General features: G+C 59.8%; 43 protein-coding genes and 1 pseudogene (1 of these 44 cut by a window edge). 18 read left to right on the forward strand and 26 right to left on the reverse strand.

All coding sequences use genetic code 11. The features are described from left to right. Positions 1-333 precede the first annotated feature (333 nt). Both ACDZ94_RS13985 and ACDZ94_RS13990 read right to left on the reverse strand, forming a co-directional pair. Entirely contained in the window at positions 334-1272 is a 939-nt protein-coding gene (locus ACDZ94_RS13985; RefSeq protein ID WP_064452161.1) for a magnesium transporter CorA family protein, read from the reverse strand. Positions 1273-1278: 6 nt separating this feature from the next. Beyond that, positions 1279-2865: a RimK family protein gene (locus tag ACDZ94_RS13990; protein WP_064452160.1), complete on the reverse strand. Its 1587-nt coding sequence runs from the start codon at positions 2863-2865 to the stop codon at positions 1279-1281. 94 nt (positions 2866-2959) lie between these two features. On the opposite strand from ACDZ94_RS13990, the gene ACDZ94_RS13995 reads away from it, so the two are divergent. Continuing rightward, positions 2960-4060 (forward strand): peptidase C39 family protein, encoded by a 1101-nt coding sequence (locus tag ACDZ94_RS13995; protein WP_432750311.1) that lies wholly within the window; start codon positions 2960-2962, stop codon positions 4058-4060. Here the strand turns inward: ACDZ94_RS13995 and sfnG are convergent. Next, positions 4044-5129: a dimethylsulfone monooxygenase SfnG gene (gene sfnG / locus ACDZ94_RS14000; protein WP_432750312.1), complete on the reverse strand. Its 1086-nt coding sequence runs from the start codon at positions 5127-5129 to the stop codon at positions 4044-4046. The two genes, ACDZ94_RS13995 and sfnG, sit on opposite strands and share 17 nt — an antisense overlap. A 268-nt stretch (positions 5130-5397) precedes the next feature. On the opposite strand from sfnG, the gene ACDZ94_RS14005 reads away from it, so the two are divergent. Beyond that, positions 5398-6636 carry an acyl-CoA dehydrogenase family protein gene (locus ACDZ94_RS14005; protein WP_432750313.1) on the forward strand — a complete coding sequence of 413 codons (1239 nt, stop codon included), beginning with the start codon at positions 5398-5400 and terminating at the stop codon, positions 6634-6636. A gap of 52 nt (positions 6637-6688) precedes the next feature. Here the strand turns inward: ACDZ94_RS14005 and ACDZ94_RS14010 are convergent, their stop codons facing one another. Next, on the reverse strand, positions 6689-7474 hold the full coding sequence (locus ACDZ94_RS14010; RefSeq protein ID WP_128590550.1) for a sulfite exporter TauE/SafE family protein: 786 nt from the start codon (positions 7472-7474) through the stop codon (positions 6689-6691). 82 nt (positions 7475-7556) lie between these two features. Next, complete coding sequence (locus ACDZ94_RS14015; RefSeq protein ID WP_064452155.1) at positions 7557-8336, reverse strand: class I SAM-dependent methyltransferase; 780 nt, start codon at positions 8334-8336, stop codon at positions 7557-7559. Positions 8337-8473: 137 nt separating this feature from the next. On the opposite strand from ACDZ94_RS14015, the gene ACDZ94_RS14020 reads away from it, so the two are divergent. The 3 genes from ACDZ94_RS14020 (at position 8474) to ACDZ94_RS14030 (ending at position 10284) form a co-directional block, all read left to right on the forward strand. After that, positions 8474-8995 carry a DUF3455 domain-containing protein gene (locus tag ACDZ94_RS14020; protein WP_432750314.1) on the forward strand — a complete coding sequence of 174 codons (522 nt, stop codon included), beginning with the start codon at positions 8474-8476 and terminating at the stop codon, positions 8993-8995. An 84-nt stretch (positions 8996-9079) separates the two neighbouring features. Further along, the gene (locus tag ACDZ94_RS14025; protein ID WP_064454926.1) at positions 9080-9613 is read left to right on the forward strand and encodes a sigma-70 family RNA polymerase sigma factor; all 534 of its coding nucleotides are present in this window, start codon (positions 9080-9082) and stop codon (positions 9611-9613) included. Then, entirely contained in the window at positions 9610-10284 is a 675-nt protein-coding gene (locus ACDZ94_RS14030; protein ID WP_064452153.1) for an anti-sigma factor, read from the forward strand. Before ACDZ94_RS14025 ends, ACDZ94_RS14030 begins: the two co-directional genes overlap by 4 nt. Here the strand turns inward: ACDZ94_RS14030 and ACDZ94_RS14035 are convergent, their stop codons facing one another. Further along, complete coding sequence (locus tag ACDZ94_RS14035; protein ID WP_262667754.1) at positions 10285-11586, reverse strand: ATP-binding protein; 1302 nt, start codon at positions 11584-11586, stop codon at positions 10285-10287. A 3-nt stretch (positions 11587-11589) separates the two neighbouring features. Beyond that, complete coding sequence (locus tag ACDZ94_RS14040; protein WP_053256356.1) at positions 11590-12291, reverse strand: response regulator transcription factor; 702 nt, start codon at positions 12289-12291, stop codon at positions 11590-11592. 171 nt (positions 12292-12462) lie between these two features. Here ACDZ94_RS14040 and ACDZ94_RS14045 point away from each other — a divergent pair, with 171 nt between their 5' ends. The 4 genes from ACDZ94_RS14045 to ACDZ94_RS14060 all read left to right on the forward strand — a co-directional run bounded on the left by ACDZ94_RS14045 (position 12463) and on the right by ACDZ94_RS14060 (position 18195). Beyond that, entirely contained in the window at positions 12463-13617 is a 1155-nt protein-coding gene (locus tag ACDZ94_RS14045) for an efflux RND transporter periplasmic adaptor subunit (protein ID WP_221294580.1), read from the forward strand. 6 nt (positions 13618-13623) lie between these two features. Beyond that, positions 13624-16713: an efflux RND transporter permease subunit gene (locus ACDZ94_RS14050; protein ID WP_064452151.1), complete on the forward strand. Its 3090-nt coding sequence runs from the start codon at positions 13624-13626 to the stop codon at positions 16711-16713. Between the two features lie 52 nt (positions 16714-16765). Beyond that, positions 16766-17407 (forward strand): DUF1345 domain-containing protein, encoded by a 642-nt coding sequence (locus tag ACDZ94_RS14055; RefSeq protein ID WP_432750315.1) that lies wholly within the window; start codon positions 16766-16768, stop codon positions 17405-17407. Positions 17408-17727: 320 nt separating this feature from the next. Beyond that, positions 17728-18195 (forward strand): hypothetical protein, encoded by a 468-nt coding sequence (locus ACDZ94_RS14060; protein ID WP_064452149.1) that lies wholly within the window; start codon positions 17728-17730, stop codon positions 18193-18195. A 58-nt stretch (positions 18196-18253) separates the two neighbouring features. On the opposite strand, the gene ACDZ94_RS14065 is transcribed toward ACDZ94_RS14060, so the two are convergent. The 3 genes from ACDZ94_RS14065 to ACDZ94_RS14075 all read right to left on the reverse strand — a co-directional run bounded on the left by ACDZ94_RS14065 (position 18254) and on the right by ACDZ94_RS14075 (position 24943). Next, on the reverse strand, positions 18254-20518 hold the full coding sequence (locus ACDZ94_RS14065; RefSeq protein ID WP_432750316.1) for an autotransporter outer membrane beta-barrel domain-containing protein: 2265 nt from the start codon (positions 20516-20518) through the stop codon (positions 18254-18256). A 240-nt stretch (positions 20519-20758) separates the two neighbouring features. Then, on the reverse strand, positions 20759-22780 hold the full coding sequence (locus ACDZ94_RS14070; RefSeq protein ID WP_432750317.1) for a hypothetical protein: 2022 nt from the start codon (positions 22778-22780) through the stop codon (positions 20759-20761). A 189-nt stretch (positions 22781-22969) separates the two neighbouring features. After that, complete coding sequence (locus ACDZ94_RS14075; RefSeq protein WP_237140903.1) at positions 22970-24943, reverse strand: hypothetical protein; 1974 nt, start codon at positions 24941-24943, stop codon at positions 22970-22972. A 235-nt stretch (positions 24944-25178) separates the two neighbouring features. Here ACDZ94_RS14075 and ACDZ94_RS14080 point away from each other — a divergent pair, with 235 nt between their 5' ends. From ACDZ94_RS14080 to ACDZ94_RS14100, 5 genes are all read left to right on the forward strand, one after another. Continuing rightward, the gene (locus tag ACDZ94_RS14080; RefSeq protein WP_064452146.1) at positions 25179-26237 is read left to right on the forward strand and encodes a LacI family DNA-binding transcriptional regulator; all 1059 of its coding nucleotides are present in this window, start codon (positions 25179-25181) and stop codon (positions 26235-26237) included. An 87-nt stretch (positions 26238-26324) separates the two neighbouring features. Further along, entirely contained in the window at positions 26325-27107 is a 783-nt protein-coding gene (locus ACDZ94_RS14085; protein WP_407017373.1) for a sugar phosphate isomerase/epimerase family protein, read from the forward strand. Continuing rightward, entirely contained in the window at positions 27100-28041 is a 942-nt protein-coding gene (locus ACDZ94_RS14090) for a sugar kinase (protein WP_432750318.1), read from the forward strand. The genes ACDZ94_RS14085 and ACDZ94_RS14090 overlap by 8 nt, the downstream gene beginning before the upstream one ends. Before the next feature lie 45 nt (positions 28042-28086). Beyond that, positions 28087-29385 carry an MFS transporter gene (locus ACDZ94_RS14095; protein ID WP_064452143.1) on the forward strand — a complete coding sequence of 433 codons (1299 nt, stop codon included), beginning with the start codon at positions 28087-28089 and terminating at the stop codon, positions 29383-29385. Then, positions 29382-30359: an NAD(P)-dependent oxidoreductase gene (locus tag ACDZ94_RS14100; RefSeq protein WP_432750319.1), complete on the forward strand. Its 978-nt coding sequence runs from the start codon at positions 29382-29384 to the stop codon at positions 30357-30359. Before ACDZ94_RS14095 ends, ACDZ94_RS14100 begins: the two co-directional genes overlap by 4 nt. Before the next feature lie 492 nt (positions 30360-30851). Here the strand turns inward: ACDZ94_RS14100 and ACDZ94_RS14105 are convergent, their stop codons facing one another. The 10 genes and pseudogenes from ACDZ94_RS14105 to ACDZ94_RS14150 all read right to left on the reverse strand — a co-directional run bounded on the left by ACDZ94_RS14105 (position 30852) and on the right by ACDZ94_RS14150 (position 44466). Continuing rightward, positions 30852-32555 carry an AMP-binding protein gene (locus tag ACDZ94_RS14105; protein WP_432750320.1) on the reverse strand — a complete coding sequence of 568 codons (1704 nt, stop codon included), beginning with the start codon at positions 32553-32555 and terminating at the stop codon, positions 30852-30854. A 31-nt stretch (positions 32556-32586) separates the two neighbouring features. Further along, positions 32587-33885, reverse strand: coding sequence for an acetyl-CoA C-acetyltransferase (locus ACDZ94_RS14110; RefSeq protein WP_432750321.1), 1299 nt, complete (start codon positions 33883-33885; stop codon positions 32587-32589). Beyond that, on the reverse strand, positions 33882-34784 hold the full coding sequence (locus ACDZ94_RS14115; protein ID WP_432750322.1) for a MaoC/PaaZ C-terminal domain-containing protein: 903 nt from the start codon (positions 34782-34784) through the stop codon (positions 33882-33884). The genes ACDZ94_RS14110 and ACDZ94_RS14115 overlap by 4 nt, the downstream gene beginning before the upstream one ends. A 3-nt stretch (positions 34785-34787) precedes the next feature. Continuing rightward, positions 34788-36131, reverse strand: a complete 1344-nt coding sequence (locus ACDZ94_RS14120; protein ID WP_407017371.1) for a 3-oxoacyl-ACP reductase — start codon at positions 36129-36131, stop codon at positions 34788-34790. A gap of 133 nt (positions 36132-36264) precedes the next feature. Then, positions 36265-38794 (reverse strand): annotated as a pseudogene (locus ACDZ94_RS14125) (acyl-CoA dehydrogenase). A gap of 235 nt (positions 38795-39029) precedes the next feature. Next, a complete protein-coding gene (locus ACDZ94_RS14130; RefSeq protein WP_064452136.1) occupies positions 39030-40481 on the reverse strand; it encodes an outer membrane protein transport protein in 1452 nt (483 codons plus the stop codon). A gap of 120 nt (positions 40482-40601) precedes the next feature. Then, positions 40602-41105: an alkane oxidation protein activator PraB gene (gene praB / locus ACDZ94_RS14135; RefSeq protein ID WP_064452135.1), complete on the reverse strand. Its 504-nt coding sequence runs from the start codon at positions 41103-41105 to the stop codon at positions 40602-40604. Positions 41106-41239: 134 nt separating this feature from the next. Then, on the reverse strand, positions 41240-41734 hold the full coding sequence (praA, locus tag ACDZ94_RS14140) for an alkane oxidation protein activator PraA (RefSeq protein ID WP_064452134.1): 495 nt from the start codon (positions 41732-41734) through the stop codon (positions 41240-41242). 134 nt (positions 41735-41868) lie between these two features. Then, positions 41869-43149, reverse strand: coding sequence for an alkane 1-monooxygenase (locus ACDZ94_RS14145; protein WP_432750323.1), 1281 nt, complete (start codon positions 43147-43149; stop codon positions 41869-41871). A 318-nt stretch (positions 43150-43467) separates the two neighbouring features. Further along, positions 43468-44466: an alpha/beta fold hydrolase gene (locus ACDZ94_RS14150; RefSeq protein ID WP_432750324.1), complete on the reverse strand. Its 999-nt coding sequence runs from the start codon at positions 44464-44466 to the stop codon at positions 43468-43470. Between the two features lie 294 nt (positions 44467-44760). Between ACDZ94_RS14150 and ACDZ94_RS14155 the strand changes: the two genes are divergently transcribed. The 3 genes from ACDZ94_RS14155 to ACDZ94_RS14165 are packed head-to-tail and all read left to right on the forward strand — an operon-like array spanning position 44761 to position 48050. Next, entirely contained in the window at positions 44761-46299 is a 1539-nt protein-coding gene (locus ACDZ94_RS14155; protein WP_432750325.1) for a flavin-containing monooxygenase, read from the forward strand. After that, complete coding sequence (locus ACDZ94_RS14160) at positions 46296-47186, forward strand: SDR family NAD(P)-dependent oxidoreductase (protein WP_262667729.1); 891 nt, start codon at positions 46296-46298, stop codon at positions 47184-47186. The genes ACDZ94_RS14155 and ACDZ94_RS14160 overlap by 4 nt, the downstream gene beginning before the upstream one ends. Positions 47187-47201: 15 nt before the next feature. After that, positions 47202-48050: a metal-dependent hydrolase gene (locus ACDZ94_RS14165; RefSeq protein ID WP_064452129.1), complete on the forward strand. Its 849-nt coding sequence runs from the start codon at positions 47202-47204 to the stop codon at positions 48048-48050. On the opposite strand, the gene ACDZ94_RS14170 is transcribed toward ACDZ94_RS14165, so the two are convergent. Next, a complete protein-coding gene (locus ACDZ94_RS14170) occupies positions 48047-50119 on the reverse strand; it encodes an EAL domain-containing protein (RefSeq protein ID WP_432750326.1) in 2073 nt (690 codons plus the stop codon). The two genes, ACDZ94_RS14165 and ACDZ94_RS14170, sit on opposite strands and share 4 nt — an antisense overlap. 501 nt (positions 50120-50620) lie before the next feature. Between ACDZ94_RS14170 and ACDZ94_RS14175 the strand changes: the two genes are divergently transcribed. Beyond that, positions 50621-50950, forward strand: a complete 330-nt coding sequence (locus tag ACDZ94_RS14175; protein ID WP_221294566.1) for a DUF6388 family protein — start codon at positions 50621-50623, stop codon at positions 50948-50950. 7 nt (positions 50951-50957) lie between these two features. Here the strand turns inward: ACDZ94_RS14175 and ACDZ94_RS14180 are convergent, their stop codons facing one another. The 5 genes in view from ACDZ94_RS14180 to tssK are tightly spaced (at most 15 nt apart) and all read right to left on the reverse strand, a layout consistent with a single transcriptional unit that may run on beyond the window. After that, positions 50958-51800: a serine/threonine-protein kinase gene (locus ACDZ94_RS14180; protein ID WP_221294565.1), complete on the reverse strand. Its 843-nt coding sequence runs from the start codon at positions 51798-51800 to the stop codon at positions 50958-50960. After that, a complete protein-coding gene (locus ACDZ94_RS14185) occupies positions 51797-52528 on the reverse strand; it encodes a PP2C family protein-serine/threonine phosphatase (RefSeq protein ID WP_407017365.1) in 732 nt (243 codons plus the stop codon). Before ACDZ94_RS14185 ends, ACDZ94_RS14180 begins: the two co-directional genes overlap by 4 nt. Further along, positions 52525-55902: a type VI secretion system membrane subunit TssM gene (gene tssM, locus ACDZ94_RS14190; protein WP_432750327.1), complete on the reverse strand. Its 3378-nt coding sequence runs from the start codon at positions 55900-55902 to the stop codon at positions 52525-52527. Before tssM ends, ACDZ94_RS14185 begins: the two co-directional genes overlap by 4 nt. A gap of 15 nt (positions 55903-55917) precedes the next feature. After that, complete coding sequence (gene icmH, locus ACDZ94_RS14195) at positions 55918-56784, reverse strand: type IVB secretion system protein IcmH/DotU (RefSeq protein ID WP_432750328.1); 867 nt, start codon at positions 56782-56784, stop codon at positions 55918-55920. A gap of 4 nt (positions 56785-56788) precedes the next feature. After that, positions 56789-57671: the 3' portion of a type VI secretion system baseplate subunit TssK gene (gene tssK, locus ACDZ94_RS14200; protein WP_221294562.1), read on the reverse strand. It continues 446 nt past the right edge of the window; 883 of the gene's 1329 nt are visible here — the last part of the coding sequence; its start codon lies off the right edge, out of view; the stop codon is at positions 56789-56791.

Consider the following 57671-nt stretch of genomic DNA (forward strand, 5'->3'; position numbering starts at 1 on the left):
TGGCCGAACGCAGGCTTGAATCCGTGGGTAACCCGGCAGGACGCCGGGTTAGCCGCACTGGGCCAGGGATGGCCCATTGCGGCGGCCCACGGATTCAAGCCGGAGTGAGGGCATGCCGAGCCTGGGCGAGGCACCGAGTGGTGGGGCAAAGCGTTTTTTGGTTACTTTTTTAGGCGCTTTGTAAAAAAGTGACCCGCCGTAAGGGCGGAACCCTAAGCAGCCGTTACCGCAGCAACGGATATGTACGCAATCCCCCCAACCCCCTCAACACAAAGAGTTGCGTAGACACCTATGGCCATCGCAGGCAAGCCAGCGCCCACAGGTGTTCAGCGTTCACACCACATTTGCGCCACCCGCGATGCGTTTGAGCCCCACCACCATCAACCCCGCCCCAACGCCCATCGCCACCATCAGCAGCGGGTACGACACCCACCACGGTGTACCCGCCGTCATCATGCTGAACTCCGACATGCCGCCCACGCTGGCAATCAGGTTAAGCGGCAGGAACACCACGTTGATCAACGTCAGCTTGCGCAGCAGGTTGTTCATGCTGTTGTTCATCAGGTTGCCGCGCGCGTCGATCAACCCGGAAAACACATTGGAGTAGATCTCCGCCTGCTTGTAGCACTGGTGGTTTTCAATGATCAGGTCATCGATCAGCCCCAGGATCTCGGCGCTGAAATGTTCCTTTTCCCCATGATTGCGCAACCGCGACAGCACCGCGCCGTTGCTGTGCAGCGCGTTGATGTAATAGATCAGGCTCTCGCTGAGGTTGAACATTTGCATCAGGTGATGGTTGCTCATCGACGCGTTGAACTGTTGCTGCAACTCCCGCGCGACCAGCTTGATCACCTTGAGGTGGCCCAGGTAGTGATGGATGTTGTTGAGCAACAGATCGAGCAGCACATCCAATGGCGTGTGCAGCGGCCGGCGAGCGCCGAGGCCGGACAGCGGGGTTTCATCGGTAGCAATCACCAGCAGGCGACCCGGCGAAAACAACAGGCCGCAGGACGCCACTTCAAACATCAGGTTGCCACCACCGGAGTATTTCTCCGGGCGTTTCCAGATCAGGAACAGGTAGTCGGGGTGAAATTCAATGCGTGAGACTTCGTCCGGGTCGAGTGCCGAGGCCAGGGCGTGTTCGTCGAGTTTATGGTGGTCGCGCAGCCATTCGCGTTCGGCAACATCCGGGTTATTGAACAGCATGATCGGAGCGTCGTCCCTGTCCCCTTTGCGCAGCTTTCCGTCGGTCAGTTCAAAACGCTGGATCATGGCGCGTCACCAGACCTGGCCTTGGCGTTTCAATTCCAGGCGCCGTACAAACTCCTCCAGCACCAGCGCATACAGGTCGTCTTGCAAATAGGCATCTTCGATACCGGCATCCATATTGGGGTTGTCGTTGACCTCGATCACCACCACCTTGTCGCCGGATTGCTTGAGGTCGACGCCGTACAGGCCGTCGCCGATCAGGTTGGCGGTCTTGACCGCCAGTTCCACCACCGCCTTGGGCGCTTCGTGGACCGCCAGGGTGCGGCATTCGCCGTTGATGTCCTGGCCGATGGCCTTGTGGTTGTAGATCTGCCAATGGCCCTTGGACATGAAGTACTGGCAGGCAAAGATCGGCTTGCGGTTGAGTACGCCGATGCGCCAGTCGTACTCGGTGTAGAAAAACTCCTGGGCCAGTAACAGCACCGAGTGTTCAAACAACTCGGCGGTGGCCTTGAGCAAGGCTTCCTGGCTTTCAACCTTGATCACGCCCCGGGAGAAACAACCGTCGGGGATCTTCAACACCAGCGGGAAGCCGAGGCGTTCGCCGACCCGCTCGAAATCTTCCGGTCGCTCCTTGTAGAGAATCTCGGTGGCGGGCATACCCAGTTGGTGACTGTTGAGCAGGTCGGTGAGGTAGACCTTGTTGGTACAGCGCAGGATCGACGCCGGGTCATCCATCACCACCAGGCCTTCGCTTTCGGCTTTCTTGGCAAAACGGTAGGTGTGGTTGTCGACGCTGGTGGTCTCACGGATCAGCAAGGCGTCGTACTCGGCGAGGCGCGAGTAATCCTTGCGCTCGATCAGTTCCACATCAATGCCCAGGCCCTTGCCGACGCGCACGAAGTTCTCCAGCGCCTTGGCATTCGACGGCGGCAATTGCTCCTGGGGATCATGGAGGATGGCCAGGTCATAGCGGGCCAATCGACGTGAGCGCGGTTGGCGCCAGATCTTGCGGCTGAAGTTGTCGAGGGCGTGGGCGAACTGGTCTTCCTGGTCGTCGCGTAACTTGTGCAATACGCCGGATTTCACGCCCTCGATATGCCAGCCGTTGTTCTTGCGAAATTCAACTAACAAGATCGGACACGGGAAGGTTTCAAACAGCTGACGGGCCAACTCCTGCAACGGTTCTATATTGGTTCGGCCAAAGTACAGCGTCAGGGTAAACCCTTCGGTATTGCTGTAGAGGTGATGACTCAAGGCTTTATCGAGGGTTTTATCCAAGTCATCCAGGGACAAGCCATACAGCGACTTTTTGGTCAGTTCGCTGATGGTACGCACCGATGGAATCACCTTGTGCCCTCGTGCTTCGGCCAGCAACGAGCAGTAGTAACCGTGCCCCAGGTACTTGTAGCTACGGCACAGGTTGATGACCTGCACGCGCTTGCCCGTTTCGTTCTCGCGGGTTTGCTCGAGGTACTCCTGGGCCGTCACGATGTCTTCGCTGGGGAAGTAGGAGGCCCAATCTTCCTTGCGCTCGACAATAATCACGACTTGACTGGAACCTTTAAGAGGCGCGGAAAAATAACCGTTGGAAGTTATTGTCGCCGCGACGGTTTGCTCGGATACTTCACGCCAATGACTTTGTACCGCCGACATAATATTTGATCCGCTTTAGAGAACTCGACCTTTTCTATTAAGCACGATCTTTTAGAGAAGTCCCGTTTCGTTACGCAACTTTTACGGCGGTCATATGGCTCTTTCCTTTCGCGTTGCAACCCCCGCTGATGTGCCCGAATTGGTGGCGCTGGAACAGCATTGTTTCACCACTGACCGGCTCTCGCCGCGCAGTTTCCAGTGGATGGTCAGCCGCGCCCATGGCCAGTTGCTGGTCGCGGAAAATGAGCAGCAATTGCTCGGTTATGCGCTGGTGTTGTTCCATCGCGGCACCTCGCTGGCGCGGCTCTACTCCATCGCGATCGCCGAGCATGCACGGGGCACGGGCCTGGGCAAGCAGTTGCTGACGCGCATTGAGGCCTGCGCCGTAGCGCATGATTGCGCTTACCTGCGCCTGGAGGTGCGCACCGACAACCCCGGCGCCCTCGCCCTGTATGAACGCAATGGCTACCGCCGCTTTGCCCTGATCAACGACTATTACGAAGACCACACCGCCGCCATCCGCCTGGAAAAACGCATTCTCCAGCATCAGGTCGCGCGCCCGCAGAGCGTGCCGTACTACCAGCAGACCACCGACTTCACCTGCGGCGCCGCCTGCCTGCTGATGGCCATGGGCGCGCTGGTACCGCATCGCCTCGCCCAGCGCCGCGAAGAGCTGCAAATCTGGCGCGAGGCGACCACCGTGTTCATGACCGCAGGCCATGGCGGCTGTAGCCCGCAAGGCTTGGCCCTGGCGGCCTGGCGTCGGGGGTTCAGGGTGCGAATGCAGGTGAATGTAAGCGGGCCGCTGTTTCTCGACGGCGTGCGCGACCAGCATAAAAAGGACGTCATGCGCCTGGTCCACGAGGCGTTTGAGGAAGAGCTGGCAGGCAGCGATGTTGAGCAGGTGCTCGGCGGCGCGCTGGATTTACCTCAAGTATTGCAGGACGGCGGACAGCCGCTGGTGTTGATCAGCAGCTACCGCCTCACCCGCTCCAAATCGCCCCATTGGGTGATGGTCACCGATTGCGACGAGGACTTCGTTTACCTGCACGACCCCGATGTAGACCACAGCCAGCATCGCCAGCCCCTGGACTGCCAGCACCTGCCGGTCAGCCATGGGGAGTTCGAGCGAATGTGCCGGTTCGGCAATAACAAATTGCGTGCGGCGGTTGTGCTTTTCAAGCCACTTGCTTGATCCCGGCCTTGGCTTCCAGCTCGCGAACCAGCGGCAACACGCGTTTGCCGAAGTACTCGACTTCCTCCTGGAAGTGCAGGAAGCCGGCCAGCACCAGGTCAACGCCCACGGCCTTGAGCGCGACGATGCGCTCGGCAATCTGCTGCGGGGTGCCGATCAGGTTGGTCTTGAAGCCGTCGTTGTATTGCACCAGGTCTTCGAAGCTGGACTTGGCCCAGTTGCCCTCACCTTCCGGCGAGGCCTTGCCTGCCTGCTTGGCGGCATCACCAAACGCATTCACCGCTTCGGGGTCGGCCTTGTCGATGATTTCTGCGAGCACGGCGCGGGCTTCTTCCTCGGTGTCGCGGGCGATCACAAAGGCATTCACGCCGACTTTGACCGAATGGTTATTCGCGGCAGCCTTGGTACGAATGTCATCCACCTGGGCCTTGATGCCTTCCGGCGTGTTGCCGTTGGTGAAGTACCAGTCCGACACGCGTGCGGCCATGTCCCGCGCCGCCCGCGAGCTGCCGCCCTGGAAGACTTCCGGCTGGCCCAGCGGCTTGGGCTTGAGGGTGTAGTTGTTGAAACGGTAGAAGTCGCCCTTGAAGGTGAAATCGTCCTGGGTCCAGATGCCCTTCAGCGCGCGGATAAATTCCTCGGAGCGGCGATAGCGCTCGTCGTGCTCCAGCCACGGCTCACCGATGGCCTGGAATTCGCCCTTGAACCAGCCACTGACGATATTCACCGCGATACGGCCGTTGGTGAGCTGGTCGATAGTCGCCAGTTGCTTGGCCGCCAGCGCCGGCTGCCATGGGCCGGGCAAGATCGCGGCGATGACCTTGAGCGTGGTGGTGGCCGCCAGCAGCGCATGGCTGAACGCCACGGATTCATGCTGATTTTCGGCGCCGTAGCCTGCGGTGAAGCGAATTTGCGTGAGGCCGTATTCAAAGCCTGCCGCTTCGGCCAACTGCGCCAGTTTGCGGTTGTAGTCGATGCCCCAATGGGTGCGTTGTTCAATTTTGCTCACCACCAACCCACCGCTCACGTTGGGCACCCAGTAGGCAAATTTCACGGCTTGCTGACTCATCTAGCGGTACCTCGCAAAAAGGGATGTACCGAAGGGTTGAGCAGCAAGCGTGCCAGGCCTTGGCAAACGCCCGGGCCATGGGCATCGCGGCAAGAAACACAGCGCTGGGTCGCTGGGCGACGAATGTCAGGGATCGCGCCGGTTTGTCGAAACACTGTTGCTGGAGCAACAGTGAATTGCACCCTTTGCCCCTGAATACGGGCTGAAGAACCCGGCACGGACTGTGCAATCACCGTAACACTTGATCACTGCCCAGGAGCCGTACCCCATGACCGAGCAACACGTCATCAACCCGCTGTCCACCGGCGTCGATTACCCCACCCTGGCCGCACGTTTTCGGCCGATATTCCAGCGTATCGCCGACGGCGCAGTGGCGCGTGAACAAAGCCGCACCCTGCCCCACGAGCCGATTCAATGGCTCAAGGAGGCCGGCTTTGGCGCGGTGCGGGTGCCGGTGGAATACGGCGGTGGTGGTGCGTCCCTGCCGCAGTTGTTCGAACTGCTGATTGAATTGGCCGCCGCTGACTCCAACGTGCCTCAGGCCCTGCGCGGCCACTTCGCCTTTGCCGAAGACCGCCTGAATGCACCACCGAGCGCGGGTGGCGACCTGTGGTTCAAGCGTTTTGTCGATGGCGATATCGTCGGCTGCGCCTGGACTGAAATCGGCAATGTCGCGATCGGCGACGTCGTCACCCAGGTCAGCCCCGACGGTGACCAATGGAAACTTAACGGCGAAAAGTTCTACAGCACCGGCAGCATTTTCTCCGACTGGATCGACGTATATGCCCAGCGCAGCGACACCGGTGGCGACGTGATTGCCGCCACCCGCACGCGCCAACCCGGCGTGGTGCAAAGCGATGACTGGGACGGCTTCGGCCAGCGCACCACCGGCAGCGGCACCACGCGCTTTACCGACGCCATCGTCGAAACGGAAAACCTCATCGATTTTGCCACCCGTTTCAAATACCAGACGGCGTTTTACCAGTTGGTGCTGCTGGCGAGCCTGGCCGGCATTGGTCGCGCCGCGCTCAACGACGTGGCGCATCAGGTGCGCAGTCGCAAACGCATTTACAGCCATGGCAATGCCGCCCACGTCAGCCAGGATGCGCAGGTTCAACAAGTCGTCGGTGAGGTGGCAGCACTGGTCTACGCCGCCGAGGCCGGCGCGCTTAAAGCCGCAGTGCCGGCGCAACAGGCGTACCTGGCGCGATTTGCCGGGGATGACGCTGCTGAGCGTGCAGCGAATGTGGCTGCCGAGATTGAATCAGCGACGGCGCAGGTGGTGGTGTCAGCGCTGATCCAGCGTGCCACCAGCGAATTGTTCAACGCACTGGGGGCCTCGGACGTGCGCCAGGGTAAAGCCCTCGACCGCCACTGGCGCAATGCGCGCACCGTGTCATCCCACAACCCGGTGATCTACAGGGCGCGCATCGTGGGTGATTGGTTGATCAACGGCACCGAGCCACCGTTTGTATGGCAGATCGGCAACGGCCCGGCCAAAATCTGACGCGGAAAACAGGTGGGAGCAGGCCCGCTCCCACACTTGAATGGCGTACGCCTTAGAACGCCAGCTTGTAGCCGATGGTCATCAACATGATCGCCAGGCATGGGCGTAATACGCCGTCCGGGACTTTGCCGGTCATGTGGCTGCCGAGGTAAATCCCCGGCAGCGACCCCATCAGCAAAAAGCCCAGCAGGTGCCAGTCCATATTACCCATGCTGGCGTGGCCCAGGCCCGCCACCAGGGTCAACGGCACGGCATGGGCGATCTCGGTGCCGACTAAACGTCGGGTAGCCAGAAACGGGTACAGGATAAACAGCGCGACGGTGCCCAGGGCGCCGGCGCCGATAGAGGTCAAGGCAACCATGGTGCCCAGAATTGCGCCGGTGAGCACCGTCAGCGCGTTCAGGTTACGCGGGCTCATGTGGTAGTCATCGCCGGCATGGCGCTGGGCGAAGGCCAACAGGCTTTTCTTGAACAGGATCGCCAGGGCGGTCAACAGCAGCACCACGCCAAGGGCTTGCTTGATCACCGCGTTCATCGCGCTGGGGTCGGTGTGCAGGCTGGCGAGGAACCACAAGGTCAGCAGCACGGCGGGCACACTGCCCAGGGTCAGCCAGCCGGTGATGGTCCAGTCGATGTTCTTGTTCTTGCTGTGTACCAGCACACCACCGGACTTGGTGATGGCGGCGTACAACAGGTCGGTGCCCACGGCGGTGGCCGGGTTAATGCCGAACCACAACAGGATCGGGGTCATCAAAGAGCCCCCACCTACACCCGTCATGCCCACGATAAAACCAACGATCAGGCCAGCGATTACAAAACCAATATTACCTACATCCATTGCAGCTACCCGCGGCCTTATAAATTTCTGGCCGCAGGATAGCGATTTTTCTTATAACGACTTATATCAATATGATCTGACTTTATGCTTTTTCTGTCAGCCGATGGCAGACGTAGGCTTGAGTCTGGTACTGAAAAGCTACCGTATCGCGCCCGCGCAAAGCAGGATGGGTGTCGATCAGCGTGAGCAATTGCGCAGTCACCGTGGCCTTTTGCGCGGCAGGCAGCGCCGCGATGAAGCTCACCGACAGAAAGCGATCCATGATCACTTCCTGAGGGCTGCCCACATGTTGATAGGGAAAGCAGGTGATTTCGGGCGCGGAAAAATATTTGCCGGTGAAGGCTTCGCGCCAACGGCCGCTGTGAAAGCGCGGCGTGTCGCCTTCGTATGGCGTGATGATTTCAGTCATGGCGGCGACCCAATCCACCGACTCGTCGCGCACATTCCACACCAATCCCAGGCGTCCATCCGGTTTGAGTACCCGGTGGATTTCCGCCACGGCCGCCTCGGTGGCAAACCAGTGGAAGGCTTGTGCGCACACCACCGCATCCGCAACGGCGCTTTCCAGCGGAATCGCTTCGGCGGTGCCATTGACCAGGTGCACATCCGGCAGCAGCTTGCTCAACTGCGCGCCCATTGCCGGCACCGGCTCCACGGCAATCAGCGTGGGCGCCAGGGTATTGAGCAAGCGGGTGAACTTGCCGGTGCCGGCGCCCAGGTCGATGACCGTCGACTGCGCGCTAATACCCAGTGTGTCGCTCAACCAGCCGGTGAGTTGCCGTGGATAGTCCGGTCGACCGTGGGCGTAAGCGACGGCCTGGGTAGAAAACCCTTGTTGAGCAGACGCGTGAATACCAGTCATTGCCAATCTCTCCTCGGGTAAAGCGGGTGCACAGTGTGCGCCCTTCGCATTTTATTTTCTAACCGGTGCATCCAATCAGGCGGCTCATGGGTAGTACCCACAGCAACCCTGCTGTTCTACTCAATGGAGAAGTCCCGATGAACGCTAAAGCATTGCTCTGCCTGACTGGTTTGCTCCTCGGCGCCCCCACCGCCTTTGCCCAAACCGGTTTACCCGACAGCATCAAGGTGCCGGATGGCCACAAGGTGGCGCTGGAGACCACCGGCGTCGGCGAAATCACCTACGAATGCCGCGACAAAGCTAACGCTGCCGGCCAGACCGAATGGACCTTCGTCGGCCCCAAAGCGGCACTGAATGACCGCAGCGGCAAGCCAGTGGGCACCTACTTCGGCCCGCCGGCCACCTGGCAAGCCAAGGACGGTTCAAAGGTCACCGGCACCCAATTGGCGGTGGCGCCGTCGGGTGCGGGCAACCTGCCCTATCAGTTGGTCAAGGCCAACCCGGCCGAGGGCAAGGGTGCGATGACTGGCGTGAGTTATATCCAGCGGGTCGCTCTTAAAGGGGGCGTGGCGCCGAGTACCGCGTGCACCGCCGCCAACAAGGGCAAGCAGGAAGTGGTGAAATACCAGGCCGACTACATATTCTGGGCAGCCAACTGAGCACATTCAGCTAGGCTAATGCGCTGGCGCCCCGACCTTTGGGTCGGGGCATTGATCATGTTCTTGCGGCGGAAACCCCGGTCCTTGCCTGAAGCCCCTTTTGACTACGAAGCCTGCCTTCTGGCCTGCGCGCGTGGCGATCAACGCGCCCTGCGTCGGCTGTATGAGCAGGACAGCAGCCGTCTGCTCGGCGTGGCCTTGCGCATTGCCCGCGACAAAGCCCTGGCCGAGGACATCGTGCACGACGCGTTTATCAAGATCTGGCGCGGCGCCGCCAGCTTCGACCCCGACCGCGGTTCGGCGCGTGGCTGGGTATTCAGCGTGACCCGGCACCTGGCCTTGAATTTCGTGCGCAATCATCACCGCGAGGTGCCGTTAGGCGAGGAACATGACGACCTCGCCGCCGCCGACGACGACGCCGTTGAGTTCAGCGCACGCAGCGGGCAGATTCACCATTGCCTGGAACAGCTAGACCCGGCCCGCCGCCGTTGCATCCTCCACGCCTATGTCGACGGCTATTCCCAGAGTGAAATCGCGCAGAAACTGGACACCCCGCTGGGGACCGTCAAAGCCTGGATCAAACGTAGCCTCGCCGCGCTGCGGGAGTGCATGGCATGAGTAACCCATTGGACGAACTGGCCAGCGAATACGTGCTGGGCACCCTGCCCTTTGAACAGCGCGCCGAGGTTGAACGACGCCTGCAACACGACGCCGCGTTGCGCACGGCGGTGGACGCCTGGGAACAACGCCTGTTGCCCCTGACGGCATTGGCCGAACCGGTCCCCCCGTCCGCACAGCTATGGCGGCGCATCGAACGCACTGTTGGGCGCGCCGATACCCGCGAGCCCTGGTGGAACCTGCTTGCACTCTGGCGCGGTTTGGCCGGTGCGGGGCTGGTCACCACACTGGTACTGGCCGCGCTGCTGCTGACCCGCCCGCCCAGCGCTGAACCGACCTTTGTGGTGGTGCTGGTGGCGCCTCAAAGCCAGGCACCGGGTTGGGTCATCCAGGCCAGCAATACTCAACAGATCCAGTTGATTCCGTTGGGCGTGATGGACGTGCCGGCCGACAAGGCCCTGCAATTCTGGACCAAAGGCGATGGCTGGCAAGGCCCCGTATCACTGGGCCTGGTCAAACCGGGGCAGACCCTGTCGGTGCCCTTGGACAAACTGCCACCCCTCACGCCAAACCAGCTGTTCGAGCTGACCCTGGAAGACCCGCGTGGTTCGCAGACCGGCAAGCCGACCGGGCCGATCCAGGCCATCGGCCGCGCCGTCAAGGTGCTCTGATCAGCCGACGCTGGGCAACCACACGCGAAACCGCGCACCGCCCAGCGGCGATGCCAGCGCCGTTAACGTGCCGCCCTGGGCTTCCATCGCCCGCCGACTGATCGCCAAGCCCAGGCCGAAGCCGCCGGTGGCGCGGTCGCGGCTACGGTCCAGGCGGTAAAACGGCTCGAAAATACGCTCACGCTGGTCCACGGGAATGCCGATGCCATCGTCATCCACCCAGATTTCACAGCCATTGGCACAGACCTTGACGCCTACCTGGATGCGCTTGTCGCAATACCGCGTGGCATTGCGCAGCAGGTTCTGCAGGGCGCGGGCCGTGAGGCGCGGGTCGAGGCTGACGCGCTCCACGGCACAGTCGAGCGCCACATCGATGACAATCTCGGGGTTTTCCAACTCGTCATCGACGCTGCCCAGCACGCTGTCGATAAACTCGTCGAGCACCACTTCCACACGCTCCGGCAACTGCGCCGGGTTTTGCAGGCGGCTGTAGGAGAGCAATTCCAGCACTAATTCGTCCAGCTCGCGGATGTGCGCCACGAGGCTTTGCAGACGCTCGCGACTGGCCTGGGGCAAGTCTTCCGACAGGGCCAGGGCCAGGCCGAAGTCCAGGCGCGTCAGCGGCGTGCGCAGTTCGTGGGAGACGGCATTGAGCAGGTCGCGCTGCTGGTTGAGCAGGCGCTCGATATCGTCGGCCATGGTGTCAAACACCGTGGCCAGGCTGCCGATGTTGGACCTGGCGGGAATGTGCGTACGCTCAGCCAGGTTGCCCCTGCCCAACTGGACGGCGGTGGTCTTCAGGCGCTCCAGGTCGCGCCAATGCGGGCGCAGCCAAAACAGCAGGCACGCCAGCAGCGCAGCACCGATCAACACGTTCATCGACCAGTACAGCAGGTTCATGTCCAGCGGGTCGGGCGGGATCGTCAGCTTGACCACAAATTGATCGTTGACCGGTGAACTGATTTGATCCATCCAGCCCCACTCTCCCAGGCGGATCACCGGTTTGCCTTGCTCCAGCAGGTGCTCTTCTTCAGGGGTGTAACTCGCGTCCTGGCGCAGCAGCAGTTGCACTTTCAGCGGCGCAAAGTCACGGCCCAGTTGCGCGGTGACCTCTGACCAGTGCTCCACCGGCACGCGCAGATAGTGTTCGACGATCAACTTTTGCTGACCGCGACTCTGCTCGACGTTGTAGTTCATGTAGCGATGTTCGAACACCTTGATCACCAGTTTGGGAATCAGGTAGATCGCCGCACTGTAGGTGACGATGGTGATCAGGTAGAGGCGTAGCAGCGCACGAAACATGGATCAGCATTCCCACTCGGAACGGCTGAACAAGTAACCCTTGCCCCACACGGTCTTGATCTTGCGCGCTTCGCCGGCATGGTCGTCGAACTTGCGGCGCAGCTTGGAAATGGCCACGTCCACCGAGCGGTCGGTACCGTTGAACTCGATACCGCGCAGGCGTTGCAGAATCTGGTCGCGGCTGAGCACTTCACCGGCATGCCGGGCCAGCACCACCAGCAGGTTGTATTCACCGCTGGAAAGCTCCACCGCTTGCTCGCGCCACGTCACCGTGCGTTCGGACAGGTCGATACACAGGTTGCCCATGATGATCTGGTCGTTGGCAACCTGGGGGTCGGACAGGCTGCTGCGGCGCAACAAGGTGCGCACTCGCGCCAGCAATACGCGCGGCTCGCAGGGCTTGGTGACATAGTCGTCAGCGCCCATTTCCAGGCCCAGCACCTGATCGTGGCTGTCGTCTCGCGCGGTGAGCATCAGGATCGGCAAGCCCGCCGAGTCGGCACGCAGCAAGCGACACACCTGCAGGCCGTCAAGGCCCGGCAACATCAGGTCGAGGATCACCAGGTCCGGCGGGTTAAGGCGTGCGCGCTCGCGAACGTGATCGCCACGGCTGAGTACGCTGACGTGGTAGCCATTGCGTTCCAGGTAACTGGCAATCAGCTCGGAGAGCGCGGCGTCATCTTCCACCAGAAGGATGTTGGGCATGGTGTTTCCAAATAATGCGGTTTGTTGGTGTGTTGCAGGATTGTGCAAGGATATACGCCCCCGGCGCTCAGCGCGCCGCACCTTACATTTCTTCACAGACGGGCTACAGAGCTTCACAGCACCGCGGCGCAGGTGACTTTAGGATGCGCCAGTCAATATTGGGATATGAGCATGTCGAAGAATCTGTTTGCGCCGTTTTGCCTGCTGGCCTTGACGCTGGCACTGAGTGCTTGTGGCAAGTCGGCCGATGACGCGCCGGAAATGCCCTTGGCCAAAGTCCGCATCGAAACCCTGCAGGCCAAACCCCTCTCCATCACCAGCGAACTGAGCGGGCGAATCGCCGCACCGCGCATTGCCGAAGTGCGTGCACGGGTCGCTGGCGTGGTCATGCAGCGCGTGTTCAAGGAAGGCCACGACGTGAAACAGGGCGATGTGCTGTTTCGCATTGACCCGGCCCCGTTCAAGGCTGACCTGGACAGCGCTCGGGCCAACCTGGACAAGGCCCAGGCCAATGCCTTCCAGGCACGCCTGCAAGAACAGCGCTACAGCCAGTTGGTAGAAGGCAATGCCATCAGCGGCCAGGACTACGACAATGCCCGCGCCGCCGTGCGCCAGACCAACGCCGAAGTCGCCGCTAATAAGGCTGCCGTCGAGCGTGCGAAGCTGAACCTGGGCTACGCCACCGTCACTGCGCCGATCTCCGGCCGAATCGGCCGCGCGCTGGTGACCGAGGGTGCACTGGTGGGCCAGAACGAAGCCACGCCACTGGCGATCATCCAGCAACTGGACCCGATTCACGCCGACCTGACCCAGTCGACCCGCGAGCTGAATGACCTGCGCCGCGCCTTCCGTGCCGGCAGCTTGAAGCAGGTCGGCCAGGACCAGGCCAAGGCCACGCTGATCCAGGACGACGGCAGCCTGTACCCGCTGCCGGGCAAATTGCTGTTCGCCGAGATCAGCGTCGATCCAGGCACCGGGCAAATCATCCTGCGCAGCGAGTTCCCCAACCCTGACCTCGACCTGCTGCCCGGCAGTTTTGTGCGCGTGCGCCTGGAACAAGCGGTTGATAAGCAAGGCATCAGCGTGCCGCAACGCGCCATTACGCGCGACAGCGCCGGCATCCCGATGGTGCTGCTGTTGGACGCCGAGCAGACCGTCAGCCAACAGCCGGTGGAGCTGGGCGCGGTCGTCGAGGATCGCTGGATCGTCAGCAGCGGCCTCAAGCCCGGTGATCGCATCATCGTCGAAGGCCTGCAACACGCGCGCCCCGGTGAAAAAGTCGAAGTGGACGACAGCCCGGCCCCTGGCCAGCCCGTAAAGGAATAACCCGCCATGCCGCAGTTCTTTATTGACCGCCCGATTTTCGCCTGGGTGGTCGCCCTGTTTATCCTGCTGGCCGGTGCACTCGCCATCCCGCAGTTGCCGGTGGCGCAGTACCCCAACGTGGCGCCGCCAAAGGTGGAAATCTACGCGGTGTACCCGGGCGCTTCGGCCCAGACCCTGGATGAAAGCGTGGTCAGCCTGATTGAGCAGGAGCTCAACGGCGCCGATCACCTGCTGTATTTCGAATCCCAGAGCAGCCTGGGTTCGGCCACGATCACCGCCACCTTCCAGCCGGGCACCAACCCGGAAATGGCCCAGGTTGATGTGCAAAACCGCCTTAAAGCGGTAGAGCCGCGCTTGCCGCAAGCGGTGACCCAGCAAGGCTTGCAGGTGGAAAAGGTTTCCGCCGGCTTCCTGCTGCTGGTCACCCTGACCTCCAACGACGGCAAGCTCGATGACGTCGCGCTCAGCGATTACCTGGCACGCAACGTGATGAACGAGCTCAAGCGCCTGGACGGTGTGGGCAAAGCCCAGCTGTATGGCGCCGAGCGCGCCATGCGTATCTGGATCGATCCGCAGAAGCTGATCGGCTTCAACCTCACCCCGGCCGACGTGAACGCTGCAATCAGCGCGCAGAACGCCCAGGTCTCGGCGGGCAGCATCGGTGATTTGCCGGGTACCAAGACCCAGGAAATCACCGCCGCCATCCTGGTCAAGGGCCAACTGTCGACGCCGGCGGAATTCGCCGACATCGTGCTCAAAGCCAACCCTGACGGCTCCACCGTGCGTATCGGCGACGTGGCGCGGGTGGAGATCGGCAGCCAGGAATACCAGTTCTCCACGCGCCTGAACGGCAAGCCATCCACCGCCGTCAGTGTGCAGCTGTCGCCGGGCGCCAACGCGCTGAAAACGGCGACCCTGGTGCGGGCGAAGATGGACGAGCTGTCGCGCTACTTCCCGGCCAACGTGGAGTACAAGATCCCGTACGACACCTCGCCCTTCGTCAAGGTCTCGATTACCAAAGTGGTCTACACCTTGCTCGAGGCGATGGCGCTGGTGTTTGCGGTGATGTACCTGTTCCTGCAGAACGTGCGCTATACCTTGATCCCGACGCTGGTGGTGCCCATTGCATTGATGGGCACCTTCGCCACCATGTTGTTGCTGGGCTTCTCGATCAACGTGCTGACCATGTTCGGCATGGTGCTGGCGATCGGCATCCTGGTGGACGATGCGATTGTGGTAGTGGAGAACGTCGAGCGCATCATGGTCACCGAGGGTTTGTCGCCCAAAGAGGCCACGCGCAAGGCCATGGGCCAGATTACCGGGGCCATCGTCGGTATCACCCTGGTGTTGGTCGCGGTGTTTCTGCCAATGGCGTTCATGCCGGGTTCGGTCGGGGTGATCTACCAGCAGTTCTCGCTGTCGATGGCGACCTCGATCCTGTTCTCGGCGTTCCTCGCCCTGACGTTGACCCCGGCTTTGTGCGCGACCTTGCTCAAACCGATTGCCAAGGGCGAGCACCACGCCAAAAGCGGCTTTTTCGGCTGGTTCAACAAACGTTTTGAAAGCTTCACGGACCGTTATGAAGGCTGGGTGGCCTATGCCCTCAAGCGCAGCGGCCGTTACCTGCTGATCTACCTGGTATTGCTGGTGGGCCTGGGGTGGATGTTCAGCCGCCTGCCCTCTTCGTTCCTGCCGGTGGAGGACCAGGGTTACACCATCACCGATATCCAGTTGCCGCCGGGTGCGAGCAAGAACCGCACGGTGCAGGTGGCCGAGCAGATCGAAGCACATAACGCCGAGGAGCCTGGGGTGGGCGATACCACCATGATCATGGGCTTCAGTTTTTCCGGTTCCGGGCAGAACGCGGCGCTGGCGTTTACCACGCTCAAGGATTGGTCGAAACGCAGCAGCGAGGATTCGGCCTCGGCCATTGCCGACCGCGCCAACGCCGCTTTCGGCGAGCTTAAGGATGCGATTGCCTTTGCGATCCTGCCACCGCCCGTGGACGGCCTTGGCACCTCCAGCGGTTTCGAGTTCCGTTTACAGGACCGTGGCGGTGTCGGCCATGCCGCGTTGATGCAGGCGCGTACCGAGTTGCTGGCGGCCGCCGAGAAAAGCCCGATCCTGGCCAACGTGCGCGAAAGCGCCCTGGCTGAAGCGCCGCAAGTGCAGTTGCAGGTTGACCGCAAGCAGGCCAACGCCCTTGGGGTCTCCTTCGCGGACGTGGGTAATGTGCTGTCCTCGGCCATCGGCTCAGCCTATGTCAACGACTTCCCCAACCAGGGCCGCATGCAGCGGGTGGTCGTGCAGGCCGAAGGCGACCAGCGCAGCCAGGTGGCGGACTTGATGAAGATCAACGTGCGCAACAACGCCGGGAAGATGGTGCCGTTGTCGGCATTCGTCGAAGCCAAATGGACCCAGGGCCCTGCGCAGTTGACGCGTTACAACGGCTACCCGGCCATCGCCATCAGCGGTGAAGCAGCACCGGGGCACAGCACCGGTGAGGCGATGGAAGAAATTCAGCGCCTGGTCAGCCAACTGCCGGCGGGCCTGGGCCAGGAATGGACCGGGTTGTCGTTGCAGGAGCGCTTGTCCGGGTCCCAGGCGCCATTGCTGTTGGGCCTGTCGCTGTTGATCGTGTTCCTGTGCCTGGCCGCGCTGTATGAAAGCTGGTCGATTCCAACGTCGGTATTGTTGGTGGTGCCGCTGGGTGTGCTCGGCGCCGTATTGGCGGTGAGCTTGCGCGGCATGCCTAACGATGTGTTCTTCAAGGTCGGCCTGATCACCATCATTGGCTTGTCGGCGAAGAACGCGATCCTGATCATCGAGTTCGCCAAGGACTTGTATGAGCAGGGCGAAGACTTGATCGACGCCACCTTGAAAGCCGCGCGCCTGCGTTTACGGCCCATCATCATGACGTCCCTCGCCTTTATCCTCGGCGTGGTGCCGTTGGCCATTGCCACCGGTGCCAGCTCGGCCAGCCAGCAGGCGATCGGCACGGGTGTGATAGGCGGGATGATCACCGCAACACTGGCGGTGGTGTTTGTGCCGGTGTTCTTTGTGGTCGTCATGAAGCTGGTGCGCAAGCGTTCATAACCCGTTTGAAAATGCGCTATGGTGCTCACAACCTCCCCTGTTGTGAGCACCTATGGCCTTCCTCGCCCGCACCCACCCTCGCCTCTCCGTCGCCGCCGTCCTGGGCCTTGCCGTGGGCATCCTGGCGCCCGCCGACACGATCATCAGCAAAATCCTCATCGGCTGGAACGCCGGCGTCTGGACCTACCTGATACTGATGCTGTGGCTGACCAGCCGCTCGCGTGCCGACGACGTCAAACGCTTCGCCGAGATTGAGGATGAAAACGCAGGGTTGGTGCTGTTCATGGTGTGCATCGCGGCGATTGCCAGCCTGGCGACCATCACGCTGAACCTGGTGGGCAGCAAAGACCTGGACAGCACCGCGCGCCTGCTGCATTACGGTTTTACCGGTATGACGGTGATCGGTTCATGGTTGCTGACCGGCGTGATTTTCAGCGTGCATTACGCGCGGCTTTTTTATACGTGGGAAGGTGACGAGCCGGCGCTGCGCTTTGCCGAAGGTTTGCGTAACCCCAACTATTGGGACTTCCTGTACTTCTCGTTCACCATTGGCGTGGCGGTGCAGACGGCCGATGTAGGCGTTGCCACGCGCAGCATGCGTAAAGTGGTGTTGGGCCAATCGTTGATCGGCTTCTTGTTCAATACCGCCATCCTTGGCTTCTCGATCAATATCGCCGCGGGTCTGTTCAGCTGAGCTTGGCTGGCCAGACCCCTGGCCTTGTCGCCTGCACACTTAGATGAAAAAGCTATTAAAAGTCTTTTATTAGACTGTCAACTATGACAGTAGACAAGTGTGAGGAAAGGCCTCTAATAGCGTGAGCTATTCAAACATAGCGCTGTACGGGCACAGTTGAATACTGCCTTCACAAGCGGCGTAACGAAGAAGATAGACACGCATTTGTAAACTGTGAATTCTGACAGTTACATAAATATTTTATTTGTCGCTTGATACCTGCAGTCAGAAGCATCAGCGCTTCTGAATCTTGCAAAAACATCATTGATGGAGAGGCGATCATGGCAGCGACACTGAAATTGGCAACTGAAAAACCAGCCCCCCGCGACGCAACTGGCGAGGTAAAAGGAACGATTGGTGATCACTCATTTAAAACCGATATCGGTAAATGGAGCATCCATCAAGGCATTGTCAGCATGAACCTTATTCACAAACATGAAGACGGCAACGTGGCAGAAGATGTATTCATCCAATTCCCGAGCGATGTCGAATTCGGCAAAGAACTGCAACTGCGAACGCACAATCCTCCAATGGCCTGGGTTTCCTACAAGGCCGAAGACCCTGTTTTGGTCGCCCAGTGCATCAGCAGTCGCAGCGGAGATCCAGAAAACAAGCCTGGTAAAGCGATCCTGGTTATTGAAAAGCTGTCACTCAGTCCTTTTGAAGTCACCGGCAAGCTCCAGTCAACGACTAATGAGATTCGCATAGAATACGTCACCCTCAATTTTCACTTGAAACAGAGTAATTAACCAACGACAAAAAAGCCCTGATCGAAAGATCAGGGCTTTTTAATGACCGGCGCTTTAGTTAGAAGGAATAACGTACGCCAACGTTGGCACCCAGTACCTGATCGATTTTATTACTGGAGCTGGTTTCAAGGTCCGCGTGCATTTGCAGGTTCTGCGAGAGTTTCACCGCTACGCCGGCACCAAACTTGGCGCGCGAACCTGACAGGTCATTGTTGAAGGTCTGGTTGTTGACCGCAACCTTATTATTGTTGGCGAACTCGTGAACCATGGCCGCACGCAGGTACGGCTGGATAATGGTGCCACTGTCGAGCTGGATATCACGCCCTACTGTCGCGCCGGCTTCAGCGATACGTGAACGGGTACGTTCACCGTCGACTTTCAAGCCATTTTTCAGACTGTAGTTTCCACCCTGGACCACAATCGTCGACAGTCGACCATAAGGTTCAACGTACCAGCCATCATCGAGTTTGATATTGCGACCGAACTCAGCCGACAGGCTGCCACCCACGTTGTTGTAATTACCTTTGGTCGATGTAGCGTCGCTGAGGCTTACTTTGGCTTCGTTCTGGAAACGGTTGGCCTTGGCTACCGTATCAAAGTAGAACCCGCTTTCCTGGTCCATCCAGGTTGCATAAGCGCCCACGAAGTAGCTCTTGACGGTACCCGAGGAGCCGCGCGCAGGGTTAAGGTCGGAGGTACTATGACCAGCCATCACACCCACCAGCCATTGGCTGTCTACCAGCGGCATGTCCGCACCGATGGAGAAGCCGCGCTGGTTTTGCGTATACGCGGTACCCGAACTTTCGGACACGTTGTACTTGTTACCAAAACCACGAACCCAAAGACCCGCCTGGCCTGGCTCGAAACGCAACTCACCCATGCGGGCGCGCAACGAGGCCTCTTCGCCGTACATCACCGTCGGCGCGGTGTTGAAGAGTGCCGTTACCACACGGGTGCCACGGCTTTTCGTACGGGTTTCCGGGTCGAGATACCAATCAGTGCCTTCTTTTTTCAGATCGTAGGCAAAAGCACCTGCATCCACCGGGCCATTAACCAGGGAGAACTGCGCATCCCCACCGCCGGTATGGACCACGCGAACCTGATCGGGGTTGACCGGCTCAGCGCCACTGGCCGACAGCAACAGGTTGTGATTACCCGTAGCTTCGCCGGTGACATTGATGAAGTCCGTCTTGCCTTGCGCGAAATCGGTGCCCATAACAAACGTGCCATCACCGGCAAGCGTATTCAGGTTCAGTTGATAGAACGCATCCCCGGCGCCCATGGTAACCGTACCACCGGTCATGTTCAGTACACCGACCTGGCTGTCGCCCGTCATGTTCCAGTTGGAAGCATTGCCCACGTTCAAGCTGGACACATTCTGCAACTGGCCAGTCAACTCGGCGTTGTTCTGCAGGGTCAAATGGGCGGTGCTGGTGCCATCGACCACCACATTGCCGGTCAAACGGCTGTTATCAACCGTCATCGTCGCTGAACTGCCGCCCGTGACAGACAGCAGATTACCGTTACCCCCCGTGAGCGTGGAGCCGTTGCGCACCTCTATTTCTACCACCGGGGCCAGGCCTTGCGAGGCCCTGACCGAAATGGCGGAACCGGTTTTGCCCTCAACAACGGATTGGTCCAATACCAACTTGCCATCGGTGGTATCAAAACGTCCGCGGGTAAACGATACCCCGCTGCCCTGGCCGACGATCGTGGCCTGGGTGGCCGTTGCCGTGGCACCCCGTAGGGAAAGGCCAAAACTGTTCACGCCAGTACCTTGTACCAACGTGCCTTGCTTGAAGTCCATCTGGCTACCGCTGCTGGCTTCCGCCCCGCCGGCAGTACCGCTGATAATGCTGTTGCTTACTTGTGTTGACGAGCCATCGTCGGAACTTACAGCACCAACGGCTTGCAAACCCACGCCGTTGTTGTTGGTAATCGTACTGCTATTGATAAACGCAGCGCTTTGTTCCAGGCGCACTGCGCCGAACACCGGGTTGTTCGAAGTTACATGCGCTGATTCGAGATGAACCACGGACCCGTTAGTCGCACGAACATCATTGGCCTGACTGCCGGCGTTCATGTTCAGCGTAGAGGCTGCGAGTGCAATGCTGGTGGCCGTTGCGTTGTTCATGTCCAGGGTGGACTGGTTAAACAATTGCCAATCCGTAGTTTGCTCAGTGGCGTCAATGGTTTTTTGCTCACCGTTCAACTGAGCGGCTTGCGCTTGCCCGTGTACCGCAGCAAACAGGCAGAACGTAATGGTTGGGACGTTCATCATCTTACTCAAGGGCTTGAGTTCGAATATATTCAGTGCCGACATGGTCAATCACTCTTTGGCAAAGCCTACGAAAACGGTTTGGCTGGTCTATAAAAAGCGAGCCTAACCTCTGAGGCACACAGACTAAGGAGTAAAAGCCCGACATTCTGTAGGAACAATCCCTTAAGTCCTTGGTAAAAACCTGTGTCTCAAGTGGCTGATTAACAGAAAAAAGTCAGTGACTTGCGTCCCCCTCCAAAAGAGGGAGACGTAGTCATACCGACTGCTTACCTACGTGGTGCCCTAAGGGTTTGTTACCAGGACAAAATCACAATATGTGTTCGCCAACGTTGTGCGCCCGGTGATGGTGTTATTGCCGCGCCCGCTGACGTTGCCTACGAGTGGTGCGATGCTGGTCACCTGTACGAGCCCAGATCGAAGCGGCCTGAGGAATGAGAACGGTACCGGGAACGTAAAGCCACTGGCTCTAACCTGAGGTGTAATAAGCTCTTCGAGGGTTATGAAAGCGTCTGCCGTGGGTGACGTAATCCGGACAACCAACTGCAGCATCTGATTCAACACAAACCTCTGGTCCCCAGGCACGAAAATCCGGCCGTCATAATTAGCAGGGTTTACTTGCGGCCTTGGCCCCATCGAATCACAGGTCCAAACCCTTTTACCGACTGGGCCCTTCGCATTGACAAACTCAGGCGGTTCCAGGGAAACCATCACAGCGTCTGTCACAGTAATCTCTGTATCCGGCGCTCTATTGATGTTGTCGGTGGGCGCCGGCGTTGCCGAGGACGCGATAAAATAGTGAATGTTCTGAACACCATTAAACTTGATTAAACCTGAGTCCCATTGGATATCAAAACTGACCGTGTCACCCGGCAATTGATTGGTGATTTCATAAGGAGGCAACACTGCAATGCCATCGCTGCCTACAACGTGGATCCACTGATTGGGTCCGGGTATGTCCTCGGCCGTCCACAATACAATCTCCACGGTAATAGGTTTATTGGCATGCTCGGCTGTCAACTCATCCGCCACCAGCGAACCTTGGCCATATATATGCGCTGGATTCAAATTGGGGTTCCGGCTTCCAGGCTCGCCTGGGTTTTCCGGGCCCGGTACACTCAAGTCGACCTTGACGATCTTAGGAGGAGAATCGGTGGTTACGCCGTTTTGATCTACCCGAAATTGCATGGGGATCGGCACAGGCCCTCTCTGCTTCCCGTATTCGGTCGTTAGCAAATCGTTAAGTACTGTTCCCGAGATGACCACCGGTAAGGTGGTGAACGTAGCAGATAACGAAGTCCACGGTTGTGAGCCCACCTTCCACTGAATTTTATCCAGATTAAACTGCGGGTCCGTGTAGGTCCCCTGGAACTCGATACGTGCCAAATAGTCCGCAATATTGAGCAGATCATCGACACTGCCCCCTACCGGTGCCGGTGCCAACGGAATGAAAATATCCAGTTGCGTGGGCGTCGGCAACAGCGACACATTGAAGCGATTAACGATCGATGGCCGGCTGACGTTCCCCGCAGCGTCGGTGCAGGTGTAGAAGTAATACCAGACACCGCTGCCGGTGATAAAACGGGCAGGCACGGTAAATGTGTTGCCGGTTTGCAGCGCCAGCGTCGTCCCTACCACAAACGCAGCCAGTGGAACCGTATCTTGGCTCCAGTAATGTGTGTAGGTATCGCCGAGTGCCCATTGCCCGGCCGGATACGGGTAGGTATTGTTGGCAAGGTTGAAGGGTGCCCCCCCGTCATTGTTAATAATAGCCTGTGTCAGCGGCTGCGCCGGATCCCCAGTCCCTGTGTAAGTTGAGACAGGGGGTTGAACGCTATTTATCTGACTGGACCAGGGAGCAAACCGGTCAACCGTGAAATTCCCGGGCGTTGAAAAGTTAAACTCTTCCTGCGGTCTTGCTACGTCATTCTCATCGTAATCATTCACAAACACCCTGTACTGGAACTGATACCGACCGTCCCTTATCCCTCCATCGTTTATTTCTGACTGAGTAAAAGGGACGGTCACATCAAGCGTGGCGTCTGTCGACGTTATTTCAAATTGGGCAGGGCCATACCGCGTTACCCAATTGGGCAACGGCTGGGAGAGGTCTTGCATGAGTATTTCGATCCAGTCATCGCTCAGCGTTTCACTCCCCAATTCACACCTCAGCGTGGAGGGCAGCTTGGCGGCTTCTGCTGAAATAAGGCCCGTCGCAGGATTGAGTGCGCCCAAGACCTCAGGTGCACGCAGCGTGGGCCCAGCGGCAAGTATGGCGGCAACTTTTGCAGACACAGGGGTGCTCATATATATTCTCCATCTTCATTTGATATGAATGCCGAACAAACACAGACAGTCAACGTGCATTAATGCCCTGCTGACCCTTTAGAGCGTTACTTCTTTCCGCGCCCGCCAATACAATTATTAGAGACGAAGAAGTTCGTGATGAAGAGTGCCTATCGCCCTCTCCACCGCAACCTTATAAAACAGCCGTTCTTATTTTTCCCCAGGCCCTACACCGTTCGGCCCGCAGTATTTACCCGTGCTGTACTTACGATCAATCGGCACGTAGGCGGTTGCTGATGTTCCTTGTAAGATACCCTCACGGAATACACTGTAACGAGCGGCTCCCCCTGCATAGTCACTCAATGGCCTGATCAGCGCTTCGTAAGGCTCAATGATATATTCATGCGTCGTATCGCCCGCCACCCAAACATATTCAAAGGTGTCGGCGGTTGCAGGAAGCGGATTGCGATCCGGGTAGTTTAGATAGCCCTGCCATGACAACACGACCTGGTCTCCCGGTTGCAGAACATTCGGTGCGGGGTTGACCACCACTTTAATGCCTTCCCACACTTTCGCATCACACGCCAACCATTTATGAGGGTGTGGCGCCGTCTGGGGAAAGCTGGGTTTTGGGTAACTGATGGGCGGAGTAAGACTGACAAAAACCGTTTGATCAGGCGATAACTGTTGGTTCACACCATTATCGGTCTGGTAACTCACAAGCGTGTTCGCATTACTGCCGCCGGCCTGAATCACCTGCCAATCAATTCGATTGTCAAAGTCGACGATCTTCCCGCCGACGTCACCCGGCTTAACCAGATAAGTCGCGACCGGTGTCGCCTGGCCTGGCCAGAAAAGCAAGGCGCGCTCACCCTGCACCGGGTTGTCGAACAAGGTAAACGACGCTCTCACCGGCTGGTTGGCATCACTGCTGTCCAGACGGTTGGGAATCTGGGAGACCGCGCCATGGATGTTAACCAGGGCCAATTGACGGTTCAGCAGCGCAGGCGCCTGAGGGTTTTCCTGGCCTGCAATCGTCATGTCCACAGTGACCCGTTTCACTGGGGAGCTGATGCCTGGGCCCACCGTATCGCCTGCGCGGAGAATGGCGTAGCGCACGGGCAAGTTAATGATTCGGCGCAGGTTCGCGCCTTTGGCGATCAACACGCTCCACTCCACGCTGACCGAGAATGGCAACGCGCTGACTGGCACCGGCGGGAGCTTAATACCGTCCCACTCGACCACACACTGATCATCTGCCAACAGGTTGTCGTAGTGACGCACCCTGACCGAGACAATACGACGTGCGTCCTCCCGATTAACCAGCAAATCGGAATCATACGCCGGCACTTCAGGTACCGACAGGTTGGCAGGCGGGGCATTCAACTGCAGGCCGGTACTCGCAACGAATGAGTATTGAGCAGAGATATTCCCCGCACGGTCACGCAGACGATAAAAGAAATACAGCAGGGGCGCGCCAGCAAACTTGCGAATCTCCGCCATCGGAATATTCACACGCATAGGGCCACTCACAGCAGCAAATGATTGCTCATGGATGGCCGGGCGTGTAGGCAGTGTGTCTCGGTCACTTAAATAACATAAAACCGTGTCGAACGCTTTTCGATCAAGGTAATCGCCGGGCACGTCGACCTCAGCCGTGGCATTGCTTGAATCGTACTCTGTAATAGGATCGAGTAGAAACCTGGCGGCGTTAAGCACTTGGCCGCCCCCCGGCGCAACTCTGTCGATAATAATTGTCCTGTCGGACGAAACTTCAAAAACCTCGCTGTCAACAAACAAGTTATTAACACGGTAAGAAACACGCACCTTCGCACTGTTGAGAAAATAAGCCTGAGGTATCGTTACCTCAACAGGAAAATCATCCGCGGTAATAGGCCCTACCAACTCAATCGGTTCAAGATCAAACGCGACGCTGCCCTCGACGTGCCATATGAAGGTCACAAAGTCGCTCTCGCCGAGTTGGGGCAAAAATTGCCAAGGCTTGGTTAACTTAACGACCAAATCGTCAAATAGATATTTTATTAGAATTAATCCATCGGGCTCTACGTTGCTTATGTCAGGTGCAGGCAATGTCGGAACAGTCGCCACCCCGGCAGCCTCAGCAGCGGCAAAACCTGCGGCATTTTCTTTGTTGATAGCATCATCTGCTGAACTGTTGCCCATGGTGTTCTCCGACGCATGTGTGAATGGCTATTACCAACTACGTTAGACAGGATTGAATACTTAACGCTGCTGTTCGGATACTGTCAGAACTAACAGGTAGCGCCGCCACTCGTCGGGCCGAGCCACCGGCTGATTGCACATTTGCACTGAAATACACTTGACGTACTTTCGTTGTTGAGGTCTCCTGAAACCGGTTTCAAAGCTCCACAACCTCCAATAAGAAAGGCCTGCAACCGTGACTTCTTTTTCCGCCGCCCAGCGCAGCCGCGTGACCATGCTCGACGTCGCCGAGCGCGCCGGTGTGTCCAAAGCCAGCGTCTCGCGCTTTATCGGTGATGACCGCGCCTTGCTCTCCGACGCCATTGCCCTGCGCATCGAACAGGCGATCAGCGAACTCGGCTACCGCCCTAACCAAATGGCGCGGGGCTTGAAACGTGGGCGCACTCGCCTGATCGGCATGCTGGTGGCCGATATCCGCAACCCCTATTCCATTGCCGTGATGCACGGCGTCGAAACCGCCTGCCGTCAGCACGGCTACAGCCTGGTGGTGTGCAACACCGACCGCGATGACGAGCAGGAGCGCCAGCATCTGGCAGCGTTGCGTTCGTACAACATCGAAGGGTTGATCGTGAACACCCTTGGCCATCACCTCGACCAGTTGCTGGAGTTGCAACAGGAAATGCCGCTGGTGCTGGTCGACCGCAAGGTCGAGCCGCTGCACAGCGACATGGTGGGTTTGGATAACTTCGCGGCGGTACGCATGGCCGTGGAGCATCTCGAACAGCAGGGTTATCGCGATGTGTTGCTGGTGAGCGAAGCGGCCGATGGCACCAGTTCGCGACTGGAACGCCAAACCAGCTTCAAGGCAGAGATAGCCAGTCGCCCAGGATTGACCGGCGCCGTGCTGGAACTCGATGGCGAGCTGGAAAATCGTCTGCAGGCCTTTCTTGCCAAGCCCGACCCCAAAGCCTTGTTCTGCGCCAACGGTATCGCCACGCTGGCCTGTACCCGCGCGCTCAAGTCTTTAGGCTGCAACCTGTTTAATGAGGTCGGCCTGATCGCCCTGGATGACCTGGACTGGTACCCGCTTGTAGGCAACGGCATCACCGCCCTCGCCCAGCCGACCGAAGCGATAGGCGCGAGCGCCTTCGACTGCCTGCTCAAACGCCTGCGTGGCGATGACGCACCGACGCGCACCCTGGGCTTTTTGCCGCAACTGATCATTCGCGGCTCAACTCAACCCCCTGTGGGCGCTGGCTTGCCTGCGATCGCGGGTTCTCAGCCGAAGCAGTAATCGACTGATTCACCGCCATCGCAGGCAAGCCAGCTCCCACCCCTGTTTTGTGTATAAAAATGAAACCGGTTTCAGAGGTAAACAACAATGCATAAGTACCCCGTCTCCATCAGCCTTTCCAGCTACGGCGCTGATCTGGTACGCCAGCAGGGCCAATTGAGTTTTGTCTCGTTGCTCAATGCTGCCGGCGCCCAGCGCATCGAATGGCGTGAAGAGTTGCTGACCACCGAACAACCCGCCGTCCTCGCCCAGGCAGCCGCTGAGCATGGCCTGGAATCGGTGTTTTCGTCGCCGCTGGAACTCTGGGTCGCCGGGCGCGCCCAGCCGAATGCCGAACTCGCCGCCATCCTGGACCGCGCGCAGGCATTCGGCGCACGCTGGCTGAAAGTCTCCCTCGGTTACTTCACCGACACCAACGACCTGCAAAGCCTGCACGCCCTGCTCAACCGCCACCCGGTCCAATTGCTGGTGGAAAACGACCAGACCCTGCACGGCGGGCGCATCGAGCCGATGCAACGGTTCTTTACCGAGGTTGAACGCCTGGGTGTACCGGTCAAAATGACCTTCGACATCGGCAACTGGCAGTGGCAAGACCAATCCGCCCTCACCGCCGCACGCCTGCTGGGCCGGCACGTGGATTACCTGCACTGCAAGGCCGTGGCGCGTCGCCAGGACGGCAAGCTGGTGGCCTTGCCGCCCAGCGCCACCGACCTGCATCTGTGGGAACAACTGCTCAAGCATATGACTCAAGGTATTACCCGGGCCGTGGAATTCCCGTTGCAAGGTGATGACTTGACCGCAGTTACCGCGCAACAGGTCGCCGCCCTCGCCCTCCTTGGCCAGCCCCGTGCGGAGAATGCCCATGTCTGAGATCGATATCCTGTCGTTTGGTGAAACCATGGCGATGTTTGTCGCCGAACAGACCGGCGACCTGGCCGAGGTGGCCCAGTTCCACAAACGCATTGCCGGGGCCGACAGCAATGTGGCTATTGGTCTGTCGCGCCTGGGTTTCAATGTCGCCTGGCTGAGCCGGGTAGGGGCTGATTCCCTCGGCCGGTTTGTCATCGACACCCTGCAAAAAGAAGGCCTGGATTGTCGCCATGTGACGGTCGATCCGCTGCACCCCACCGGTTTTCAGTTCAAATCCCGCGAAGAGACTGGCGCAGACCCTCAAGTGGAATATTTCCGCAAAGGCTCGGCCGCCAGTCATTTGTCGATTGCCGACATTCGTCCCGCCCTGCTGCAAGCGCGGCACCTGCATGCCACCGGTATTCCGCCGGCCTTGTCCGAGGCCACCCGCGAGCTGTCCGTGATGCTGATGACGCAGATGCGCAAGGCCGGGCGCAGCGTGTCATTCGACCCGAACCTGCGCCCGTCTCTGTGGGCCAATCAGCAGCAGATGATTCGCCAGATAAACGCCCTCGCAAGCCTGGCTGACTGGGTTTTGCCCGGCTTGAGCGAAGGCCGCTTGCTCACCGGCTTCGACGACCCGGCCGACATCGCCGCCTTCTACCTCGACCAGGGTGCCGAAGCCGTGGCCATCAAGCTTGGGCCGGATGGTGCCTACTACCGCACCCAGATGGACCAGGGCTTCGTCGCCGCCGTGCCGGTGGAAAAAGTCGTGGACACCGTCGGCGCCGGTGATGGTTTTGCCGTCGGCATGATCAGCGCCTTGCTCGACAACCTCAGCTTCCCCGAGGCCGTACAGCGCGGCAACTGGATCGGCAGCCGCGCCGTGCAAAGCCGCGGAGATATGGAAGGCCTGCCCACCCGTGCGGAGTTACCCACTCGATCCATTGCATGACCCACACCCTGTTGCCACAACTACAACAAGCTCAGGAGCAACCCCATGGACACTTTGAAACTCGCCACCCGCCGCTGGTGGTACATCATGCCCATCGTGTTTATCACGTATAGCCTGGCGTACCTGGACCGCGCCAACTACGGCTTCGCCGCCGCCTCCGGAATGGCCGAAGACTTGATGATCACCCCCGGCATGTCGTCGCTGCTGGGGGCGCTGTTCTTTCTCGGCTACTTTTTTTTCCAGGTACCGGGGGCTATCTACGCGCAGAAACGCAGCGTTAAAAAGCTGATTTTCGTCAGCCTGATCCTGTGGGGCGGCCTGGCCACCCTGACCGGCGTGGTATCCAACGCCTATATGTTGATCGCGATTCGCTTCATGCTTGGGGTGGTGGAAGCGGCGGTGATGCCTGCGATGCTGGTCTACCTGTGTCACTGGTTTACCCGTGCCGAACGCTCGCGGGCCAACACGTTCCTGATCCTCGGCAACCCGGTGACCATGCTTTGGATGTCGGTGGTGTCGGGCTATCTGGTGCAGCATTTCAGTTGGCGCTGGATGTTTATCGTTGAAGGCCTGCCGGCGGTGATCTGGGCGTTTATCTGGTGGCGCCTGGCTGACGAACGGCCCAAGGATGCCAAGTGGCTGAGCGACGCACAAAAGCAGGACTTGGAAACGGCCCTGGCTGCCGAGCAAGTCGGCATCAAGGCGGTGAAAAACTACGCCGAAGCCTTTCGCTCGCCCAAGGTGATCATCCTGGCCCTGCAGTTTTTCTGCTGGAGCATCGGCGTGTACGGCTTTGTGCTGTGGCTGCCATCGATTCTCAAGGCCGGTTTGCAGATGGACATGGTCGAAGCGGGCTGGCTGTCCGCGCTGCCTTACCTGGCAGCCGTCATCGGTATGCTCGCGGTGTCCTGGGGCTCGGACAAGCTGCAAAAACGTAAACGTTTTGTGTGGCCGCCGTTGCTGATTGCGTCCATCGCTTTCTACGCGTCCTACGCCCTGGGCGCCGAGCACTTCTGGTGGTCCTACACCCTGTTGGTGATCGCCGGGGCCTGCATGTATGCGCCTTATGGCCCGTTCTTCGCCATTGTCCCGGAGATCCTGCCGGCCAACGTTGCCGGTGGCGCCATGGCGCTGATCAACAGCATGGGCGCGCTCGGCTCGTTCGGTGGTTCGTACCTGGTGGGTTACCTCAATAGCAGCACCGGTTCGCCCGGCGCCTCCTACCTGCTGATGAGCGGCGCATTGATGTTCGCGGTGGTGCTGACGATTTTCCTCAAGCCCGGCGCCAGCGACCGTAAACGCGCGCCGTCGCCTACTTTTGATTTGAAGGTTAAAACCCGATGAAGAAATCTGTCGTTTTATACAAAAAACTCTCGGCGCCATTGATGGCCCGCCTGCACGAGCACGCCGACGTCACGTTGATCGACGCGCTGGACGAACCCGGCCTGGCCAAACTGCGTGACGCCCTGCCCAGCGCCCACGGCCTGCTGGGTGCCAGCCTGCGCCTGGACGCCACGCTGCTCGATCTGGCGCCCAAACTGGAAGCGGTGGCCAGCGTCTCGGTCGGTGTCGACAACTACGACATCGACTACCTGACCCAACGAGGCATTCTGCTCAGCAACACCCCGGACGTACTCACCGAAACCACGGCGGACACCGGCTTTGCGCTGATCCTGGCCACTGCCCGCCGCGTGGTCGAACTCGCCGATATGGTGCGCGCCGGCCAATGGAACAAGAACATCGGCCCCTCGCATTTCGGCAGCGACGTGCACGGCAAAACCCTGGGCATTATCGGCATGGGCCGCATCGGTGAAGCCCTGGCCCAACGCGGGCATTTCGGTTTCGGCATGCCGGTGATCTACCACAGCCACTCACCCAAGCCGCTGGTAGAAGAGCGCTTCGGCGCGCAGTACCGCAGCCTGGTGGCGTTGCTCAAGGAGGCCGACTTTGTCTGCCTGACACTGCCGCTCACGGCTGAAACCGAGAAATTGATTGGCGCTGAAGAATTTGCACTGATGGGCCCCGAGACGATTTTTATCAATATTTCTCGGGGCAAAGTCGTCGATGAAGCCGCGCTGGTCGAGGCACTGCAGCAACGCACGATTCGGGCGGCGGGGCTGGATGTGTTTGAGCGTGAGCCGCTGAATCACGACTCGCCGTTGTTGCGCTTGAATAACGTGGTGGCCACGCCGCATATCGGTTCGGCGACCCACGAAACGCGGGAAGCGATGGCACGCTGTGCGGTGGATAATCTGCTGGCAGCATTGTCGGGTGAACGGCCGAAAAACCTGGTGAATCCGGCGGCCTGGAAACCCTGAATCCCAAGCGCTGAACAGCTCCCACAGAAAAGCAGAGCACTGCGGTGCTGGCAGCTAAACTCGGTCAAAATTGTGGGAGCGGGCTTGCTCGCGAATGCGGTGGGTCAGGCAGCTTATTTGTAACTGACCCTACCGCATTCGCGAGCAAGTCGAATCGTCGCACCGCCGCTCCCACATTTGGAACTCATTTCATCAGGTAGAAGTGGTGTTGCCCTGCTTCTGCCCTGCTTTTGCTTCTACCACTCAGGTCGGCTACCAGGCCGCCGTGCTCTGCTTTTGATTTTGATCTGACAGGCCCTGTTAATCACATTTTGAACTCAGTACATCAGGCAGAGGGTATGCGGCTCTTCAGGCTGCACTCGGTCAATGTGGGAGCTGGCTTGTCGGACCGCCGAACCGCTGCGATGGCATCAATTGGGTATGCCTGATGTACCGAGGTGCCTGCATCGCAGGCAAGCCAGCTCCCACATTTAGGTCATCAACGCTTTCCAATCAGCGCAAGGCCCGGCGCAATACTTTGCCGACGGTCGTCTTGGGCAGCTCGTTGCTGCGAAACTCCACATACCGCGGCACCTTGTACCCCGTCAGGTATTCCCGGCAATGGGCGAGGATCTGTTCCTGAGTAAGGTTCGGGTCTTTGCGCACCACAATGATCTTCACCTTCTCCCCTGTCACAGCATCCTCAACACCGATTGCCGCCACCTCGCCCACGCCTGGGTGCAGCGCCACCACGTCTTCGATTTCATTGGGGTACACGTTGAAACCCGAGACCAGGATCATGTCTTTTTTGCGGTCGACCAGGCGAATATAGCCACGCTCGTCCATCACGCCGATATCACCGGTCGACAACCACCCTTCGGCATCCAGCACCTCGGCGGTTTCCTTCGGGCGTTTCCAGTAGCCCTGCATCACCTGCGGGCCGCGCACTTGCAGTTCGCCCTGCTCACCAATGTCGGCCAGCTCGCCATCTTCACGAATAAAGCGCACCCAGGTCGACGGCAACGGCACGCCGATGCTGCCGGTGAACGCCATCTCGCGCATGCGTGAAATGTCGATGGGGCTGATGCTCACCACCGGCGAGCACTCGGTCAGCCCATAACCCTCGACGATCGGCAGCCCGGTGACTTCCTTCCAACGCTTGGCCACCGCCGTGTGCGTGGCCATGCCGCCAGCAATCACCATGCGCAAATCCGAGAAGTCCCGCGCGCAGAATGCCTTGTTCTCCAGCAAGCCGTTAAACAGCGTGTTGACCCCGGCAATCCCATTGAAGCGCTCCTTGCGCAGGATCATCTGCACCCGCTTCACGTCCCGAGGGTTGGCGATCAAGATGTTGCGCCCGCCCAGGCACATGAACATCAGGCAGTTCACCGTGAGCGAAAAGATGTGGTACAGCGGCAGCAAGGTGACGTTGGTTTCCTGTTTGTGCTGATCGAGCTGATCACCGACCCAGGCCTTGGCTTGCAGCAGGTTGGCGATGATATTGCGGTGGCTGAGCATCACGCCCTTGGCGTCACCCGTGGTGCCGCCGGTGTATTGCAAAAAGGCCAGCTCATCGAGGCCCATCGTGACCGGAAAGTGATGCTGCGCCCGCCCCTGTTTCAGCACCTGGTTGAAGCGTACCGAGCCGGGCAGATTAAAGACGGGCACCTGCTTTTGCACACGGCGCAGGATGAAGTTCATCGCTGCCCCCTTGAAGGTGCCCAGCAAATCGCCGATAGCCGCCACCACCACGCGCTTGACGTTGCTGCCGGCCACCACCTTTTCGAGGGTGCGGGCGAAATTTTCGAAGATCACCACGGTTTCAGCGCCGCTGTCCTTGAGCAGATGCTTGAGCTCATGGGAGGTGTACAGCGGGTTAACGTTCACCACCACCGCACCGGCCAGGATCGTGCCCAGCAGGCAAATCGGGTACTGCAAGCAGTTGGGCATCATCAGCGCCACGCGGTCGCCCTTTTTCACGCCCTGGCCCTGCAGCCACGCGGCAAACGCAATGCCTTGCACTTGCCAGTCGGCATAAGTCATTTCGGTACCGATGCTGACGTAGGCAACCCGCTCGCGAAATTTCTCCAGGTGTTCCAGGAACACTTCGCGCAACGACGGGTAGGCCTCGATACCGGCCTCAATGTCCGCCGGGACGCCGGGCAGGTAAGCGTTCAACCAGATCCGTTCAGTGCGTTCCAGGCTTACAGCGTTCATGGCAGTCTCCTTGTTGTTGTTTTTGATAGCGCTACTTTTCGACGATGGCGGTGATGCCCAGCCCGCCCGCCGCACAGATCGAAATCAAGCCGCGTCCGCCGCCGTTTTCGTGAATGGTCTTGGCCAGTGCCGCCAGTTGTCGCCCACCGGTTGCGGCGAACGGGTGACCACAGCCGAGGGAGCCGCCGTTGACGTTCATCTTGCTGCGTTCGATAGCGCCCAGCGGGGCATCCAAGCCGAGTCGCTCGCGGCAATAATCGGCGTCCTCCCAAGCCTTGAGGGTGCACAGTACCTGGGCGGCAAAGGCTTCGTGGATCTCGAAGAAATCAAAGTCGGCAACGCTCAGGCCTTCGCGCTTGAGCATGCGTGGTACCGCATAGGCCGGCGCCATTAACAGGCCTTCGGTACCGTCGACAAAATTCACCGCTGCCGTCTCGCCGGTGCGCAGGTAGGCCAGCACCGGTAAGCCCTGTTCAGCGGCCCAGGCTTCACTGGCTAACAGCACCACCGACGCGCCATCGGTCAACGGCGTGGAGTTGCCTGCCGTGAGGGTGCCATTTTGGCGGTCGTAGGCAGGAGCCAGGCCCGCGAGTTTTTCCAGGCTGGCATCGGCGCGCAGGTTGTTGTCGCGGGCCAGGCCGCGATGAGGGCTGATCAGGTCATCGAAAAAGCCGCGTTGGTAGGCAGCCTCCAGGCGCTGGTGACTGGTCAGGGTCAGCTCATCCTGGGCCAGGCGTTTGATCTGCCAGCGCTTGGCCATTTCTTCACAGTGTTCGCCCATGGACAGGCCGGTGCGCGGTTCGCCATTGCGCGGCAGCAACGGCTTGAAAAACATCGACGGACGCACCTTCAGTAACGCCTTCAACTTGTCGCCCATACCCTTGGCCCGATTGGCCGCCAGCAAGGTGTGGCGCAAGGCTTCGTTGATGCCGATGGGCGCGTCGGAGGTGGTGTCGGCCCCACCGGCAATGCCCACTTCGATCTGGCCCAGGGCGATTTTATTCGCCACCAGCAAGGCAGCTTCCAGGCCGGTGCCGCAGGCTTGCTGCACGTCGTACGCGGGTGTTTCGGGTGACAGCGTAGTGGAGAGCAGCGATTCACGCGCCAGGTTGAAGTCCCGCGAGTGCTTGATCACCGCGCCAGCGGCAAACTCGCCCAGGCGCTGGCCGTGCAGGTTGTAGCGGTCCACCAGGCCTTGCAAGGCGGCGACCAGCAAGTCCTGATTGCTGTCGTGGGCATACACGGTGTTCGAGCGGGCAAAGGGGATACGGTTGCCACCGATGATCGCCACGCGGCGCGTCGGGGCCGGGTTGAAGCTGTAGTCATTCATTGATGGCGCTCTTCAAAATTGGGCTGCCAAATAAAAAGCCCACGCATATGGGGTTTGTCGCCCGCGACATTGCGCACTTCGAACTCACGCCGTGGGCCGGTTACAGGGCGGTTCCACAGGGCGACCTGACCGGGCAGGAAGATGGGCAACTTGAAGTCACAATGGGCTTGCGCCTGATCCAGGCCGCCCGGCGGTTGCTGGGCGGCCAACGCGCGGCCCAGGGTCCACATGCCATGAGCGATGGCACGGCGAAAGCCAAAGATTCTGGCGCCGATCAGCGAGGTATGAATCGGGTTGAAGTCTCCCGAAACCTTGGCAAATCGTCGGCCCAGATCGGCAGGCAACACCCAGCGCTGAGTGCGTAACAGGCCCTCTTCCTGCAATGCCAGCACGTCGTCCCACGGTTCGCCCACCGGGTTATTCACGTCGCGGCGCAAATACAGGCTGTTGCTCTCCCACACCAGCCTGTTCGCGCCATAAGCCCGGGTGGCAATGCTCAGCGCCTGGCCCTTGGGATGCGCCACCCAGCGCTCGCAAAACACCTCAAGGCGCAAGGCCTGACCTTCCTGCAAGCGTTGGTGCTGACGAATGCGATTAGCCAGATGCACCATGCCGCTGGCCGGGTATGGGAAGCTGGGCCGAGTCAGCAGCATCAGGTGCAATGGGAACGCCAGCACGTGTGGATAGGACAGCGGCACGCCCTGCTCGCGCCGGAAACCACACGCGCGGCCATACGCGGCAATGCCGCTGGCCGACAGCTGCGCCGCCGAGCGCACCAGAAGCGCCGTGGGCAAGGGTGGCGCACCGTCGAGCTTGGGTTTACGCAGCGCGCGCACGCCGTCCAGCAACAACTGAGTGCGCGACGGCGGCGGGCCGATAATCTGCGTCACGTAGTCCATTCCTCAGGCTCCCAGCAGGCTTTGGCCGCACACGCGTACGACTTGGCCGTTAACCCCGCCGGATGCAGGGTGCGCCAGCCAGGCGATGGTCTCGGCCACGTCGATGGGCTGTCCGCCCTGGGACAGTGAGTTCATGCGCCGCCCCGCCTCGCGAATCATCAGCGGGATTTTTGCGGTCATCTGGGTTTCGATAAACCCGGGCGCCACCGCATTCACCGTGACCTGCTGCGCCGCCGCCAGCGGTGCAAGGCTCTGCACCAGGCCAATCACCCCGGCCTTGGAGGTGGCGTAGTTGCTTTGCCCCAGGTTGCCGGCGATGCCGGAAATCGACGACACACACACAATCCGCCCACCGGGGTTCAGCCCCTGGCCGCTGAGCAATGCCGTGCTCAACTGCAATGGCGCTTCGAGGTTGACCGCCAGCACACTGCGCCAGGCGGCTTCGGTCATCTTGGCGATGGTCTTGTCGCGGGTGATGCCGGCGTTATGGACCACCACGTCAAAAGCACCGTATTGGCTGACATGCGCCTGCAACAGCGAGGCCGCATCCGCTGCGGTGATGTCCAGCGGCAAGGCTGAGCCGTTCACACTGCTGGCGGCTTGCAGCAGCGCGTCCTGGGCCTGGGGCACATCCACGCAAACCACATGGGCGCCGTCGCGGGCCAGCACTTGGGCGATCGCCAAACCGATGCCACGGGAAGCGCCGGTGACCAGGGCGCGCCGACCCGCGAAGGGTTTGTCCCAGTTGACGGCAACGTTGCCGTCCACCGGCGTTTCCAGGCGCACCACTTGCCCCGACACATAGGCCGAACGGCGCGACAGGAAGAACCGCAGGCTGCTGTCCAGCGCGTCTTCGGCACCCGGCGCCACATAAATCAATTGCACGGTAATTGCCCGGCGCAGCTCCTTGGCCAGCGAACGCACCAAGCCTTCGAGGGCACGTTGGGCGATGGCCTGGGGCAAGTCCTGGCAATGTTCCGGCGCCGTGCCGAGCACCACCACGCGGCCGTGGTGGCCAAGGCGTTTGGCATTGGCGTGGAAGAACACGTAAAGCTCGTCGAGCTGCTGCAAATCGAGCACGCCACTGGCGTCGAACACGGCGCCCTGCACCTTGACGGTGGACGGCGCCTTGGGCGTCGCCGGGGTGGCGGCGACCGTGTCGGTGGCGGCGAAAATCGCGTGTACCCGCGCGCAAAGCCGCCCTGCCCCGGCGACAATCACCGGGTTGACCAGGCCGTGTTGGCCACTGCGGTGACGTTGCAACGGCAAGGGTTGCGGCAGGCCGATGGCCTGGGCCAGGCGGCGGCCCCAGGGGGAATTGACGAAGGATAGGTAGCTGTCACTCATAGATAGATCCACTTACAACGCTGCGTTGCCGTGTAAACCCGATCAAATGTGGGAGCTGGCTTGCCTGCGATGGCGGTGTGTCAGGCAGACCGCTATCGCGGGCAAGCCCGCTCCCACACTGAGCGCGTTTTCCCTAGTTGACCGAGGCGTTTTCACCTTGGCTGCTGCGGCGCTTCGCCGTCGGTTTGGCCAATGCCTGCTGACGCCGCTGCAGGGCCTCCAGCAAACCGAAATCCTGCGGGAAGTCGTCGACCTGAATGCCGTGGTCGGCATATTCCACATAGCGCCCCAGCAGGCGGTCTTCGTCATCGCTGATCAGGTCCAGTGCCCGCGCCTTGACGCGCCAACCGGTAAAGGCCGTGGCGGAGATCGGCATGGGCTCGATCAAGCCTTGCTTGACCGCAGACTTGAGCCGGGCGTCGATCAATTCCACCTGCGGCAACAGACGGAAGCCCAATTCGCCATAAGCCAGCTTGTCGATTTCCGGACGCGGAATGTAGGAATTGGCCAGCAAGCGGTCGCGGGTTTCGCCCGGGGTTTGCACCACCTCGGCCACCTGGGCCAGCAAGCGGTCCGACGGTTTACGCAGGGCAATACCGAACGGGAAACTCAAGCCACGCACCACTCGCGCAGCGGCTTTCGAAGGGTAATTATCGAGCACTTCGGCCAGGGCTTCATGGGCGCGCAATAACGCGTCCTGGGCCGACCAGTGCACCAGCGGCAGGTCCGCCTGGGGCCGTCCGTCATCTTCAAAGCGCTTGAGCACGCAAGAGAGGATGTAGAGCTGCGACAGAATATCGCCCAGGCGCCCGGTGATGCTTTCCTTGCGCTTGAGGGCGCCGCCCAGCACGCCCATGGAAATATCCGAGATCAACGCCAGCACCACCGACAGCCGATTGGCCTGGCGGTAGTAGGACGCCAGCGCCGGCTCGGTCTTGGCCGGGACAGAAATCAGCCGCCCGCCCGTCAGCGAATGCACGGCGGCGCGCACGGTATTGGCCAGCACAAAACTCAGATGGCCGAACATCGCGCTGTCGAAGGCTTCCAGCGCCTTGCGCCGATCCGGGTTGCGCGCCGCTTCCATCTCGCGGAACACATAGGGATGGCAACGAATCAGCCCCTGGCCAAAGATAATCAGGCAACGGGTCATGATGTTCGCGCCTTCTACAGTGATGGCAATCGGGCTTTGCTGATAGGCGCGGGCCAGGAAGTTATTGGGCCCCATACAGATGCCCTTACCCGCGACGATGTCCATGCCGTCGTTGACGATGATTCGCGCGCGCTCGGTGACGTGGTATTTGGCGATGGCGGAAATCACCGAGGGCTTTTCACCGGCATCCAGGGACGCCACCGACACCTTGCGCACCGCATCGCAGGCATACAAGTGCCCGGCCATGCGCGCCAATGGCGCCTGCACGCCTTCGAACTTGCCGATGGGCAGGCCGAATTGTTTACGCATCGCGGCATAGGCGGTGGTGCCGCGTACCGCCACTTTGCCCAGGCCGACGTTGGCGGATGGCAAGGAAATCGCCCGCCCCGCAGCCAGGCATTCCATCAACATGCGCCAGCCGTTGCCGACTTGCTCACGGCCGCCGATGACCCACTCCAGGGGAATGAATACATCCTTGCCGGTTGTAGGGCCGTTCTGGAATACGGCATTCAGCGGCCAGTGACGGCGACCACTGTTCACGCCGGGATGAGACGTCGGTATCAGCGCGCAGGTAATGCCCAGCGAGCCAGCCTTGCCGAGTAAACCCTGCGGGTCTTCGGCGCGAAACGCCAGGCCCAGCACCGTGGCGATCGGGCCAAGGGTGATGTAGCGCTTGTCCCAGGTCACCTTGAAGCCGAGCACTTCCTCACCCTCGTGCACGCCTTTGCAGACGATGCCCAGGTCCGGAATCGCCCCGGCGTCGGAGCCGGCATACGGGCTGGTCAGCGCAAAGCACGGAATGTCTTCACCCCGCGCCAAGCGCGGCAAGTAGTAATTACGCTGGGCATCGGTGCCGTAATGCAGCAGCAATTCTGCCGGGCCCAGGGAGTTGGGCACCATCACCGAAATCGCCGCCGCCGAGCAACGTGTCGACAGCTTCATCACCACTTGCGAATGCGCATAGTGGGAGAAACCTTTGCCGCCGTACTGCTTGGGAATGATCATGCCGAGGAACCCGGCGTCTTTTGGTGTACTGCCAACCTTCGGGGGACATGTCTTGCCAGACCTGAGTAGTTTCCCAATCGTTGGACATGTCGCAGAGCGTCTCGACCTCATTGTCGAGGAAGGCCTGCTCTTCGGCACTGAGGCTCGCCGGAGCGGCTTTGAGCAACCGATCCCAGTTGGGTTTGCCGCTGAACAGCTCGGCGTCCCACCACACGGTGCCGGATTCGATGGCGGCGCGCTCGGTGTCGGACATCGCCGGCATGATCGTACGAAACAGGCCCAGGGCCTTGCTGGTCAACAGCGCGCGACGCAGGGGTTTGATCGTCAGCAGCAAGGCCGGCAATACCACCAACACCGCCGCGACGGTAATACCCAGGCCCGCCACCCCATTGAACAGGTAACCAAGCGCCAGCCAGATCAGGCCAGCGCCCAACCAAAGGGCTGCGGCGGCCTTTCGATACGCCAGGGCAATCGCTGCTGCGAGACCCACCAATAACCAGATAACCATGGGGATACCTCTACTTGATTCAGGGCACGGCCAATGCGCAGGCAGATCAAAATGAACTGCGGCGTAAGGCCACACTACAAACTTGAAAAGACAAATTCAAATTTTGTTTTGAAATTTTTATTTAATGCGTTCGCGCAACAATAAAGGGCTGAACGAGTCAGCCTGCTTGAGCAGCAATTGAGGCAATTTCAGGCGCGAGCACCAAGATGCGCTGGGTGCTCGTGCCGTCGTGGTGTTAGAACTTGTAGGTGGCTGACAAGCTGACGATGTCGCCTGAAGACTCAGCCGTACCGTCGAGACGACCGCCGCCAAGACGATCAACGTTCTGGGTTCTGATGTTGACCTTCTGAACAAACTGGTGCGAATACGCGGCGTCCAGCGACAAGCCCGGTATGGCCTTGATATCGTAACCCGCACCCAGTGATGCAAAGTAACGGTCGCCGTCCGGGATACGTGGATCGCGCGTCGAGTCGCGCGTCGGGGTTTGGTCATACGCCACACCGGCCCGCAGGGTCAGCTCATCCGTGGCCCTGAAATCGCCACCCACGGAGTACATCCATGCATCCCGATAGTTGTAAGGAATGGCAACGATCGTCGAGCCCTCGGACTTGAGTGTCAGGTCCTTGAAGGACGACCATTGCGTCCACATGGCGCTGAGACCCAAGGTCCAACGGTCGTTGAACTGATGCACCCAGTCGATCGCGGCAGTCGCCGGAATATCCAGCTGAGTGCTGGCATTGGCGCCGTTGGGGTACAACTTCAGCCCAGGGTACGCCGTTTCAACCAGCGTCTTGCCGGTACCGAAGACGGTGTCGTCGGTCATCAAACCGTTGTTCAGCGCATCAGCCCGGATGTTGTATTTACCGGTCATCTTATTTTTGATTTTGGCGTGGTAGTTAAGGCCCAACGAGTCCTGGTCAGTCGGTTTCCAGACAACGCCGGTAAACCAGCCAACGGAGACATTATCGACCTTGACGCGCATCAGTGCGGTGCCGACGCCCGACGGAAACGCCCCATTGCCCAAACCGGGAGAGACCGACGCAGCCGAAAACAGATCGATGTTCTGGCTGACGAAGCCTTGGCTGCGCTGGACGATCATGCCACCACCGATGGAGAAGTCGTCACGCACCTTGAACGATAACGACCCCGTCAGGCCGACGGTTTCGATTTTGGTGTCCACGGCAAAGTCGCGAAACTTGGAGTTTTCATTCCAGGTGGTGCGCATCCCTTGTGGCACGACCTGGCTGAGGCCGAATGCAAAACGGTCACCCATCGGGATGACCAGAAAACCGGTCGGCAACCAGGCGGTGAAACCGCCCTGGCCACCGTCATTGTTGTTGACGACTGCCGTGCTCGGATCAAAGCTGCCATCGGGCATCACGGCGGTATTGGAGACTGGATTACCGGCGTAATCGTAAGCCTGGCCGCTGTATTTAATCTTCACACGCGCATAGTCGACGGTCTGTTGAACCACGGCCTGGTCGACAAATGCCATGGCCGCCGGGTTGTTGTAAGCAGAACTTGGGTCGTTCTTGAACAGAGAACCGCCGCCGAACGCCCGCCCCCACCCAGGGGCGCCGTATGTCGGCGTGGAGAAACCACCCGCCTGCACGGGCGCTGTCGTCATCAGCCCCCCCAGTAATGCCAGCCCCAGCAGTGTTTGAGCCTGTTGTTTCTTAGTGATCATGCGGCACTCCTTATTATTATGCGCTCCCGGCATTGCCGGCTTTCCACGTCAGCCGGCACCTCTTGCGAGGCACCGGTTTTTCAACGGGTGATCAACCCTTCGTTCTGCAATGCACGCCCGTTATGGGTTAACCGTCAGGCCGGCAGCAGTCGTGGTCAGCGAGACAATGTTGCAGCCGCCGCTCAGCGCCTGGTTGGCGGCTGTCAGCGTGTGAGTCGCAGCGTTCCAGGCCACGCTGATGGTGGACGGGCCGCAGTCAGTGCCTGGAAGTACGATGGTTTTTTTGATGGTGTAACCCACGTTTTCCACTTGGCCTGCAGCGCCCGACAATGCGGTCAGCTTCCAGCCTGGCGACGGGATGCTTTTAAGGGTTGGCAACGAGCACAGGCCGCCACCGGTCAGGGCAGCATTGTTGATTGTGGCAACACCGCCACTGACATTACCGCTGAAGGTAATGCCGCAGGTCACAGAGCCCCCGAATGAAGACGGTGACTGCACGACGATGGAGCCTGCGGTGGTGGTGAAAGGACCTTCCGGGCTGATCGAAGCCGCAGTGGCCATCGAAGCAGCGCCCATGCAAACAGCCAGAGCAGTCAACGACACGAGAGTTTTCAAGCTTTTCATTGTTTTTCCTCACATGTTATGGCGAGTCATTTCGCCAGGGGTAATGGCCATGAACGAGAAGTCACGGTGAAACTGCAGAACGTCCCTTTCCAGCCAAATTTCAATTCAATTACCGCTGTAGTATTCGGATTCTTTTATTCGACCACTTTGAAGGTGGGCGGCATCTTGATCGACACCGTCTTGATCGTGCAGTCTTCGCCAATCGGTACATTGGCGGCTTCCAACTTGCCGGTGGCGTTATCCCATGTACCGTTGGCCGTGGACGGACCACACTTGCCGCCCAGGCCAAACGCGTGAACATCCACACTGATCTTCGACATGGAGCCGCTCTTGGTATCCTTGGCAACTAACACCCAAGGCAAGTTGATTGCCTCGACACGGCTGCACTTGAGGCCGCCATCGAATTCAACTTTATCGACATTCACCGATGCCCCATCGGCGGCGACTTTGCCGGCCACCTTGATGGTGCAGTCGGCGCTGATAAGCGCGCCTTTGGAAAAGCTGATGGGGCCTTGTGCCGTAAAGGCGCTGCCGGCCGGCTCGATACGCGCCGCCTGGGCCTGTTGGTAAACAATCAGGCCCAGGGCGGCCAATACGACATGCGCGGTGAACGTGGCAGGGCTTTGCATAATGTACGTCCTTCCCTTGAAATTATTGTTGTCGGGTCAAACAACTTACTGACCACTCAATCCGTAAAACCTGGGCGATGAAAACCCGCGCGATACACAGATCCCGAGTGACACAACCCCTGTGTTACTTCACATTAGAATGGCGTCGCACTGTGACTGTACTTCTCCAGGTACTTCAACCGTTGGGAAGGTTGAAGATTGGTCAGGGTAATATCCCCGGCATAATGATTGAGTACCCGATGGTCCATGCGGCGCCGCCACAAGTACGGCACGTAGGCCCAGACAATCATGCTCGCGTACCCATAAGGCAGTTGCGGTGATTCATCGAAGTGGCGCAACGACTGATAACTACGCGTCGGGTTGGCATGGTGATCGGAATGCCGCTGAAGTTGGAACAGAAAGATATTGGTGACAATTCGGTTGCTGTTCCACGAGTGCCGCGGCGAACAACGTTCATAACGACCGTTGGGCAACTTCTGGCGTTGAAGCCCGTAGTGCTCGACGTAGTTCACCACTTCCAGCAATGAAAACCCGTAGATACCCTGGATAATCAGGAACGGAATCACGGCCGCCCCCAACCAGACAATCATCACACCCCACAACACCACGCTGTACATCCAGGCGCTGAGCACGGCGTTCTTCCAGTGCAAGGCCGGCAGGCCGAGTTTGCGCAAGCGCTCGCGCTCCAGGTTCCACGCCGACACGGCGCTGAACCACACCGAACGCGGCAGGAAAGCCCAGAAACTCTCACCCAGGCGTGAGCTGGCCGGGTCTTCCGGCGTCGCGACGCGTACGTGATGGCCACGGTTATGTTCGGTGTAGAAGTGCCCGTAGAACGTCGGCGCGAGGGTGACCTTGGCCAGGAACACTTCCAGCGGCTTGGGTTTGTGCCCCAGCTCATGCGCGGTGTTGATCGCGATGCCAGTGGCTGCCCCCGTGGACATCGCCATGCCCAAATAAGTGAACCAGCTGACCTCGCCGTGCAGCTCAGTGCGCGCGGTAATGAATGCCGCGGTTTTTGCCAAGCCGCTTGCAGGGTCAAGGGTTGCGGTGGCGTGCAGCAGGCCGCCGTTGATGATCCATTCAATACCACCGGCGGCCAGCCAGCCGGTCATCACCACCGAAGTGATAACAAACAGCACACCGGTGTAGACGATCCAGCGGTAATAGCTTTGAGATTCGAGGTTGCTGACGGCGGATTCGGGTGGGTTGCTGACGTCTTCACCGAGCAGGCCGTCGATCAACGGGATCAAGCCGAAGATCACCAGTACGCCGACCCACCACAGTTGCTGCACACCGGTGGTGATTGCCAGGGCGCCGGACAGCAACGGCGTTGCCAGGGGCAGGATGCCGAGCCACCACAGGTGGCGCTTGCCGTCGGTCCAGACCTGTGGGGTTGCCAGGGTCTGATTCATGGCAGCCTCCGCACGCAGCGGCTTGGCAGGGAAAGATTCGCGGCACTCAACAGCGGCACGGAGCGCTGACGGCTCCGAGAATTCAACGATGCGATAAAAGGCGTTTTTTTCATTATTTTATTCGCTCTTAGGCATTTCAAAAACTGTTTCAAATTAGACATTGAAATAATTTTTTTAAATAAATAGCGCGGAATCGTTAGGTCGTCAACTAGTTTCTTGGACCCATCGCCACGTGACCGGGCAGTCTCTTTTTCAGCCGTTTGGTCAGGTGTCTAGGGCAAGCTTTAACGCCATTGAACCGCGAGTCGGGTAGCACAATCATTTGCTCGCCAAGGCAAAGGAAGGGCGCAGCACCGTGGCACTCAGGGCTGGCGTGGCCCGCTTGGCGACCTGATCCACCAGCGCCGCCACGCGCTCTGTGGCGGTAATCGGCAGCATATGGCCACGGCCCTCCACCACCTGCAATTTCAGCCCGGGCACCTTGCTCGCCAAGGCTTGGCCGTGCTTCTGGAAGTCCAGCACGTTGTCGCGCGCGCCATAAATCAGCCCGATCGGCAGGGTCAATTGCGGGTAGCGCTTGACCATGTCCGGCAGGTCGTCATTGACCAGGTTGATCTCACTGGAGGCGGCGTAGAAGTTGTCAGGACGCATACCGAGCAGCCCGCCGCCGCGCGTGGCGAAGTCAGGCGGCGCGGCGTCTGGGGCGAATACACCTTTCACCACCGACCCTTGGGTGAGCAGGCCGACAGGCAAAGTCAGCGTGTGCGAGATCCAGCGCCGCAACCACGCCGGGCGCACCGCCAGCGACAGAAAGACCAGCGGCAACATGCGCTGGGGATGGGTCAGCGGCGCCACCAGGATCAACCCGGACACCGCATGGGGATGATCAAGCGCCAGCGCCAGGGATATCGCCCCGCCGAGGGAATGCCCCAACACCAGCGGTTTATCCAGGTCGAGCGTCTTGATAAAGGCGGCGATTTGTCGGGCCTGGGCCGGCAGATCTGCCGCGGTGCCTGCGTGGCGGCTGGAATAGCCCGATCCCGGACGATCAACCGTGATGACGCGAAAGCGGTCACGCAACTGGCTGGACAAGGCATAGGTCAAATTGCGACTACTGCCCATCAGCCCGTGAATCATCACCAACGGTGGGCCCTTACCTTCCTCTACATAGTGAAAGCGCTCGCCATCGACCTCCACGAAGCGCCCGTTGATCGGAACGGCCGCTTCAATGCGCCGCGTCATCCAGGCACTGAAACCCCACAACACAACGCTTGCGGCCACAAGCACACCCGCAGCGACAACCCATTCGACAGCCATAGCTCGGTCCTCTGCTTCCCTGCTGCTGGCGACCCGACCGTTATTGATCAAGGCCTCAGCCATCGTCCACACCCTGGACCTAAACTTCATGCATACCGTGCTCGTCCGTCGGACAAGTCGCACATGCGGAACAAGGTCCTAGCGTAGGCGATATTTTCAGGTAGATTATTTAAAATCTTTTTTAAAATATTTAATTCATTTTTCCTTTGCAATGGTGTTCTATCTAAAAGACACAACAAAAAAGACAGGAGCACACCCGATGCCCGCCCAGCGCTCCCTCTATGAGGCCTGCCTATGAATGCCCACAGTGATTCAATCGACATCGCCATTATCGGTTCAGGTTTCGCCGGCCTGTGCATGGCGATCAAACTCAAGGAAGCCGGGTTCACCGACTTCTTCATCGCCGAGCAGGCCGACACCCTCGGTGGCACGTGGCGCGACAACCATTACCCGGGTTGCGCCTGCGACGTGCAGTCCCATGTGTATTCGTTTTCGTTTGCGCCGAACCCGGACTGGACGCGGCAATTCGCCCCGCAGGCAGAGATCCGCGCGTACCTTGAGCAATGCGCACGGCGTTTCGAGCTGGCGCCTCATCTGCGCTTCGGCATGGGCCTGCAACGTGCGGTCTTTGATGATCAACAGCAACGCTGGCAACTGAGCTTCAACAATGGCCGACAGGTCAGCGCGCGGGTGCTGGTGTCGGGCATGGGCGGCTTGTCGCGCCCGGCACTGCCGGATATTCCGGGGCTGGACAGCTTCAAGGGCAAGCGCTTCCATTCCCAGCAGTGGGACCACGCCTATTCATTGAAGGGCAAACGCGTCGCCGTGATCGGCACCGGCGCGAGTGCCATCCAGTTCGTACCGCAGATCGCGCCGCAGGTGGCGCACCTGGACCTGTTCCAGCGCACGCCGCCGTGGATCATGCCCAAGCCCGACCGGGACATTTCGCGCGTCGAGCGCTGGGCCTTCAAGCACTTGCCGTTCACGCAGCGCTTGGTACGCGGCGCGTTTTACTGGGCACTGGAAGGCCGCGTCGTAGGCTTTGCCCTGCACCCAAAACTGATGAAGATGGTGCAGAAAATCGCCTTGCGCCACCTGCATAAGCAAGTGGCCCGCCCTTCCCTGCGCAAAACACTTACGCCGGACTACACCATCGGCTGCAAGCGCGTGCTGATCTCCAATGACTATTACCCGGCGCTGTCGCGCAGCAATGTCGAGGTGGTAACCGACCACGTACTGCGCATCGAAGCCGACGGCGTTATCACGGCCGACGGCAACAAACACCCGGCCGACTGCCTGATTTTCGGCACCGGTTTCCAGGCCACCGATCCCCTGCCCCGCGACTGTATCATCGGCCGCGACGGCATTGACCTGATGGACGCATGGCGCGACGGCGCCCATGCGTACAAAGGCACCACGGTGCCGGGGTATCCGAACCTGTTTCTGATCGTCGGGCCCAACACCGGCCTTGGGCATAACTCGATGATTCTGATGATCGAGGCCCAGGTCACCTACATCCTTGATGCGCTCCAGCACATGCAGCGCCAACGTATCGCCACGGTTGACGTCAAACCCGACGTGGAGCAGGCCTACAACCTGCAACTGCAGGACAAACTCAAACGCACCATCTGGAGTACCGGCGGTTGCCAGAGCTGGTACCTCGACCCGCGCACCGGCAAGAACACCACGTTGTGGCCCGGCTCGACCTGGCGCTTCAAGCAAGTCACCCGGCATTTCGCGCTCAAGGACTATGTGGTTGCAATGGCACCGACCCACGCCATCCCCCACGTGATAACAGCGCCAAACGCCACTGCTGAAGGAAGCCTGTCATGAAGTCATTCAACGGCCGCGTGGCGGCTATCACCGGCGCGGCGTCCGGCATGGGCCGCGCGTTGGCCCTGGCGCTGGCACGGGAAGGTTGCCACCTGGCCCTGGCGGATAAAAACAGCCAAGGGCTGGATCAAACCTTGGCGCTGATCAAGACCTCGACCCTGTCGCCGGTGAAGATCACCACGCATGTAGTGGATGTGGCAGACCGCCAGGCCATGGAAGCCTGGGCCGCACGCTGCGTGAGCGACCACGGCCAGGTCAACCTGATCTTCAACAATGCCGGCGTGGCGCTGTCGAGCACGGTCGAAGGTGTGGACTATGCCGACCTGGAATGGATCGTCGGTATCAACTTCTGGGGTGTGGTACACGGCACCAAGGCGTTTTTGCCGTACCTGAAAGCCAGCGGCGACGGGCATGTGGTCAACACCTCCAGCGTATTCGGCCTGTTTGCCCAACCGGGCATGAGCGGCTACAACGCGACCAAGTTTGCCGTACGCGGCTTTACCGAGTCCCTGCGCCAGGAGCTCGACCTGCAACGTTGCGGCGTGTCCGCCACCTGCGTGCACCCCGGCGGCATTCGCACCGATATCTGCCGCAGCAGCCGCATCGACGCGAACATGACCGGCTTTCTGATCCACAGTGAGCAACAGGCTCGCGCTGACTTTGAAAAGCTGTTCATCACCGATGCCGACCACGCCGCCAAAGTGATTCTGCAAGGCGTACGCAAGAACAAACGCCGTGTGCTGATCGGTCGCGACGCGTACTTCCTCGACCTGCTCGCCCGCTGCCTGCCTGCGGCTTATCAAGCCCTGGTGGTGTTCGCCAGCAAGCGCATGGCGCCCAAACAGCGCACGCCGGTGTTTGAACCCAACGACGAACCCCGTCTCTGAACAGGAGCACGCACCATGCTACCCATCCGTCGCGATATCCGTTTTGCCTTGCCCGCCGGGCGCATCAAGGACTGGCACGAACAAGGTCCGTTCATCACGCATTTCTTTAATGCGTTGTCGCTGCTGTTTCCCCAGGGCGAGCTGTTTTTCATGGACAGCGTGCGCCATTACCGCCAGCGCATTGACGACCCGGAACTGAAAAAAGAGATACAGGGTTTTATCGGGCAGGAAGCCATGCACAGCCGCGAACACGTGGCCTACAACAATCTGCTGCAAGCGGCAGGTCTGCCGGCGGATACCCTGGACCGGCGGCTTAAATTCATCCTCGACCTGCAAAAAAAACACCTGCCTGCCTCCTTCAATCTGGCGGTGACCATTGCCCTTGAACACTACACGGCGATGCTTGCGGAAATCCTGCTCAGCGATCCCACGCGCTTTGGCGACTCACTCAAGGGCTACCAGCAAATGTGGTACTGGCACGCCCTCGAAGAAACTGAACACAAAGCCGTCGCGTTCGATGTGTGGAACACCGTGATCAAGCCCGGGCCCGGGCGCTATCTGCTGCGCACCGGCACCATGCTGACCGTTACCGTGTTTTTCTGGCTGGTAGTGTTGGATTTCCACCTGCGCCTGCTGATTGCCGACCGCAAGGCCGGTGGGCACCTGAAGGGCTTCTGGCGCATGCTCAAGTTTCTGTACGGCCCCAAGGGAGTTTTCCCACGCATGCTGCGGCCGTGGCTGCACTATTTCAAACCGGGCTTTCACCCCTGGGACCACGACAACCGCAAGCGCCTGGCAAGGATCGACGGGCTGGTCGAAGAGATCGAGCAGACCCAACGCGAATACGCGTCAGCCTCGGTTTAAACCTGAGTTGAGGCGCGCTCGCGGACAAAGCGTTGCAACTGATCGCCGGGCAGCGCCTTGCTGAAATACCAGCCCTGGATAAACAATTCGGGGCCGGTGCTCAAGAACGCCAACTGCTCGGCGGTCTCCACGCCTTCCACCACCACGCCGAGCTTGAGCGCCTCACAGAAACGCAGCATGCCGGTCAGCACCTGCGCCCCCTTGGGGTCGCGCTGGGCGACCACAAAACTGCGGTCGATCTTGATGAAGTCCACCGGAAACTGGTGCAGATAACTCAACGCAGAAAACCCGGTACCGAAGTCATCGATATACACCTTGGCGCCGATCGCTTGCAGTTTCTGGATGGTTTGGCGGGTCACCTGGATGTCACCGACCAACGCGTCTTCGGTGATTTCCACCGACACCTGCCCATGGGCCTGCGCGAGAATTTCCACCAGGCGCTCGCCGTAGGCGGCGTCCGTCAGGGTGGAGCTCGATATGTTGATGGTCATGGGCAAGGCGAAACCGTTTTTCTTCCACTTCTGGTACTGGCGCACCGCCTGGGATGCCACCCACACATCCACATCCGGCATCAACCGCGCCTGGGCGAGCCATTGCAGGAATTCCCAGGGTGAGTGCACCGTGCCCTTGCTGTCGCGCGCGCGCATCAGCGCCTCACAGCCGGTACACAGGCCGGTGCGTGTGGAGACCTGGGGCTGGTATTCGAGATAGAACTCATAGTCGCTGATCTGCTGGATGCGGCTCAGTTCGACGGCCTGACGGGCCAGGGTCCGGTGGGACGCCAGCACAGGGTCCAACTCCAGCAGGCGGCCCTTCTCCTCGAGGCCGCGGAAGGTCATGTCCAACGACTTGAGATACACCGTGCCGCCTTCGCTGGCCTGACGATGAATCGCGCGTACATACGGCGCATACACCAGGGTGCCCAGACACAGCAGCAGCACCTGCAACACCACGGCCGCTACGTCACCGTGCGTGCTGAGGTAGGCATTGAGCAACACCGGCGCAGTAAACGGCACGCTGGCCACCGCCGGTGACACCCAACCCAGGTGTACCACCGTCAATGCCACCATGGTGTTGAGCGCCGGCACCAGCAGAAACGGGATAAACAAGCGCGGGTTCAGGATGATCGGCAAGCCGAACAGCAAGACCTCGCTGACATTGAATAACGACAGCGGCAAACTGGCCATTGCCAGCAAACGCATGGACTTGCTTTTGGAGAACAGCAGAATCGCCAACAACAGGCATAACGCCCCGCCAGACCCGCCGATAAACGCGAAAGAACCCAGCAAGCCATTGTTGAGCAGGTACTTGATCGGCTCACCCGCCGCGAGTGCGGCGCCATTGAGCACCACGGCCTGATCCAATACATCGAACAGCGGCTGCATGGCATACACACCGTGAATGCCGAAAAACCACAGCAGCGAATTCATCAGGGTCACAAACAACCCGCTGCCATAAGGCGATTGCAGCGCATCGAGCACCTGCGGCCCCTGGAGTTGCGCCACATAGGGAATCAGTAGCAGCAACGACAACACCACCACCAATAACAGCGCGGTAATGGCGCCCGGCACCACCATATTGATGGCACCCCGCAGGTTATGGCCGACCAGGTCCTCGTTGACCAGGCGGGTCCAACGAAAACGGTGCAGCCAGGCTATCGCCGGCACATTGAGCAGCGGCGAGGCGATGGCGATGAACAATACGAAGGTGGCCGACGCTCGGGGGTATTCCCGCAAGACAAACGTGGCGACCACCACGTGAGCCAGGCATAAAAAAGCGACAGGCAATTGTGGCAAGCGGTGCTGGATCGCCAGCATGTAACCAATGGAGGCCGCCACCAGCAGCGGAATGACCGAGCTGATCTGGTTGTGCAGCCCAGACAGAAAGCCCACCACCTGCGGATCGAACCCCAGCACCCTGGCGCATTCGGACAGGATCAGGAAACCGGCCGACACCAGCAGGCACGGCAGAATCCACAGCAGCCCTTCACGTATGGCGCGCAATGATTCGGTACTGGCCAAGGCCGCCAGGCGTTGAGTAAGGAAAAGTTTGAACAGCGTTTGCACCATGCCCCGCCCCTCCGCCCATCGCCTTCTGCCGCTAGTGGCAGCCCGGAATTCTCGTGTAACGCTACACGGCCAGCTACCGAGAGCGAAAGGTTTTTGCCGCGCCACCCGCAATTATTCAGAATTAATTTCGGCCCTTGATGCTTGTCGCCGACGGTGAGTGAGCCCATGCTTTGGATGGTTACTCTCGAACGGACTCGAGCCCAGGCCTTGCTCCGTGTGTCTTACTCGACATCCAGGTGCCTGCCCATGCGACGAATACTGCCCCTTATGACCTGTGCGCTGCTGGGGTTTTCCTGCGCCGCCATCAACGCAAGCGAAGCGAGTTTCCCAGACGCCCACGCCAGCGATCCGGCCCGTATCCAATGGAGGGTCGTCGCCCCGACGCCACCGGCCCGAACCGTGCGTGTTGAGGCGTGCGTTTTGAGACGATTGCCCGCGACCTGATTGCAAAACCAGCGGCATGACCCCATCTAGTGACCTCACCTAATCAGGAGTAAGCCCTTGTCAGAACCCGGTGATAATCACCAGCGCGCCCTGGACCGTTTCTTGAACGAACACCCGCTGGTGGCCGCAGAACTGGACACCCTCAACCCCTTGGCGGCGCAGGCCAAAGGCGAAACCCTGGCGCAGTACCGCGCCGAACGCCTGCATGAAGCGTTCGAAGCCGAGGCGGAACGTCAGAACCTGTTTGCCTGGGAGCTGACCCTCAAACTGACGGCCGAATCCCATGCAGCCTTCGAAGCCCAGCGCCTCGAAGTGCACAAGGAGGTCGCGCAGATGGCGGGGTTGAGTTGGGATGAGTATTGTCGGCTGCATGATTTGGCGGGTTGACTTCAGGCTACATAAACCAGTGTCGGCGAGAACGCGTCATGACTTCGCCTAACTCCTCGACACTGATCGTTCGGCGTTCAGGGTCCACTGCCAACGCCGAGCGTAACGCCGGCCAGCACTGTGTCGGCAGTTGCCGAGGGCGGTCCGGTCGTTCAGCGGCTCGACGCTCGCCGAGACGTTTCCCATGGGCCAGTTCATACAGCACGCTCGCCACCCCATACAGGTCAGCGCTCGCCGTGAGCGCACTGCCCGCCAACAACTCCGGGGCTGCATAAGCCGGTGTCCACGCGTTAAAACGGTCACGACTCAAACTCGGCAGCCCTGCCGCAACGTGTGTCGGCGCATGCCCGAGGCCGAAGTCGAACAACCGCACGCCCTCTTCACCCACCATGATATTGACCGGCTTTACATCGCCATGCAGCACGCCCTGTCGATGGACATAAGCCACGGCATTCAGCAACTGCACAGCCATGGGTTGCAGCTCTCGCCAGGGTAAGCCGCCGGGGCACTCCAGCAGCAGCCGGTCCAGGGTCATACCCTGCATCAACTCCATGGTGAAAAAGGCGATCTGGCTGCTGATATCCACCTCGAACGCAAACACCCGCACCACATGCTCATGCCGCAGGCTGCGGGTCAGTGCAAACTCGCTGTAAAGCAGCACATGAGCATCGGGGGCCTGCTTGAGACGCTCGCCAAGCACCTTGACTGCCAGACGGGCGCAGGGCTCGCCAAATTGTTCATGCAACAGGTCTCGCGCACGGTAGACCACGCCCATTCCTCCCGCGCCCAACACTCGCTCAAGGTGGTAACGCCCAGCCAGCAAAGAGGGCGTGCCAGATTCGGTGTTCATGGCCGCACCACCACAGCCGTCAGGTCATCCCGAGCGGGCCCTCGCAACACCGCCGTGAACAACCGGTCCACAACCTGTTGCGGCGTCCCTTTATCCAGAGCGCTGCCAAGCTCGACATGCGTCAATCCCTGGTACACGCCATCGCTGCACAACAAAAAGACATCGCCTGGGTGTGTGCTCAGTTCCAGCACCTCAAGTTTGAGCGGATGCCGGGCCCCTACTGCGCGTGTCAATGCCCTGGAACCAGGGTGAGCCTGGGCCTGCTCCAGGCTCAACTGCTGTTCATCCATCAATTGGCGAAGCAAGGAGTGATCTCGTGACAACTGATACAGCCGTTGGCGTCGCCACAGGTAACAACGGCTGTCCCCCGCCCACATGCACGCCGCATTTCGCCCATCAAGCAGCAATACCACCACGGTACTGCCCATGGTGTCGTCGCGGCCCTCGACAGTCAGTCTGCCTTCACCGCCCAAACGCCGACTGAGCCCTTGCAGGCATCGCCGAACGGCGTCGATACGCTGATCCAGCGTGTCCTGGGCCGGCAACGCGGCAAGACTGTCGACCACCGATTGGCTGGCCATGTGCCCGGCCCGATGGCCGCCCATACCGTCTGCCACCACCCAGCAACCTTGCTGCGGGCAATCGAGGAACGCATCCTCATTTCGTTGCCTGGCCTTGCCTCGTTCGGAACGTGCGGCACTGCTTGCAGGAGATGTCGGCGGGCTCATAACTGCTCCGGCAAGCGGAACGTGCGCCACGTGTCCAACTGAAATGGGCTGGGCACGCGCTGGCTGACCAAGACGTAGTTGGCACGCAAACCGCCGAGATCAGACTTGAGTAGCTGCGCATCACGCCCGCTGGCAGGCTCGCTTTGCATCAATTCAAAGAAGCGGAACAACGACCAGGCCCCGCTGTTCTTCTCGATGCCCAACGGCCGCTCCGTTCCCCGCTCCAAAACCAGGCTGCTTCGACCATTGTCCGCCTCGCTCGGCCACTGGAACGCCACGGGCACGATCGGTCCATGACGGTATTCCAGCTGCTGCCCGCCAATGCTCAGGACCGCCCGACTGACCGCCTGGTCCAGGCTGTAGGGTGCCAGCGTAAACCGAACCACCAACTCGCCGTGGTCCTCGCCGAAAAAGCCCCGCCGTATGATCTGCGCTTTGGACAGTTGATCCAGTAACGATCGTGACATCGGCAGGCTTCGGCCATCCAGGCCACGCAACCGGTAGCGTCCGCCCTCGACGCTGACAAAAGGCCGAAGGTAGCTTTCATGGAACCTTGCCAGCACGCCCTGTGGTTTGAAAAACGCCTGGAAATCGCTCAATGCAACGTCGCTGCCGGCATGGGCATTGAACGGGTAACGCTGGCGGATCGCCTTGGCATAAAGACCATACACTTCACTCTGGTAGCGTTGGTTCACATACCTGTATGCGTCATCGAACAAATGTCGCCAACTGTCGTCGGCAAGGCCTTCGATCCAGCCTTTGAGTGGCAGCGGCAAGCGCGCGGCGATATCACGTAACTGGCCCAACGCAGGTTGTTGCCCTTCCATGCGTCGCTTCACCATCTGAAAGGCTGCCTGCTCCGGTGCCCCCTCACGGTTCAGAGCCGCCAGTTGCAGATGCAACGCGTCAAGCTGGCGCAACGCCAGGGTCAACTCCGCCCCCGGGTTTTGCTGTTCATCCAGCAACTGATGCAAGGGCTCGAAGCGACGCTGCAAGGCGCGTCTTGCGCCTTCATCACCTGCCAGGGTGGGCAGTTGACCTGCCAATACATTGCCAGCCGCCGACTGCGCGATTACCGCCGCATCAACCGCCTCGCGGGCCACAGCTGCCAATGGACCATTAGCGTCTAGCAAGCGGGTATTTTCACGAACCTGCTGTAACAGCAACACCAAGGGCGACTGCGCCGATGTCAGGCTCGCCAGCTGTTCTGTATTTTCCCTGAGGCTTTCGGTATCGAGCAACCTGATGCGCCCCAAGGCATAGCTCCAGGCGTCGGCATACTCACTGAAATAGCGCTGCTCCAGTTCAATCATCAACCGACGCAAATCCATCACACTGAGGTCGGTTGCCTGCCCCAGCACCCAGTTATCCTGGACGATCGCATTGATCAGTCGAGGACCCTGCTTGTCGAAATATTGCACATACCGCTTGCTGTAGAATCCGGGAATGGGTTGCTCAGGCGCAGTAAAAACCGTACCGCCCGTTAGACGGTAGGGTTCCAGGTTCAGCGATTGCTCGCGCAACACGCGATACACCACGTCTGCCAGCGACTCCCCACGCAAAGCGTGGCGAGCCTGGGCCACCAACTCATCATTCAGTGTGGCTATGAACGGTTGCTCAAGCAGCCGGCCGAAGTGTTCATTCAAGCGGACCTGCACCGCGGCCTCACCGGCGAAGCGCTCAGACCATCGGCTGGCTACACGCTCCGCCAGCCAGCGCTTATCACGGCGCTCGGGCAGGTTGAGCATCAGGTACGCGCGCAAGTTGTCCAGCAACCGCTCGCGATCCCCAAGGCTGGACCGCACTTGCTCTTCCAGGAGAGACGCGGTTTGGACCATTAGCTGCTGCAGGGCGTCATCATAAGCACTGACTAACAGTGGGCCAGTCACTTGCCCCTGAAATAACCCCGCTCGCTCAAACACTCGCGCTTCTGTCACGGGAGGGAAAACCCGAGTCGCCGCCAGTCGCTTATCCAAAAGAGGCAACAAGACCAGCGTCTGGTCCGCACCTGTCTCCGCCGGTCTATCCGCCTTACCTAGCTGCGCCAACTGTTGCAAGCGTTGGTGGTTGACCGAATAGCTGTGCATCCAGAGCGCGCCCGCGGTGCCGATGACCAGTGATGCTGCGATCGCCAACCCCGCCTGCCGCCAGCGAATTCGGCGATATTCCTGGGTATGGAGCCCCGCAAGTTCGGCTTCGGCGAAAATCACCTGGTTGAAGAGTCCTTTGACAAAGCGTTCGCGCCGCTCGCCCGCACTGGTCAGATAGAAACCTTGCAAACCGCTGATCCGCTGATTGCGATGGGCGGAGAATGCTAACTCGACAAACAGGCATAAACGTTCGCCAATGCGTGCAACCTGCTGCGGAAAATCAAGCATACGGCCACGGCGTTCGCCGTTGCGCTCCTGGTGCAAGCGCACGATAAGTTCGCCACTCAGCCGCTGCAACAACGTCTCGAACGCCTGACGCACCTGCGCCATTTGGACACCCGTGTTGCTGACGGCGACGAGTTCACCCAGCACGCCGTCCAGAGCACTGCCCTGCGGCGTATCAAAAAACTCGATAAAGCCCGGTATACGGTCAGCTTGGGTCAGCACCAAATAGATCGGAATATCGACGTGCAGCGTCTGCTGAATGTCTTGCAGGCGGCTATGTACCTGCCGTGCATGGAGCTCCAGATCATGCTCATTGCTACCCAGCAGTGTGTCCACCGATAACGCCACCACCACACCATTAAGTGGACGTACCCGGCGTCTGGACTTGAGCAGGCTCAGCAATGTCGCCCAACCCACGGCATCGACCGAGCTGTCGGGTTGGTCCAGATAGCGCCCGGCGCTCTCAATCAGTACGCCTTGATCAGCGAAGTAGACGTCACAGTAAGCAGTCCTGCCTGCCGGTATCGACTCAGTTTGATCCGGCGGTAGCTGCAACCCGTTCGCTGCCAACAAACAGGTCTTGCCACTACCCTGCTGCCCGATCAGCAAATACCAAGGCAGCTCGTTGCGCGAGCGCACGCTACGCCCAAGGTACCGGCGGGAAGTTTTCAAGGTTTGCAGCGCGCCCTTGAATCGGCCGCGCACGTGTTTGCGCTCATCCTCTACCAACCCCTGATGTTGAGTGCGCGTCTGGTTTTCGAGTGTTCCTAGACGGACCGTATGGCGTGCACCCGCAATGACCATCGCCAGTCCCCACAGCAAAAACAGGCCACTTATAGTTAAAAGTCGCGCCGTAGAGCTTTGCCAGAACCGATGGTCATCCACGGCCAGCAACGGCCCGAAAAACCACACGAGGCATGCGCTGGAAAGCACCAGCAACAAACTCCATACCCAAACTATGCGCAGCGCAGTGCCCGCGCCCTTGAAGAATGCGTTCATTCAATATTCCCAGCGTTACAAGGGCGTCAGAGTCAGTTCCGGCGCCGAAGGTTGAAAGGGTTGCAGCACACGTGCCCGCTCTTGCCCCAATACCCAGGCAGCACCCGAATACATCGCCAGCAAAGCGACCACACCGAACGCCACAAACCAGGTCGCGGGGATAATGCGCAGTCGCCTACGCCGTACTTGCCCCGACCGGGGGGCAAACGTCGACAGAGCGGGGGGATCACCCCGCACATGCCTTATCTGTCGATATAAGGCATCTCGTACCCCTTCAAGCTGGACCTCTCCTCGCTCCATGACTCTGTATTTGCCTTCGAAACCCATCGACAGGCACAGGTACATGAGCTCCAACATCGCCAGGTGCTTGACCGGATCACGGGAGAGGCGCTCCAGCAGTTGGAAAAACTTTTCGCCACCAAAGGTTTCGTTATGAAAGCGGCTCAATAAACTGATCTTCGCCCAGTCGCTGCGATTCCCCCATGCCGTAGTAACCACCGCTTCATCAATGACGCTGCACAGCACATAGCGTGCGGACACCACCTGACCGCTCTCCATGCCCTCATGCAGGGCGCGGGCTTCGAAGCGAGTGATGCCTGCGGACAGGCGATCATTGAGCGTCTGCAGGTTTTCCCGGCCAGCGCTGCGCTTCATTTTAAGCAGCTCAGACAGTGCATCCCAAGCAGCCGCTACCAGAGGGTTGAGGCCCACATTGAACTGTTGCGCGCCTTGTACAGCGGCGGCATAAATCATGCGGTCCTCCAGTTGCTCAAAACGCGGGGGCGAGAGGAAGTCTGTCATCGGCCCCTGTGCAGGACCGTAGCCGTCACGATCCAGCAAGACGGTTTTTTCATCCTGCGGGTATTCACTTTCCATGCTCATGAGTTCAATTCCTGATAGCCCAGAAGGTCAGCTCCAGCTCGGTAAATTCGCCGCCGACATGGAACGCAAAACCACCCGATTGCTCCAGCTGCACAACATCACGGGCACTGAGTTCAAGCATGAAATAGGTTTTACCGGCGTGAAACGGGATTTGGCGTGGCGCCACAGGCATCGGCTTTACCTTGATACCGGCAAGGTGCAGGTTGACCAGCTCGCGAATGCGCTCCACAGGACCAATCTTGAGATGGGCCGGCAACCGGTGGCGAAGCTCTTCAGAATCGCATTGAGCAGCGACCGCCAGGATGAATGTCGCGGTGCCCAGCAGTTTGCGATCTGCCACAGGGCAGACCATCACCCCGTACTGGCGCTGTTGCAGCGCCAGCTCCAGAGCCTGCTGCTCAAATACCATCGACAGCACAGTGCGCAGCCCCGCCATCAGCCCTCGAAAGCTTGCGCCTTGGTCGCCATGGAGGTAACGCACCTCAAGATTGGCGCGTTTGCTGTCAGTGGTGAACGTCGATAGCTCACCCAGTATCGACAACATCTCCCGGTACAACACCTCTGGCCGAACTTGCGCTTGGGTCAAGTAGTGACGCAACACCGGCTCGGTTCGGTTGATCAATTGCAGCATCAGAAAATCTGCCACCTGCGCACCCGCGGTCACGCCGTTACCGCAAATACGCTCGGCAATGGCATCACCGCGGCTGGCCAGCAGACTGATCACTTCCTTAAGACACGACGACACAAAGCCCGAGCCCTGTACATAAATGAACGTCGGGACGAAATCAGTATCCATTCTGACCCCCTCTTCGGTAGAGGCGTCCAATACCTGGGCAATTTTCAGCTTCACGCAGGTCTGATCACCAGGGCTTTCGCCCAGCAACAAT

Source organism: Pseudomonas sp. UBT, assembly GCF_050915955.1.
Taxonomy (GTDB): Bacteria; Pseudomonadota; Gammaproteobacteria; order Pseudomonadales; family Pseudomonadaceae; genus Aquipseudomonas; species Aquipseudomonas antarctica_A.

Bases quoted from the DNA above. Each gene is read 5' to 3' on its own strand.
- ACDZ94_RS13985 (WP_064452161.1), bottom strand. From the start codon at position 1,272: ATGATCCAGCGTTTTGAACTGACCGACGGAAAGCTGCGCAAAGGGGAC.
- ACDZ94_RS13990 (WP_064452160.1), bottom strand. From the start codon at position 2,865: ATGTCGGCGGTACAAAGTCATTGGCGTGAAGTATCCGAGCAAACCGTC.
- ACDZ94_RS13995 (WP_432750311.1), top strand. From the start codon at position 2,960: ATGGCTCTTTCCTTTCGCGTTGCAACCCCCGCTGATGTGCCCGAATTG.
- sfnG (WP_432750312.1), bottom strand. From the start codon at position 5,129: ATGAGTCAGCAAGCCGTGAAATTTGCCTACTGGGTGCCCAACGTGAGC.
- ACDZ94_RS14005 (WP_432750313.1), top strand. From the start codon at position 5,398: ATGACCGAGCAACACGTCATCAACCCGCTGTCCACCGGCGTCGATTAC.
- ACDZ94_RS14010 (WP_128590550.1), bottom strand. From the start codon at position 7,474: ATGGATGTAGGTAATATTGGTTTTGTAATCGCTGGCCTGATCGTTGGT.
- ACDZ94_RS14015 (WP_064452155.1), bottom strand. From the start codon at position 8,336: ATGACTGGTATTCACGCGTCTGCTCAACAAGGGTTTTCTACCCAGGCC.
- ACDZ94_RS14020 (WP_432750314.1), top strand. From the start codon at position 8,474: ATGAACGCTAAAGCATTGCTCTGCCTGACTGGTTTGCTCCTCGGCGCC.
- ACDZ94_RS14030 (WP_064452153.1), top strand. From the start codon at position 9,610: ATGAGTAACCCATTGGACGAACTGGCCAGCGAATACGTGCTGGGCACC.
- ACDZ94_RS14035 (WP_262667754.1), bottom strand. From the start codon at position 11,586: ATGTTTCGTGCGCTGCTACGCCTCTACCTGATCACCATCGTCACCTAC.
- ACDZ94_RS14040 (WP_053256356.1), bottom strand. From the start codon at position 12,291: ATGCCCAACATCCTTCTGGTGGAAGATGACGCCGCGCTCTCCGAGCTG.
- ACDZ94_RS14045 (WP_221294580.1), top strand. From the start codon at position 12,463: ATGTCGAAGAATCTGTTTGCGCCGTTTTGCCTGCTGGCCTTGACGCTG.
- ACDZ94_RS14050 (WP_064452151.1), top strand. From the start codon at position 13,624: ATGCCGCAGTTCTTTATTGACCGCCCGATTTTCGCCTGGGTGGTCGCC.
- ACDZ94_RS14055 (WP_432750315.1), top strand. From the start codon at position 16,766: ATGGCCTTCCTCGCCCGCACCCACCCTCGCCTCTCCGTCGCCGCCGTC.
- ACDZ94_RS14060 (WP_064452149.1), top strand. From the start codon at position 17,728: ATGGCAGCGACACTGAAATTGGCAACTGAAAAACCAGCCCCCCGCGAC.
- ACDZ94_RS14065 (WP_432750316.1), bottom strand. From the start codon at position 20,518: ATGTCGGCACTGAATATATTCGAACTCAAGCCCTTGAGTAAGATGATG.
- ACDZ94_RS14070 (WP_432750317.1), bottom strand. From the start codon at position 22,780: ATGAGCACCCCTGTGTCTGCAAAAGTTGCCGCCATACTTGCCGCTGGG.
- ACDZ94_RS14075 (WP_237140903.1), bottom strand. From the start codon at position 24,943: ATGGGCAACAGTTCAGCAGATGATGCTATCAACAAAGAAAATGCCGCA.
- ACDZ94_RS14085 (WP_407017373.1), top strand. From the start codon at position 26,325: ATGCATAAGTACCCCGTCTCCATCAGCCTTTCCAGCTACGGCGCTGAT.
- ACDZ94_RS14090 (WP_432750318.1), top strand. From the start codon at position 27,100: ATGTCTGAGATCGATATCCTGTCGTTTGGTGAAACCATGGCGATGTTT.
- ACDZ94_RS14095 (WP_064452143.1), top strand. From the start codon at position 28,087: ATGGACACTTTGAAACTCGCCACCCGCCGCTGGTGGTACATCATGCCC.
- ACDZ94_RS14100 (WP_432750319.1), top strand. From the start codon at position 29,382: ATGAAGAAATCTGTCGTTTTATACAAAAAACTCTCGGCGCCATTGATG.
- ACDZ94_RS14105 (WP_432750320.1), bottom strand. From the start codon at position 32,555: ATGAACGCTGTAAGCCTGGAACGCACTGAACGGATCTGGTTGAACGCT.
- ACDZ94_RS14110 (WP_432750321.1), bottom strand. From the start codon at position 33,885: ATGAATGACTACAGCTTCAACCCGGCCCCGACGCGCCGCGTGGCGATC.
- ACDZ94_RS14115 (WP_432750322.1), bottom strand. From the start codon at position 34,784: ATGGACTACGTGACGCAGATTATCGGCCCGCCGCCGTCGCGCACTCAG.
- ACDZ94_RS14120 (WP_407017371.1), bottom strand. From the start codon at position 36,131: ATGAGTGACAGCTACCTATCCTTCGTCAATTCCCCCTGGGGCCGCCGC.
- ACDZ94_RS14130 (WP_064452136.1), bottom strand. From the start codon at position 40,481: ATGATCACTAAGAAACAACAGGCTCAAACACTGCTGGGGCTGGCATTA.
- praB (WP_064452135.1), bottom strand. From the start codon at position 41,105: ATGAAAAGCTTGAAAACTCTCGTGTCGTTGACTGCTCTGGCTGTTTGC.
- praA (WP_064452134.1), bottom strand. From the start codon at position 41,734: ATGCAAAGCCCTGCCACGTTCACCGCGCATGTCGTATTGGCCGCCCTG.
- ACDZ94_RS14145 (WP_432750323.1), bottom strand. From the start codon at position 43,149: ATGAATCAGACCCTGGCAACCCCACAGGTCTGGACCGACGGCAAGCGC.
- ACDZ94_RS14150 (WP_432750324.1), bottom strand. From the start codon at position 44,466: ATGGCTGTCGAATGGGTTGTCGCTGCGGGTGTGCTTGTGGCCGCAAGC.
- ACDZ94_RS14155 (WP_432750325.1), top strand. From the start codon at position 44,761: ATGAATGCCCACAGTGATTCAATCGACATCGCCATTATCGGTTCAGGT.
- ACDZ94_RS14160 (WP_262667729.1), top strand. From the start codon at position 46,296: ATGAAGTCATTCAACGGCCGCGTGGCGGCTATCACCGGCGCGGCGTCC.
- ACDZ94_RS14165 (WP_064452129.1), top strand. From the start codon at position 47,202: ATGCTACCCATCCGTCGCGATATCCGTTTTGCCTTGCCCGCCGGGCGC.
- ACDZ94_RS14170 (WP_432750326.1), bottom strand. From the start codon at position 50,119: ATGGTGCAAACGCTGTTCAAACTTTTCCTTACTCAACGCCTGGCGGCC.
- ACDZ94_RS14180 (WP_221294565.1), bottom strand. From the start codon at position 51,800: ATGAACACCGAATCTGGCACGCCCTCTTTGCTGGCTGGGCGTTACCAC.
- ACDZ94_RS14185 (WP_407017365.1), bottom strand. From the start codon at position 52,528: ATGAGCCCGCCGACATCTCCTGCAAGCAGTGCCGCACGTTCCGAACGA.
- tssM (WP_432750327.1), bottom strand. From the start codon at position 55,902: ATGAACGCATTCTTCAAGGGCGCGGGCACTGCGCTGCGCATAGTTTGG.
- icmH (WP_432750328.1), bottom strand. From the start codon at position 56,784: ATGAGCATGGAAAGTGAATACCCGCAGGATGAAAAAACCGTCTTGCTG.